Genomic DNA, 54,940 nt, shown 5'->3' on the forward strand with positions numbered 1-54,940 from the left:
GTGAGCAGGCGGGTGGCCAGCTCTTCTCCGTACCGTCCGAGTGCTTGGGTCCTGTTCATGCGGTACCACCTCCGTCACCGACTGTGACGGAGGGGCTGGGATCGCGTGCGGCGCTGTGGACGGCCGAGGGCCTGTGGAAAACCTGCTCACCCTTGCGGGCGAGGTCGGTTCAGCTGCCGGGGAGTTCGAGGTCGCTCTTGTTGAGCTCCTCGATGTTCACGTCCTTGAAGGTGAGAACGCGGACCTGCTTGACGAACCTGGCCGGTCTGTACATGTCCCAGACCCAGGCGTCGGCCATGCTGACCTCGAAGAAGACCTCGCCCTGGACCGAGTGCACCTGCATCTCGTAGTCGTTGGTGAGGTAGAAGCGCCGCTCGGTCTCGATCACGTATTTGAACAGCCCGACGACATCGCGGTACTCCCGGTAGAGCTTCAGCTCCATCTCGGTCTCGTACTTCTCGAGGTCCTCGGCGCTCATGGCATGTTCCCCTTCAGCCGTGCGTCCCCCTATTGTGCGCCAGGCGGACGCGCCCCTAAACGATTTCCGGGGCGAGAACCACCGGTGCACGCGGAGGTCCCTCGTCGAGCAGCGTGCGCAGCAGCTCGGCGAGTCTGGTCGGGTACACCGTCTCACGGGCCGCCGACAGTTCGGCGGAGGTCCACCATCTGAGGCCCGCGAGGCTGCGGTTCTCCAGCTCGGTGAGGGCCTGGGGCCGGGGCGCGGCCTCGGTCCTGCGGGTGCGGGCGAGGTAGTACCACTCGTCCTGGTCCCAGCGGCGCCCGTCGAAGGGGAACGAGCAGTACCGCGTCCAGAGCACGGGCCCGAGGTCGATGTCGGTGATGCCGGTCTCCTCGGCGAGCTCGCGCAGGGCCGCCTCCTGCCGGGTCTCGTCGCCCTCCAGTCCGCCGCCGGGCGTGAACCACCAGGTCTGGTCGGGGTGGTCGGGCTCGTACCCGTGCATGAGGAGGATGCGGTCGTCGGGGTCGAGCAGGACGACCCGCGCGACCCGCCGGACCTCCGCCTGCGGATCGGCACCCGGCGCGGTACCCGAATCGGCATCCGCCGCACCCGCACCCGAATCGGCACCCGCCGCGGTACCGGGCCCGCTGCCCGGCTCGGCACCGGGCCCCTGCGTCCGCCGTGCCGCGGAGTCCGTCATGTACCCACCTTCTCCCGCGCCCCGGGAGCCGTGCCCGCCGGTCGGCGCTTCGTCAGCCGGCCCACCCGCCGTACCACCGGCCCGTACGCTCCCCCGGCCATCACCAGCACGGCTCCGGCCGCGATCGCGCCCAGGAGGGGCATGACGGGCCCGGGCTCCGAGATCCCGCCGGGAAGGCCGGCGAAGCCCGTGGGGCGGTCCAGGAGGCCCTTGGCGGGCCAGACCACGGCGTCGACCCTGGCGACCACGGAGGAGCGGGGCACGGAGCCCTGTCCGGCCTCCTCCATGTGCGTACGGGAGTCGAGCGAGGTGTGCCGGTCGTCGCCGAGGAGGAAGAGGTGGGCGGCCGGGACGGTGACCGAGAATTCGGTGCCGGATGCGACGATCCGGCCGCCCGGTCCGGGCCGCAGATAGGGCTCGTCGACGGGCTTGCCGTTGACGGTGAGGCGGCCGTCCCCGTCGCAGCAGGCGACGGTGTCGCCGCCGACCGCGGCGACCCGCTTGACCATGGGCGTGTTGCCCCAGAGGGGGTCGGTGAAGACGACGACGTCCCCGCGCCGCACCTCCTCGCCGTCGATGCGCTGGGCGAGGATCTTGGATCCGACGTCGAGGGTGGGGGTCATGGAGTCGGTGGGGACGGAGTACGGCTGGTAGAGCAGGGCTCCCCAGACGAAGCCGCCGAGGAAGAGCACACAGCCGACGGCCACGGCCAGCCCCGACAGCATGCTGCCGAGGCGGCCGTGGCCGCCCTTGGTCCGTATGTTTCCGCTCATGTGCGCACCCCGTAGGTCTGTCGGCGGACCGTTGGTCTTCGACGGTCCGGGACGGCACCCTACCTGCGGGTCACTACTCGGCGGTATGCCGTGCGGCGACCTTCTTCCGGCGCCACAGGACCAGCGGGAGCGCTCCGGCGAGACCGGCCGCGCCGAGGGGGGCGGCACTCAGGGCCTTGTTGAGCGCGGGGTTGTCGAAGATGTCGGGCACCGGGAGGGTGGCCCAGCGGGTGACGGGCCAGGCGATCACGACCGCGCGGCCCACGACCTCGTCGTCGGAGACGGTGCCACCGCCGGGGAGCTGCTGGTGGAAGCGGGAGTCGAGGGAGTTCTGGCGGTTGTCGCCCATGACCCAGATGCGGTTCTCGGGGACCTTGATCGGGCCGAAGGAGTCCTGGCAGGGGACGGAGCCGGGGTAGAGGTACGAGGTCTCGTCCAGCGGCACGCCGTTGAGGACGACCTTGCCGCCCTCCTTGCAGGACACCGTGTCGCCGCCGACGGCGATGACCCGCTTGATGAGGTCCTTCTCCTCGGCGGACGGCATGAGGCCGATGAAGCTGAGGAACTTCTGCACCACGTTGGGCGTGGGCGTCTCCTGGCCTTCGAGCCAGCCGCCCGGGTCGTGGAAGACGACGACCTCGCCGCGCTCGGGCTCGGAGCCGAACCAGGGGGTCAGCTTGTCGACGAGAACCCGGTCGCCCCGCTGGAGGGTGTTCATCATCGATTCCGAGGGGATCGAGAACGCCTGCACCAGGAAGGTCTTGATCAGCAGGGCGAGTACGAGCGCGATGCCGACCAGCAGAGGCAGTTCCTTCCAGAAGGAACGCGGCTTCTTGGGGCCCCGGCCGGGTCCGTCCGCCGTCTCGTCACCGTCGTCCGGCGTCCCGCCGTCCGGTGCCCCGCCACTCGGCGGCTGCGCCTGCCCGTCATCCGTCACGTCGTCACCCGTCGTGTCATCGCCGAAGGCCCCGCCGGCCCTCTTGTCGGGCTCATCGTGTCCGGATCGTGCGCCGACGGCCAAATCCCCCACATCCACTCCTCAGTCCGTGCGATCGCCTGCCCCGGAACAGGGACAGGCCCACCACTCCCATAACGAGCAGAAGTTCCGCAGGGGTCGGGAGCCCGGGGAATCCGTTGAGATTCCGCTGGGACACACTATGCGACGGGCCGAGCGCGGTCCCGGAACTCGCACGGGCGTCCGGTACGGCGGCGAAAGTCCCGCGTTCCTCCAGGCCCCGCCAGTGTGCGACGGGCCAGGCGATCACCACGGCACGGCCCACGACCTGCTCCTCGGAGACGGTGCCGTGGTCCTTCTCGTCGAGGTGGAAGCGGGAGTCGGCCGAGTCGGAGCGGTGGTCGCCGAGGACGAAGATCCGGCCCTGCGGCACCTTCACCTCGAAGGGGATGGTCGACGGCTCGTTGCCCGGGTGCAGGTACGGCTCGTCGAGCGGTACGCCGTTGACGGTGATCCGCCCGTCCTTGCCGCAGCAGCGGACGGTGTCGCCCCCGACGGCGACGACCCGCTTGATGAGGTCGCGGTCGTCGGCGGAGGGCAGCAGTCCGATGAAGGTGAGGGCCTGCTTGGCCTGCTTGATGCCCACCGGGTCGTCGGCGGGCGGCGTGGCCTCCTGCTGGAGCCAGTTGCCCGGGTCCTTGAAGACGACGACGTCGCCGCGCTGCGGGCGGGAGCCGAACCAGGGCGTGAGCTTGTCGACGAGGACCCGGTCGGAGATGCGGATCGTCTGTTCCATGGAGCCGGAGGGAATGACGAACGCCTGGACCAGGAAGGTCTTCAGGACGAGCGCGATGAGTACGGCCACCGTGATGAGGATGGGGATCTCGCGGATCGCGGAGCGCTGCCGTCGCCGCTTGACCTTGCGGGCGAGTCTGCGCCGCTCGGCCCGGCCCGGCAGGGGTGGGGCCTGATCGGGTCCCTGGTCGGGGGCGCGCCCGGCGCCGCCCGGCGGTCGTCCCCGGCTACCCATGGGGTGCCGTCCCGTGTCCGCCGGCCGGCGCGGCGGGTACGGCGTCGAAGGCGTCGGTCTCCTGGACCGTGGACCAGCGGCCGAAGGGCCAGGCGATCCAGTCGGCGCGGCCGACGACCTTGTCGACGGGGACCATGCCGCCGCCGGGGTTGCCGAGGTGGTCGCGGGAGTCGCTGGACTGGCTGCGGTGGTCGCCCATGACCCAGAGCCTGTCCTGCGGGACGACGATGTCGAAGGGCACGCTGGACGGCTGGTCGCCGAACATCACGTAGCGCTCCTCGACGGGTACGCCGTTGACGGTGAGCCGGCCGTTCTTGTCGCAGCAGACGACGCGGTCGCCGCCGATGCCGACGACCCGCTTCACGAAGTCGGTCTCGTCGGGTTCGGCGAGCCCGAGGGCGGCCGCCCCGTCGTGCAGGAGCCCGGTGACGGGATTGCCCCGGGGCTGTTCCCGTACGAAGGATCCGGTGCCGTCGAAGACGACGACGTCGCCCCGGCCCGGCTCATTGCCGAAACGGTACGCCAGCTTGTTGACCAGGATCCGGTCGCCGACCTGGAGGGTCGGTTCCATGGAGCGGCTGGGGATCAGGAAGGGCTGCATCACGAAGTGGCTCAGGAGCAGCAGGAAGGTCACGCAGGCGGCGCCCACGAAGGCCGTGCGCCGCCAGGAGGAGGCACTCCTCGCACTCCCGGCGTCTGCCGCGTCCCCCGTGTCCTTCGCGTCGTTCGTGTCCTCGGAAACGCGCGCGGAGCGCGACCCGTCCTCCGTACCGGAAGAGGGGTCGCGCTCCGTGTGCTGTGCTTCGGTGTCCATCGGTGGCAGAGCCTATCCGGACTGCCTGTGCGAGGGCTCGGAAGCGTCGAGCGTGCCGGGAGCCTGAGCTCAGCGGTCGCGCTTCTCCTTGATCTTGGCAGCCTTGCCGCGCAGCTCACGCAGGTAGTAGAGCTTGGCGCGACGGACGTCACCGCGGGTGACGAGCTCGATCTTCTCGAAGATCGGGCTGTTCACCGGGAAGGTGCGCTCGACGCCGACGGAGAACGAGACCTTGCGGACCGTGAAGGTCTCGCTGACGCCCGAACCCTGGCGACGGATGACGACGCCCTTGAACTGCTGGATACGCGAGCGGGTGCCTTCGATGACGCGCACGTGGACGTTCACGGTGTCGCCGGGGCGGAAGGCGGGGAGGTCGGAGCGGATCGAACCCGCGTTGACCTGGTCGAGCAGGGAGGCCATGGAGGTCTCTTTCCTCGCTGATGCCACAGGTCATCAGCGGTACGTTCGAAGTGATTCGGAAGATCGTCCGTTCCTGGCGGCGTCGTTCCCCCTGTGGCAGGGGCGCGCGCCGGACGGACGACAGCGGCCTATTCTTCCACGTCGTCGAGCCTGCGCCAAAATCGGCCGCCGGGCTCGGGCGCCCAGCCCATCATCGAGAGGATCTCGCGGTCCTTCTTGTCGAAGGCGGCCGGGTCGCAGCGCTCGATGAGATCGGGCCGGTGGGCGGCGGTGCGACGGAAGGCCTCGTCGCGCCGCCAGCGGGCGATCTTGCCGTGGTGCCCGCTGAGGAGGACGTCGGGGATGCCCCGGCCGCGCCACTCGGGGGGCTTGGTGTAGACGGGGCCTTCGAGGAGGTTGGCCATGGCGCCGGGGGCGAAGGAGTCGTCCCGGTGGGACTCGGCGTTGCCGAGGACGCCGGGCAGGAGGCGGGCGACGGCCTCGGTGACGACGAGGACGGCCGCCTCGCCGCCGGCCAGGACGTAGTCGCCGATGGAGACCTCGTAGACGGGCATCCGGGTCGCGTACTCGTCCATGACGCGGCGGTCGATGCCCTCGTAGCGGGCCGGGGTGAAGATCAGCCAGGGCCTCTCGGAGAGCTCGACGGCGAGCTCCTGGGTGAAGGGGCGGCCGCTGGGGGTCGGGACGACGATGACGGGGCCGTGGGCGCCGCTCTCGTAGCCGTCGGCGAGCGTCTGGTCGAGCGCGTCGCCCCAGGGGTCGGTCTTCATGACCATGCCGGGGCCGCCGCCGTACGGGGTGTCGTCGACGGTGTTGTGCCGGTCGTACGTCCAGTCCCGCAGGTCGTGGACGTGGACGTCGAGCTGGCCGCGCGCGCGGGCCTTGCCGACGAGGGAGACGTTCAGCGGTTCGAGGTACTCGGGGAAGATCGTGACGACGTCGAGCCTCATGCCTGGTCCTCACCGGACTCGTCGTCGGACTTCTTCTCACCGGACGCGTCGGACGTCTCGCCGGAGTCGTCGCCGGACTCGCCGTCGGAGTCGTCGTCGGAGTCGTCGCGGGAGGAGGCGATCTCGGCGCGGTCGTCGATCAGGCCGGGCGGCGGGTCGATCACGGCCCGCTGCTCCTCCAGGTCGATCTCGGTGACGATCGACTCGACGAACGGGATCATCAGCTCGGTGCCGTCGGGACACTCGACGATGAAGAGGTCCTGGGACGGCAGGTGGGAGATCTCGGTGATGCGGCCGATCTCGGTGCCGTCGGCGAGCACCACGTCCAGGTCCATGAGCTGGTGGTCGTAGTACTCGTCCTCCTCCTCGGGCATCTCCGTGGGGTCGACCTCGGCGATGAGGAGGATGTTGCGCAGGGCCTCTGCGGCGTTGCGGTCGCGGACGCCCTCGAAGCGCAGCAACAGCCGGCCGCTGTGCACCCGGCCGGTCTCGATGGTCAGCGGCCCGGCGGAGGCCGGGTCGGTGCGCAGTACGGCACCGGGGCCGAGCCTGAGTTCGGGCTCGTCCGTGCGTACCTCGACGGTGACCTCGCCCTTGATCCCGTGGGCGCGGCCGATCCGCGCGACTACCAACTGCACTGCTCCACACTCTCCTGTCACACAGCTCGTACGACGCGAACGACAACGGGCCGGGGTGGGCTCGTAAGCCCTCCCCGGCCCGTGCCGGCACAACTAAGGTGATGCTGCCGGCCTGCTCAGCGAACCTGGTCCACGTCGACGAGGTCGACCCGGATGCCACGGCCGCCGATGGCGCCCACGACGGTACGCAGCGCGCGTGCGGTGCGGCCGTTGCGGCCGATCACCTTGCCGAGGTCGTCCGGGTGGACCCGGACCTCCAGCACGCGACCGCGGCGCAGGGTGCGCGAGGCGACCTGCACGTCGTCGGGGTTGTCGACGATGCCCTTCACGAGGTGCTCGAGAGCCTCCTCGAGCATGATCAGGCCTCGGTCGACTCGGTGGACGCGGCCTCGGCCTCGTCCGCCTTCTTGTCGGCCTTCTTGGCCTTCGGGGTGATGGCCTCACCCTTGGCCTCGTCGCCCTCGAGGGCCTTCGCGAACTCGTCGAACGAGGCGCGCTTGGCTTCCTTGGTCGCCGGGACGAGCAGGGCCTTCTCGGGGGCCGGGAGGCCCTTGGCCTTCTGCCAGTCGCCGGTGAGCTTCAGGATGGCGAGAACCGGCTCGGTCGGCTGGGCGCCGACGGACAGCCAGTACTGCGCACGCTCGGAGTCGACCTCGATACGCGACGGGTTGTACGTCGGGTGGTAGAGGCCGATCTCCTCGATCGCGCGACCGTCCCGACGGGTGCGGGAGTCGGCGACGACGATGCGGTAGTGCGGCTGGCGAATCTTGCCGAGGCGCTTGAGCTTGATCTTGACTGCCACTGGAGTGGTGTCTCCTGGTCTTGACGTGGTTGGGCACTTTGAGATGCCACGTGGGGTTGCGGTACTCGGATGCCCGATGGACGCGTCAGCCGGAGGAGAGAGGGGTCCTGTGCGACTGTCGAGTACAGCTAGCCATTGTGCCACACACCGCGAGGTCAGCTCGCGGCGCCCACGGTCTCCGGGATGCGGAAGGGCTTGCCGCAGCCGCCGCAGACGATCGGGGCCTGGGCGAGCACCGAGGGCACCACGCGCACATTGCGTCCGCAGTCGCAGACGGCCTTGACGCGGACGCCGCCGCCCGAGGAGCCGTGCCGGGCGGCCGGTCCGCGGAAGGAGCGCTTGGTGTCGGCCGCCGTGGCGACCGTGTGGGCCTTGAGGGCGCGCTGGAGCCGCTCGATGGTGGGGCGGTAGCGCCGCCTCGCCTCGGGGTTGAGCGTGACCAGGGAGAAGCCGCTGCTGGCGTGTGGCTCCTCGGGGTGGTCGAGGCCCATCTCCTCGGCGATCGCGAGGAATCTGCGGTTGTGATAGCGGCCGGCGCGGGAGGTGTCGCGGACACCCCGGGCGGCGGCGATGCCGTGGACTGCCTCGTGGAGCAGTCGTTCGAAGGAGAGTTCGGCGCCGCAGGCGGACGAGGACTCTCCGATCAGGGACTCGGGCGCGGCAAGATCGGGCAGCTCGGGGTGGTGCCGCTGAATGTCGGCCCACGCCTGTGCCAGCTCTGCGGCGAGAACAGGTGGTGTCGTGCTCACGTCGCGTACAACGAGCCGAAGTGCCCCCGGGTTCCATTCCGGGGCATCCCAAATAATTTGCACGTACCCGTCAGTTGCCGTTGATGGGTCGTGACGAGGGCCAGTGCGCCGATCTGCGGAGAAGTCACGCAGGGGGCGTCAAGCTGGTGCGTAGTGGCGCATACGCCCAGGCGTGCAGCCGTGGTGCGCGCGCCCCTTGGGGAACGGCCCCCCGGGCGGACCGGGAAGCGTGGCAGGGACATTACCGGGTCGCTTCTCTCCCGGACGAATCGGTGCGGTGCGAGCACTGGACGCGGCACGGGATGCGCAGTTCCCTGGCTACGGGGGGTCGTCGTCCGAGCACGGATTGGGGCACTTTTCCATGACACCTACGCTCGTCCCGTACCACCCCGCGCGCGACTGGGCCGAGATCCAGGAACGGATGCTCGTCCCGCTCTACGAGGCGGTGTACGACCGTCTCGGCGTGGGCGCCGGGACCCGGGTCCTGGGCCTCCGCTGCGGCTCCGGCCTGGCGCTTCTCATGGCGGCGGCGCGGGGCGCCCGGGTGGCCGGCGCGGACCGGGACCACGCGCGCGTGGAGCTTGCGAGGGAGCGGCTCCCCGAGGACGTGACGGTCACGGCGGAGCCCCCCGAGGGAGTCGCCTACGACGTGATCACGGCCTTCCACACGACGGACGCGCTCCTGCCGGAGCTGGCGGCGCTCACCCGTACGGCCCAATCGGGCGCGACGGTCGTGCTCGCCGGCTGGGGGCCGCCGGAGCGGTGTTCCACGGAGGCGGTGCTGCGGGTCGCGGCCCGGCTCGTGGACCGCCGGCCGGGCCTCCGGACGGACCTGGAGGGGCTGGTGGCAGGGGCGGGGCTGCGGCCGGCCGGTTCGGGGCGGGTGGCCTGTCCCTTCGGGTACGCCAATGAGGGCAGCGCGGTGCGCGGGCTGCTGTCGACGGGTGTGTTCGACGAGGCCGTGCGGGCGACGGAGCTCTCCCAGGTCGAGAAGGAGATCGAGGAGGCGCTCGCCCCGCACGTGCGCGCGGACGGCACGGTGTGGATGCCGAACGTCTTCCGGTACGTCGTCGCCCGGGTGCCGTAGCGCCTGTGCCCCCCGTACTCCGGTGCCCCCGCACGCCCGTGACCCCCGCACGCCGGTGGCCCGTACGCCGGCTCAGTCCTCCCGCGCCGCGCGCGTGATGCCCGCTGCGCGGTAGGCGTCGGCCTCTTCCAGGGTCTCGTTCTCCAGGAGCGCGGCGGCCAGCGCGTCCAGCCGGCCGCGGTGCTCGTGGAGCTGCCGTACGGCGCTCTCGTAGCACTCGTCGACGATGCGGCGCATCTCCGCGTCGACGGTGTCGAGGGTCGCGGGGGCCGCCGAGAGTCCGTAGGCCTGCTGGGCGTCGCTCGGGATGGCGGTGAGGCGGCCGACGAGCTCGCTCATGCCCCAGCGTCCCGCCATGCCCCGGGCGATGTTGGTGACCTGCTCCAGGTCGCTCTCGGCGCCGGTGGTGACGACGCCGAAGACGACCTGTTCGGCGGCCATGCCGCCGAGGGCGCCGATGATCCGGCCGCGCAGATACTCCTCGGTGTAGGCGTACCTGTCGGCGTCGGGGGTGGAGAGGGTGACGCCGAGCGCGCGGCCCCGGGGCACGATGGTGATCTTGCGGACCGGGTCGGCGCCGGGCTGGAGCATGCCGAGGAGGGCGTGACCGCTCTCGTGGTACGCGGTCCGGCGACGCTCCTCCGCGGGCATCACGAGCGGCCGTTCCGCGCCGAGCTGGACCTTCTCCAGGGCGTCGGAGAGGTCCGACTGGGTGACGGCCCTCTGGTCGCGCTTCACGGCGAGGAGGGCCGCCTCGTTGGCGAGGTTCGCGAGCTCGGCGCCGGTCATACCGGGGGTGGTGCGGGCGACGTGCTCCAGGTCGACGTCCTTGGCGAGCGGGATCTCCCGGGTGTGGATCTTGAGGATGGCCTCACGGCCGCCCCGGTCCGGCGGGTTGACGTGCACGATCCGGTCGAAGCGGCCGGGCCGGGTGAGGGCGGGGTCGAGGACGTCGGCGCGGTTGGTGGCGGCGAGGACGATGACGCCCTCGGAGCCGGTGAAGCCGTCCATCTCGGTGAGGATCTGGTTGAGGGTCTGTTCGCGCTCGTCGTGGCCGCCCATCCCGGAGCCGCCGCCGCGGGCCCGGCCGATGGTGTCGATCTCGTCGATGAAGATGATCGCGGGGGCGACCTTGCGGGCCTCGGCGAACAGCTCGCGGACCCGGGAGGCGCCGACGCCCACGATCATCTCGATGAACTCGGACGCGGAGGCGGAGAAGAACGGCACCCCGGCCTCCCCCGCCACGGCGCGGGCGAGGAGGGTCTTGCCGGTGCCGGGCGGGCCGGCGAGGAGCACGCCGCGCGGCATCCTGGCGCCCATCTCGCGATAGGCCTGCGGGTTCTTGAGGAAGTCGACGACGTCGTTGAGTTCGCCCTCGACCTCGTCGATGCCGGCGACGTCGGCGAAGGTGGTGCGCTTGGCCCCGGCCTCCAGCTCGACGGGTTTCGGCGGGGCCTTGCGGCCCAGCATGCCGCCGGCGCCACCCATCCCGGAGCTCATCCGGCGGGCGATGAAGATCCACAGCACGACCAGCAGCAGCATCGGCGCGAGCGAGATCAGCAGGTTGGCGAGGAAGCTGCGCTCCTGGACGACCGGCTCCGCGGTGACGGTGACGTTCTGCTTGGTCAGCTGTGCCCACAGGTCGTCGTCGGCGAAGGCGGGCCGCTGGGTGACGAACTTGCTGTAGTCGCCCTCGTCGCCGTTGGGCAGGGGCTGCTTGTTCTTCAGCTCCCCCTGGATGGCGTCGCCCTTGGAGTAGATCTTGGTGACGTTGCCGGAGGCCACCTGCCTGCTGAACTCGGTGTACGAGATCGTCGGCTCGTCGCCCCGGTTGAAGAACGACAGCACGAGGTTGGCGATCAGGTAGACGATCAGGGCGGTGAGGATGAGGCCGCCCCAGCCGCCGGGCATCTTCTTCTTCGCCGGCGGTGGCGGCGGGGCCCCTTCCGAGCGCCAGGGCTGATCGGTCCGGTCGCGCGGGGGTACGGGGTTGGCCACGTGGCTCTCCTCGGGGCGGCTGTGGCCCCAGTATCGAAGAGCGGGACGTACGCGGCATCGCGGGCGGTCCGGAGGGATGAAAAGGGGCCCGGGGCGGTTTCGCACCGCCCCGGGCCCCTCACGCCGCCGGGCACGTGGCCCGGTCGGCTCATCAGCTCATGAACTTCTTGAACTCGTCCGGCAGCTCGAAGTCCTTCGGGGCCTGCCCCGGCGCCGGGAGACCGAAGGCGCCGCCCTGCTGCGCCTGGTCGCGCTTCTCGGCGGCGGCCTGCTCGTCGGCCTTCCGCTTCATCGGGTTGCCGCTCTTGCGCTTGCCCTTGGCCTGCTTGATCTGCTTCTTCTGCCGGCCGGGGCCGCCGCCCATGCCGGGCATGCCCGGCATGCCGGGGAGGCCGCCGCCCTGGGCCATGCGGGACATCATCTTGCGGGCCTCGAAGAACCGCTCGACGAGGCCCTTGACCGCGCTGACCTCGACGCCGGAGCCCTTGGCGATACGGGCGCGGCGCGAGCCGTTGATGATGGTCGGGTCGTGGCGCTCGCCCGGGGTCATCGACTTGATGATGGCGGCCGTGCGGTCGACGTCCTTCTCGTCGATGTTGGCGATCTGCTCCTTCATCTGGCCCATGCCCGGGAGCATGCCGAGGAGCTTCGAGATGGAGCCCATCTTGCGGACCTGCTCCATCTGCGCCAGGAAGTCGTCGAGCGTGAACTCCTGGCCCTTCTTCGACGCGAGCTTCGAGGCCATCTTGGCGGCCTCTTCCTCGTCGAAGGTCTGCTGCGCCTTCTCGATGAGGGAGAGCATGTCGCCCATGCCGAGGATGCGGGACGCCATGCGGTCCGGGTGGAACGCGTCGAACTCGTCCAGCTTCTCGCCGTTGGAGGCGAACATGATCTGCTTGCCGGTGACGTGCGCGATGGAGAGCGCGGCACCACCGCGGGCGTCGCCGTCGAGCTTGGAGAGCACGACGCCGTCGAAGCCGACGCCGTCGCGGAAGGACTCGGCGGTGTTGACCGCGTCCTGACCGATCATGGCGTCGACGACGAAGAGGACCTCGTCGGGGCTGACGGCGTCGCGGATGTCCGCGGCCTGCTGCATCAGCTCCTGGTCGATGCCGAGGCGGCCGGCGGTGTCGACGATGACGACGTCGTACATCTTGGTCCGCGCGAACTCGATCGAGTCCTTCGCGACCTGGACCGGGTCACCGACGCCGTTGCCCGGCTGCGGGCCGTAGAAGGCCACGCCCGCGCGCTCGGCGACGACGCCGAGCTGGGTGACGGCGTTGGGGCGCTGGAGGTCGCAGGCGACGAGCAGCGGGGAGTGGCCCTGGCCCTTGAGCCAGAGGCCGAGCTTTCCGGCGAGGGTGGTCTTACCGGCACCCTGGAGACCGGCGAGCATGATCACGGTGGGCGCGGTCTTGGCGAAGCGCAGGCGCCGGGTCTCGCCGCCGAGGATGCCGACAAGCTCCTCGTTGACGATCTTGATGACCTGCTGGGCCGGGTTCAGGGCATGCGAGACCTCGATGCCGAGGGCGCGCTCCTTGACCTGCTTGATGAAGGACCGGACGACCGGCAGGGCGACATCCGCTTCGAGCAGCGCGATACGGATTTCGCGCGCGGTGGCGTCGATGTCCGCCTCGGACAGACGGCCCTTGCCGCGGAGGTTCTTGAAGGTCGCTGCAAGGCGGTCGGAGAGGGTATCGAACACGGCGGTCGCGGATCCTCGGTGTCGGGGGCGGTCGGATTGCCCTCCAGGGTATCGGGCCGCTCGAAGTGTGTGCCCCCGCCCGCCGAATCCGGCGCGCGGGGGCGGTGTGGACCGGGGGTCAGCGGAGCGCCGACTCCAGCGCCCGTGCCAGGTCGATCGCCTCCTCGTCGGACAGCAGGGAGCCGTCGGGGCGGGTCACGTACAGGGTGTCGACGGCGTTGGCACCGAGTGTCGACACGTGCGCGCTCCGCACCCGTACCGCCGCGCCCTCCAGGGCCCGGCCGATGCGGTGGAGGAGGCCGGGCGCGTCCTGGGCGCGGACCTCGATGACGGTGGCGAGGCGGGAGTCCGCCGCGGCGACGGTGACGCGGGGCGGCGGGGCGGTGAGGCCGCGCCTGCGGGGGTAGGCGGCCTCGCGCTCGGCCAGGCGCGCGGGGATGTCGAGGGAGCCGTCGAGGGCGCGGACGAGGTCGGCGCGGAGCCGGGCGGCCTCGGGCAGGGAGCCGTATTCGGCGGCGACCCGCCAGTCGAGGACGAGGACGGGTCCCGAGCCGGCGCCGAGGTCGAGCGGGAGGTCGACGGCACGGAGGTCGGCGGCCCGGACGGTGAGCCGGTGCAGGGCGAGGACGCCGGCGACGGCGGGCAGGACGCCGGGCTGGTCGGGCAGGGCGATGACGAGTTCGACGCCGACCGGTTCGGGTTCCTCCGGTTCCACGACGACCGGTTCGGTGTGGAGGGCGAGAACGGGTTCGCCGGTGCGCAGGGCCTCGATGGCGAGCCGTTCCTGTTCGGCGCTGGGGGCGGCGGCCTCGGGGTCGGGCGGGGTCTCCCCCGCCAGGACGCCGGCGACCCGTTTGACCAGGTCGGCGACGAGCGAGGCGCGCCAGGCGGACCAGGCGGCGGGTCCGGTGGCGAGGGCGTCGGCCTCGGTGAGGGCGTGCAGGAGTTCCAGGGTGCCGACGGTGCCGACGGCGGTGGCGACGGCGCGGACGGTGGCGGGGTCGTCGAGGTCGCGGCGGGTGGCGGTCTCGACGAGGAGCAGGTGGTGGCGGACGGCGGTGGCGAGGGTGACGACGTCGGCGCGGTCGAAGCCGATGCGGGTGGCGAGGTCGCGGGCGATGGTCTCGCCGGCGACGGAGTGGTCGCCGGGCCAGCCCTTGCCGATGTCGTGGAGGAGGGCGGCGACGAGGAGGAGGTCGGGGCGGCCGACGCGGCGGGTGAGCGAGGAGGCGCGGACGGCGGTCTCGACGAGGTGGCGGTCGACGGTCCAGGTGTGGACGGGGTTGCGCTGGGGGCGGCAGCGGACGCGTTCCCAGTCGGGGAGGAGCCGGGTGATGATCCCCTCGGCTTCGAGGGCTTCCCAGACGGGGACGGTGGCCTCCCCGGCGCCGAGCAGGGTGACGAGTTCCTCGCGGGCCTCGGCGGGCCAGGGCACGGGCAGCGGGGTGGCGGTGGCGGCGAGGCGGCGTACCGCGTGCAGGGAGATCGGCAGGGCGGACTGGGCGGCCGCGGCGGCGGCCCGCAGGGGCAGGACGGGGTCGCGTTCGGGCCGGGCGGTGCGGGCGAGGACGACCTCGCCGTCCATCTCGACGACGCCTTCGGCGAGCGGGGTGCGCTCGACGGTCGGTTTCCCGGTGGCGGTCCGCCCTGCGCCGCCCCGGCCGCCGAGGAGGGCGCGGAGGCGGGGCCGGGCGGAGCGGGCCTTGAGGACGCGGTTCACCTCGCGCCAGGTGACGTCGGTGGCGTACGAGATGGTCCGGGCGGCCTCGTACACCTCGCGGAGCAGGGTGTCGGCGTCGAGGAGGCCGAGTTCGGCGGCGACGGCGTCCTGTTCCTGGAGGGCGAGCCGGTCGGTGGCGCGGCCGGTGGCGAGGTGGAGGGCGTCGCGGGCGTCGAGGAGGCGGCGGCGGGCGCTGTCGAGGCCTTCGCGGGGGGCGTCGGCGAGCCAGGAGGCGGCGACGGCGCGGAGGGCCTGGGCGTCGCGGAGGCCGCCCCTGGCCTCCTTGAGGTCGGGTTCGAGGAGGAACTGCAGCTCGCCCATGCGTTCGGCGCGTTCGCGGCAGAGCGCGTCGAGTTCGGGGAGGCGTTCGGGGGCCTGGTTGCGCCAGTCGGCGAGGACGGTGGTGCGCAGGGCGGCGACGAGTCCGTGGTCGCCGGCGAGGGGCCGGGCGTCGAGGAGGCCGAGGTGGACCTTGAGGTCGTCGGCGGCGGTGGCGCGGGCCTCGGCGGCGGTGCGGACGGAGTGGTCGAGGGCGAGCCCGAGGTCCCAGATCGGGTACCAGATGCGGTCGGCGAGGGCGGCGATCGCGGCCTTGTCGGCGGTGCCGTCGTGGAGCAGGAGGAGGTCGAGGTCGCTGCGCGGGGAGAGTTCGGCGCGGCCGTAGCCGCCGACGGCGACGAGGGCGACCCCGCGGGGTGGTGCGGCGGCCGCGAAGAGCGCGGCCAGCCAGTCGTCGGTGAGCCGGGCGAGGGCGGCACGGCGCGGCGGCCCGGACCGCTCCTTCTCGTGGAGGAGGAGCAGCCGGGCCGCCGCGTAACCGCCGGGTCCCGAATCTTCGGTCTCTTCGCTGACTTCGAGGCTCGTCACCCGGCGGCTCCTTCGTTGCTTACGGTGCGTCCGGACCGCTGCCTACAGGGCGTCCGGACCGCGTTCGCCGGTGCGGACGCGTACGGCGGTCTCGACCGGCACGCTCCACACCTTGCCGTCTCCGATCTTGCCGGTTCGGGCGGCCTTCACGACGACGTCGATGAGCTGTTCGGCGTCCTCGTCCTCGACGAGGACCTCGATGCGGATCTTGGGGACCAGGTCGACCGTGTACTCGGCGCCCCGGTAGACCTCGGTGTGGCCGCGCTGGCGGCCGTAGCCGCTGGCCTCGGTGACGGTGAGGCCGTGGACGCCGAACGCCTGGAGGGCCTCCTTGATCTCGTCGAGCCGGTGCGGCTTCACGACCGCGGTGATGAGCTTCATGCGTCCACCTTCTTGTTCTCCGTGACGGCCGGGGCGGGGGCGGCGGTGGAGCGCGAGGACGCGCCGCCGCCGGCTCCGCTGAAGTCGTACGCGGTCTCGGCGTGCTCGACCTGGTCGATGCCGGAGACCTCGTCGTCCTCGCTGACCCTCATGCCCATCGTCTTGTCGATGAGGAGCGCGAGGATCGCGGAGGCGATCAGAGAGTAGGCGAGGACGGCGATGACGCCGACGGCCTGCTTGCCGAGCTGCTCCAGGCCGCCGCCGTAGAAGAGGCCCTTGGCGTCGGACTGGACGCCGCCGGTGGCGAAGAGGCCGACGAGGAGGGAGCCGAGGACACCGCCGACGAGGTGGACGCCGATGACGTCGAGGGAGTCGTCGTAGCCGAACTTGTACTTGAGGCCGACGGCCATGGCGCAGAGGAGACCGGCGATGACGCCGATGGCGATCGCGCCGAGCGGGCTGACGGCGCCGCCGGACGGGGTGATGGCGACGAGGCCGGCGACCGCGCCGGAGGCGGCGCCCAGGGTGGTGAAGGAGCCGTGGCGGATCTTCTCGTACGCGAGCCAGGCGAGCATGGCGGCGGCGGTGGCGACCTGGGTGTTGACGAACATCACCGCGCCGACGCCGTCGTCGTTGCCGAGCCAGGAGCCGGCGTTGAAGCCGAACCAGCCGAACCAGAGGAGACCGGCGCCGAGCATGACCAGCGGGAGGCTGTGCGGGCGCATCGGGTCCTTCTTGAATCCGACGCGCTTGCCGATGACGAGGATGACGCCGAGGGCCGCGGCGCCGGCGTTGATGTGGACCGCCGTGCCGCCGGCGAAGTCGATGACGCCCATCTCGAAGAGCCAGCCGCCGGCGCCCCAGACCCAGTGGGCGACGGGGAAGTAGACGACGGTGACCCAGAGGGTGATGAAGAGGGCCCAGGCAGTGAACTTGACGCGGTCGGCGAGGGCGCCGCTGATCAGGGCCGGGGTGAGGATGGCGAACATCAGCTGGAAGACGGCGAAGACGTACACCGGGATGGTGTAGCCGTCCCAGAGCTCGGTGACGCCGATGCCGCTGAGGCCGACGTAGTCGGAGGACCAGCCGATGATCGAGCCCACGTCGGTGCCGAAGGCGAGGCTGAAGCCGAAGAGCACCCAGAGGATCGTGACGATCCCGAGGCTGATGAAGCTCATCATCAGCATGTTGAGGGTGGACTTGACGCGGACCATGCCTCCGTAGAAGAAGGCGAGTGCCGGGGTCATCAGCATGACCAGGGCGGAGCAGATGAGCATGAACCCGGTGTTGGCGGCGGACAGCTCGGGGGCGTCTGCTGCCAGGGTCGTGATGGCTGGTGCCATCGGCGTCTCCTCGTCGTCGAATGCGGCCTGTGCGGGGGCGGGGCCGGCGGGCGGCTGCGGCCGTGAGGGGTGGCCGGTTATGGCCCAGAGATTCGCGCAGGGCGGTTTCCGCCGATGCCGCTCGATGTTTCGGAGCGGTGACGAAGGGGTGGGGCGTGTTACGCGACCGTGAACGGCCGCATCACAGCGAGGTAACGCCCGTATCCTCCGCACAGGAGAAACGGGCCTGGAGAGGTGTCCACGGCACACGAGAACCGGCCGCGCCTGGCGTCCGTGTGACCTTGCGGCGGGGGAGCCGAGTCGGGCAGTACGGGACGTCCGGCGCGGCCGGCGTACGGGTGGCGCCGGGGCGCCGGGTGGCTCAGACCGCTTCGGCGGCCTCGGGGAGCAGCTGGGTGAGCCGGTCGGTGAGGTGGACGACCTCGGCGACGTCGCTGTAGTTGCGGGCGGCGTGGTCGACGGTCTTGCGGAGTCGGGTGTTGACCCGCTCGGAGCGGATGCTGCGGGCGACTCCCAGGGCCTTCTCTGCGAGGACGACGGACTGCTCGGGCTCGCGCTTGAGGAGGTGGACGGTGGCCATGCCGATGAGGTTCAGCGCGTACGACCGCTGGTGGTCGGGGTCCTTCTCGAAGAGCTCGACGGCCCGCTCCATGACGGGCTCGGCGAGCGAGGCGTACGTCGGGGAGCGCCCGGCGACGTAGGCGAGGTCACGGTAGGAGTGGGAGTTCTCGCCGTTGAGTTCGGCCTCGGAGAAGAAGCCGATCCAGTCGGGCTCGGGCTCGCCGTCGAGGCCGACGTCGGCGAAGGTGTCCTCGGCCATCCGGACGGCCCGCTTGCACTTCGAGGGCTGCCCCATGTTGGCGTAGGCGCGGGCCTCCATCGCATACAGCATGGCCTGGGTGCGCGCGGTGGCGCAGTCCCGACTGCCGTACTGGGCGAGATGGATGAGTTCGAGGGCGTCGTCGGGCCGGCCCAGGTGGATCATCTGGCGGCTCATCGAGGACAGGATGTACGAGCCGAGGGGCTTGTCGCCGGCTTCCTTGGCGGCGTGCAGGGCGAGCACGAAGTACTTCTGGGCGGTGGGCTGGAGGCCCACGTCGTAGCTCATCCAGCCGGCGAGCTCGGCGAGCTCGGCGGCGCAGGTGAAGAGGCGCTTGGCGGTGGCGGTCGGCTGGGGCTCCTGGAGGAGGTCGGTGACCTCGTGGAGCTGGCCGACGACGGCCTTGCGGCGCAGTCCCCCGCCGCACTGGGCGTCCCACTTGCGGAACATGGCGGTGGTGGATTCGAGGAGGTCGAGTTCGATCTCGGAGAGCCGGTTGGGGCGGCGGGCGTCGGCGAGCGGGTCGGGGCGCTGGAGGTCGCCCGCGGGCGTGGGGACGAGCCAGCGCTGCATCGGTTCGATGAGGGCGGGTCCCGCGGCGAGCGACAGGGAGGAGCCCAGGAAGCCGCGGCGGGCGAGCATGAGGTCGCTGCGGGAGAACTCGCCGAGCAGGGCGACCGTCTGCGGTCCGGCCCAGGGCAGGTCGACGCCGGAGACGGAGGGCGACTGGTGGGCGGTGCGCAGGCCGAGGTCCTCGATGGCGACGACGGAGCCGAAGCGCTCGGAGAACAGCTCGGAGAGGATCCGCGGGATGGGCTCGCGCGGCTGCTCGCCGTCGAGCCAGCGACGGACGCGCGAGGTGTCGGTGGAGATGTGGTGCGCGCCCATCTGGCGCGCCCGGCGGTTCACCTGACGCGCGAGTTCGCCCTTCGACCAGCCGCTGCGCACGAACCACGAACCCAGCTGCTCGTTCGGGCGCTTGCCGGCAGTCGTATCGTCTGCGCCGTTGCCGCCCACTGGAACGCCCCCATCCACCTGATTACCTGTCATGTGAACCCCTACCAGAATGCCGCGTCTCGCGGCACCCGTCCGGCGTTCGCACTCCTTCGAACTGGAAACCGGGTTGCCTCCGGCATACCCGCGTGCGCAAGCGACCCCGGGGTTCGAGTACCGAAAGTAATCCTACGATCACCCCTCCACGAGGGCGATTCAAGAAACGCCACCATTCGCCACCCCTTCGAATGAACTCGCCGCCCGTGGAACGCGATTCACTTGACATGCGACGAACCGGAGTCGGCGGACGGATGCGCGGAGAGGCGCGCGCACCGGCCCGCACCACCCCGCACACGACCGCGCGCCACCCTCGGCGACGGAACGTGACGAAGGGTGACGACGGTGCTCCGGGTCGTAACCACCGGCGCGCTCGACCCGTTGGAGGGGACATGGGTTTCACGATCGGCGGCATTCGTGAGATGCGGTCCGGCGCACGCCGCCGCGTTCGCACCACGGAGTGCACAGCGGTGGCCGAGTACACAGGACTGTGGGGCTGGGACGTGGTGCCCGGAGCGCGGGCCGTCTCCGGCCAGTGCTCCTGCGGGGATCCGGCGTGTACAGCCCCGGGCGCGCACCCCCTCTCCTTCGCGGAACCGGTCCCGGCGGGCGCCGGCCTCGACGACGCGACCAAGGCGTGGTCGGAGTACCCCGGCGCGGCGCTGCTGCTCCCGGTGGGCCGGGCCTTCGACGTGATCGAGGTCGCCGAGGCCGCGGGCCGCCGGGCGCTCGTCCGGCTCGAGCGCATGGGGCTGCCGCTGGGCCCGGTGTGCGCGACGCCGACCGGCCGGGCGCGGTTCTTCGTGGCCCCCGGAGCGGCGGCGGAGCTTCCGCAGCTGCTCTACCGGATGGGCTGGGACGACGCCGGTCTGGATCTGCACTGCCTGGGGCCCGGCACCTACGTCACCGCTCCCCCGTCGGACCTGGGCGGGCTCGGTCCGGTGCGCTGGCTGCGGCCCCCGACGCTGGACACGGCGGGCGCGCCGCCGCAGGCGCGGCTGCTGCTCGGCACGCTGGCGTACATCTGCCACCGCACCCACTTCTGAGCCCCGGTACGCGGAAGGGCCCTCGCCACCCGGCGAGGGCCCTTCCGCGTGTCGTACGAGGCGTCAGTCGCCGATCAGGGCGTCCACGAAGGCGCCCGGCTCGAAGGGCGCCAGGTCGTCCGGGCCCTCGCCCAGGCCGACCAGCTTGACCGGGACGCCCAGCTCGCGCTGGACGGCCACGACGATGCCGCCCTTGGCGGTGCCGTCGAGCTTGGTGAGCACGATGCCGGTGATGTCGACGACCTCGGCGAAGACGCGGGCCTGGATGAGGCCGTTCTGGCCGGTGGTGGCGTCGAGGACGAGCAGGATCTCGTCGAGCGGGCCGTGCTTCTCGACGACGCGCTTGACCTTGCCGAGCTCGTCCATGAGGCCGGTCTTGGTGTGGAGCCGGCCGGCGGTGTCGATGAGGACGACGTCGGCACCCTCCGCGATGCCCTCCTTGACCGCGTCGAAGGCGATCGACGCGGGGTCGCCGCCCTCCGGGCCGCGGACGGTCCGGGCGCCGACGCGCTCGCCCCAGGTCTGGAGCTGGTCGGCGGCGGCGGCGCGGAAGGTGTCGGCCGCGCCGAGGACGACGGACTTGCCGTCGGCGACGAGGACACGGGCCAGCTTGCCGGTGGTCGTGGTCTTGCCGGTGCCGTTGACGCCGACGACCATGACCACGCCCGGCACGTCCGAGGGGCTCTCGGTGTGCACCGTGCGGTCGAGGTCGGGGCCGAGCAGGGCGACGAGCTCCTCGCGGAGCAGCGTGCGCAGCTCCTCCGGGGTGCGGGTGCCGAGCACCCGGACCCGCTCGCGCAGCCGCTCGACGAGCTCCTGGGTGGGAGCGACGCCGACATCGGCCGTGAGGAGGGTCTCCTCGATCTCCTCCCAGGTGTCCTCGTCGAGGTGCTCGCGGGACAGGAGCGTGAGCAGCCCCTTGCCGAGCGAGTTCTGCGAGCGGGCGAGCCGGGCCCGGAGCCGTACGAGACGGCCGGCGGTGGGCTCCGGGATCTCGATCTCGGGGGCCGCGGGCTCGGCGACGACGGGGTCCTCGACGGCGGCCGGCGTCTCGACGGCCTCCTCGGCGGGGAGGGGGACCTCCTCGACCGTGCGGCGTGGTTCCTCCCGCGGCGTCTCCGCCTCCTCGCCGACATGCGGTTCGGCGGGCGGAGCGGTGATGGTCGGCGTGGTGGACGGCGGCTCGGCAGGCGGCAGCTGCTTCTTCTTGCGACCGCTGATCACGAGCCCGCTCGTCACGGCGACCGCGACGACCAGAGCGATGACTACAGCAAGGATGAGTTCCATAACCCGACCAGTATGGCGTGACCTCGCCCGCGTCCCGCGTTCTCCCGGCGAGGGCGTGCCCCTCCGGGCCGGGCCGGTCCGCCGTTCGGCCGCGCGCCGGCCGGAAGCCCCTCGGGGCGGAGCCACGACCCGCCCCGTATCGGTCCGGTGTCGGTGCGCGAGGCGCACCCGGTGGGGGTGCCGGCCCCTTCTGCGGGCTGACGCCCCCTTTGCTCGTTAGGGCGCGAATGTACGATGTTCGGACCCCCACACCTTCGTACGGAGTACCCCCATGCCCCACGACGCCTCCGAAGCCGCAGGCGCGACGCACGACGGCGCGATGGAGACCCGCGGTCTCGAGCCCGTCCCCGACGCGGAGCGGACCGGCCGGGTCCGCGAGCTCTTCCCGACCTGGGTCGCGGCCAACATCAGTGTGCTGCTACTCACGATGGGCGCCGGCCTGATCGTCTTCAACGGTCTGAACTTCTGGCAGGTCCTGGCCGTGGCGGTCGCCGCGCCGGTCCTCTCGTACGGGATCGTCGGCCTGATCTCGATCGCGGGCAAGCGGGGCGGCGCACCGGGGATGGCGCTGTCGCGCGCGGTGTTCGGTCAGCGCGGAAACCTTTTTCCCGGCGCGCTGATCTGGGTGGCCCGGTGGGGTTGGGAGACCATCAACGCGGTCACCGGCGCCTACGCGGTGCTGACCGTGCTCGACCTGCTCTTCGGCGTGAAGTCGAACACGTTCCTCATCGTCGTGACGCTGCTCCTCTTCGTCACCTGCACCTTCCTCGTGTCGGGGCTCGGGATCAACGCGCTGCGGGTGTGCAGCAAGTGGTCCACGTACCTCTTCGGCGCCTTCTCGGTGCTCGTCCTGGTCTATCTGGTGGCGGACACCGACTGGTCGGCGGTCTTCGACAAGCCGGCCGGTTCGACGGCGATGATGATCGCGGGCATCGGCACGATCGCGGCCGGTGGCATCAGCTGGGTCCCCTCGGGCCCCGACTTCACCCGCTACCTGCCCCGTACGGCCTCGTCGAAGGCGATGGTCGGCTCCACGGTCGGTGGCGCCGGCATCGTCGTACTGCCGATGGTCCTGATGGGCGCGGTCATGGCGGTGTCGACGCCGGACCTGGCCTCGGCGCAGGACCCGGTCTCCTTCATCGGTGAGCTGCTGCCGATGTGGATCTCGGTGCCGTACCTGGTGATCGCCCTGATCGGGATGCTGCTGATCAACTCGATGTCGATGTACTCGGCCGGGTTCACCGCGCAGACCCTGGGCATCAAGGTCTCGCGTGCCGCGGCGGTCAGCGTCAACGCGGTGATCAGCCTGATCTTCGGCTTCCTGCTCATGGTGGTGGCGACCAGCTTCATCGGCTCGTTCATCTCCTTCCTGACCCTGCTCGCGGTGGCGTTCTCGGCCTGGATCGGTGTCTTCGGCGTGGACATGCTGCGGCGCAGGTCGTACGACGCGGTGGCCCTCATGGACACCACCCGGACGAGCGCGTACTGGTACCGGGGCGGTTTCGCCTGGCAGGCGATGACGGCCTGGGCGGTCGCGCTGCTGACGGGTCTCCTCTTCACCAGGGTCGACTGGTTCTCCGGTCCGCTCGCCTCCTCCTGGATCGGCGAGAACGGCCTCGGCTGGGCGGCGACCATCGTGGTGGCGGGCGTGCTGTACGCCGTACTGCCGCGTACGCCGATTCAGGGGCCGGTCGAGCCCGCGGAGCCCGTCGAGCCCCGCGAGACCGTTTCCATCTGACGCCACGTCAGATAACGTCCCCCTTCGCCGGTATCCCACCAGCGGAGGGGGACTTCCCATGCCGTTCAGCGTCGTACGGTTCAACCTCGTCGATCCGCACGCGACCCCCGAGTCCCTCTCCGCCCGCTACCGGGCCGCCGTCGAGATGGCCGCGTACGCCGACGCGCACGGGGTCGACACCGTGCAGACCGAGGAGCACCACGGGGTCGACGACAACTGGCTGCCGTCCCCCTTCGCCTTCGCCGGGGCGGTCTTCGGCGCGACGAACCGGATCGCCGTCACCGTCTCCGCGATCATCGGGCCGCTGCACGACCCGCTGCGGCTCGCCGAGGACATCGCCGTCCTCGACCTGCTGAGCGGCGGACGCCTGGTGACGGTGGCGGGGATCGGCTACCGCCCGGAGGAGTACGAGGAGCGCGGGGTCGACTGGGGGCGGCGCGGGAAGCTCCAGGACCTGCTCCTGGAGACCCTGCTGACGGCCTGGAGCGGGGAGCCGTTCACGTATCAGGGCCGTACGGTACGGGTCACCCCGAGGCCCTTCACCCAGCCGCATCCGATGCTTCTGGTCGGGGGGTCGTCGCGGGCGGCGGCCCGGCGGGCGGCCCGGCTCGGGCTGCCGTTCTTCCCGAGCGCGCACCTGCCGGAGCTGGAGGCGTACTACCGGGAGCGGTGCGCGGAGTACGGCACGGAGGGCTGGACGATGATGCCGGCCGAGGTGACGCCGCTGCTGCACCTGTCGGAGGACCCGGACCGGACCTGGGCGGAGTACGGGGAGCACTTCCTGCACGAGGCGCGGACGTACGCCTCCTGGCAGTCGAAGGACATCCGCTCGGCGGTGCGGTCGGCGGCGACGACGGTGGCGGAGCTGCGCGCGGAGGGGGTCTACCGGGTCGTCACTCCGGAGGAGTGCCTGGCGCTCGGCCTGGAGAGCCTCGTGCTGCACCCGCTGTGCGGCGGGATGCCGGTGGAGGAGGGGTGGCGGAGCGTACGGCTGTTCTGCGACGCCGTCCTGCCCCGGCTCACGGCCTGAGGGCGCGGGACCACGGCGTACTGCCCCGGTCCGAGGCGTGAGGCCTCGGGCCGGGGCAGTCCCATGGGTGAGGAGAGGGGCAGCGGGGGTTAGCCCATCTCCTCCAACGCCTTGCCCTTGGTCTCCTTGACGTACCTGAGCACGAAGGGGATCGAGAGCACGGCGAAGACCGCGTAGATGACGTAGGTGCCGGAGAGGTTCCAGTCCGCGAGGGACGGGAAGCTGGCCGTGATGGCCCAGTTGGCGATCCACTGGGCGGAGGCGGCGACGCCGAGCGCGGCGGCGCGGATCCGGTTGGGGAACATCTCGCCGAGGAAGACCCAGACCACCACGCCCCACGAGAGGGCGAAGAAGAGCACGAAGACATGGGCGGCGACGAGCGCCACGACGCCCTGGGTCTCGGGCAGTTTGCCGCCGACGAGTTCTGCGGAGAAGGCCCAGGCCTCGAAGGCGAGGGCGATCGCCATGCCGACGGAGCCGACGAGGGCGAGCGGCTTGCGGCCGACGCGGTCGACCAGGACCATCGCGATCACTGTGCCGATGATGTTGATGATCGACGTGGTGAACGAGTAGAAGAACGAGCTCGACGGGTCGATGCCGACGGACTGCCAGAGGGTCGCGGAGTAGTAGAACGCGACGTTGATGCCGACGAGCTGCTGGAAGACCGAGAGTCCGATGCCGACCCAGACGATGGGCAGCAGCTTGAAGCGGGAGCCGGCGGTGAGCAGGTCCTTGAAGGTGGACTTGTGCTCGCCGCGCATGGCCCTGTCGATCTCGGCGACGCGGTGGTCGAGGTCGACGCCACTGCCCTCGACCTCGGCGAGGACCTCCTTGGCCCGGTCGATCCTGCCGACGGAGATGAGGAAGCGGGGGGACTCGGGGATGGCGAAGGAGAGCATGCCGTAGAGGACGGCGGGGACGACCATCACGCCGAGCATCCACTGCCAGGCTTCCAGGCCGCCGATCTCGCCGCGCTGGTCGCCGTCGGCGAGCTGGAGGATGCCGTAGTTGACCAGCTGGGAGATGGCGATGCCGATGACGATCGCGGCCTGCTGGAAGGAGCCGAGGCGGCCGCGGTAGGCGGCGGGGGCGACCTCGGCGATGTACGCGGGGCCGATGACGGAGGCCATGCCGATGGCGAAGCCGCCGATGACCCGCCAGAGCGCCAGGTCCCAGAGGGCGAAGGGCAGCGCGGAGCCGACGGCGCTGACGGCGAAGAGCACCGCGGAGATCTGCATGCAGCGGATGCGGCCGATGCGGTCGGCGATCCGCCCCGCGGTGGCGGCGCCGATGGCGCAGCCGATCAGGGCGATGGCGATGACCTGGGCGAGGGTGCCGGAGCCGATGTCGTAGCGGTCGCGGATCGCCTCGACGGCGCCGTTGATGACGGAGCTGTCGTATCCGAAGAGGAAACCGCCCATCGCGGCGGAGGCCGTGATGAAGATGACGTGGCCGAGGTGGTCCGGGTGGGCGGCTCGGCCTTCGGAAGGCGGCGGCGTGGGCGCCTGCGCGGTGTTGGTCACATGGACTCCTCGGTGGGGGGCAAGCCCTTCCAGTGGCGCACAACATCACGCCGCCCACCACGTGAAGGTAAAAGCAACGTTGCAGAGACTATGCCTTCAAGTTTCTAAGTCAATAGCCGATATCGTGTGACTTAATCAGCATCATGAGGTGAGTTGAGTTCAACACTTGAAGGAATGGCTCCTTGACCTCAGCGCAGCCGCTGGCTGATCACCTTCGAGACGCCGTCGCCCTGCATGGACACGCCGTACAGCGCGTCCGCGACCTCCATGGTCCGCTTCTGGTGGGTGATCACGATCAGCTGCGAGGACTCCTGGAGCTCCTGCATGATCCGGATCAGCCGCTGGAGGTTGGTGTCGTCGAGCGCCGCCTCGACCTCGTCCATCACGTAGAACGGGCTGGGCCGGGCCTTGAAGATCGAGACCAGCAGCGCCACGGCCGTCAGCGAGCGCTCGCCGCCGGAGAGCAGCGAGAGCCGCTTGACCTTCTTGCCGGGCGGGCGGGCCTCCACCTCGACGCCGGTGGTGAGCATGTTGTCGGGGTCGGTGAGGACGAGCCGGCCCTCGCCGCCCGGGAAGAGCCGCGAGAAGACGCCCTCGAACTCACGGGCCGTGTCCCGGTAGGCCTCGGTGAAGACCTGCTCGACCCGCAGGTCGACCTCCTTCACGACCTGAAGCAGATCGGTCCGGGTCTTCCTCAGGTCCTCCAGCTGCTCGGAGAGGAAGCGGTGCCGCTCCTCCAGCGCCGCGAACTCCTCGAGGGCCAGCGGGTTGACCTTGCCGAGCTGGTGGTACGCCCGTTCGGCCGCCTTGAGGCGCTTCTCCTGCTCCGAACGGATGAAGGGGCGCGGCTCGTCTGCCTCCGGGGAGGCCGTGGCCTTCAGGGAGCCGGTGGCCTCCGGGGAGTCCGTTCCCCTCGGAGAGTCCGTGGCCTTCAGGGAGTCGGTGTCCTCCGCTCCCCCGACGGTCGGCGATGGCGGCACGGGCTGGTCCGGACCGTACTCGGCGACCAGCGCGGTCGCCTCCACGCCGAACTCCTCCAGGGCCTTCGCCTCCAACTGCTCGATCCGCAGTCGCTTCTCCGCGCCGAGGACCTCGCCCCGGTGCACGGAGTCGGTCAGCTTGTCGAGTTCCGCCTTGAGGTCGCGGCCCCGGTTCCGGGCGGCCGTCAGGCCCTCCTCCCGGTCGGCCCGCGCCGCCTGCGCCACCACCCGCTCCCGCTCGGCGCGGACGAGCGACACCTCGATGTGGGCGAGGAGGCTGCGGGCGCCCGCGGCGACCGCGCCCGCGACCCGCTCCTCGTGGCGCAGCCGGGCGCGGCGCTGCTCGGCACGCGCGCGTGCCTCCCGTTCGGCGCGGGCGGCCCGGTCGAGCGAGTCGGCCCGCCCGGCGAGCCCCTTGACCCGCTCCTCGTGGGTACGGACCTGGAGGCGGGCCTCCATCTCGGTCTGGCGCGCGTTGGATCCGTCGATCGCGAGCCGGTCGCGGGTGGCGGTGTCGGGTTCCTCGTCCCCGCCCTCCCCGAACGCCGCGGCCTCCTGGGCGACCAGCAGCCGTTCGGCGAGTTCCTCCGCCTCGGCGGTCGCCTTCTCCAGGGCCTCCTGGGCGCGGGCGGCGGCGGCCGCGGTCCGCTCGGCCTCCCCTGCCGCTCCCCTGGCCTGGCCGGCGAGCCGGCCGAGCTGCTGGGCGACGGCGGACTTCTCACGTTCGGCGGTACGGCGAAGGGTGTCGAGTTCCTCTACGAGCGCGCCGGCGGTACGGCGACGCTCGTCGGCCCGGCTCTTGGCGGCCGCCGACTCCTCGCACCGTACGGCGAGTTCGTCGAGCTCGGCGGCGGCCTCGTCGACCGAGGCCTGGACTTCGAGGAGGCTGGGCGCGCCCGCGGAGCCGCCCTGGGCGAAGTGCGCCCCGAGCAGGTCGCCTTCCAGGGTGACGGCGGTCGACGCGGGCCGGCTCCTGACGAGCTCGGCGGCCTGGTCCAGGTCGTCGACGACGACGACTCCGGCGAGCAACCGGCGGACGGCTCCCATGAGTTCGTCGGGCCCTCGGACGAGGTCGGCGGCGTACGGGTGCCGCTCGGCCTCGGGGGGCCCGGTCCCTCCGGAGCGGTCGGGTTCGGGGACTCCGGTCAGGAGCAGGGACGCGCGGCCGGCGTCCTGCTTGCGCAGCAGGCGGAGGGCTTCGGCGGCGGCGGAGGGGCCGGTGGCGGCGATCGCGTCGGCCGCGGCGCCGAGGGCGGCGGCGACGGGGATCTCGTATCCGGGGGTGACGGTGAGAAGTTCGGCGGCCGGGCCGAGGAGTCCGCTGAGTCCGGCGGTCAGCAGGGCTCCCGTGCCGTCCTTGCGGCGCAGTCCGAGGGCGAGGGTCTCGTGCCGGGCCTGGGTCGCGGCGCGGCGGCGTTCGACGGTGGCGGCGGCCTCACGGGCGGCGCCGAGCGCGGCCTCCGCTTCGGCCAGCTCGCGCCGGGCAGCCTCGTACCGCTCGCCGTGCTCGGTGTCCGCGGCGTCCAGGCCGTCGACCTCGGCCTTGAGCTGCTCGTACTCCTCCTGGGCGGTGACCGCCCGCTCCCCCGCCTCGTCGCGGGCGGCGGCGAGCCGGTCGATCTCGGCCTGGGCTGAGGCGGCGCGCGAGCGGGCCGCGTTGACCTGGCCGTGGAGGCGGGCGAGGCCCTCACGCCGGTCGGCGAGGGCGCGGGCCAGGTCCTTGAGGCGGCGCTCCTCGGACGCGAGCGCCTGTTCGAGCTCGGTGCGGTGGGCGACGGTGTCCTCCAGTGCGCGCTCGGCCGCCTCCAGGGCGGCCTCCAGCTCCGCCTCCTGCTCGCGGACACGGGCCGCCTCGCGCTCCAGGTCCTCCGGGTCGCGGCCGCGGCGTTCCTCGGCGGGTGCGGCGGTGGCGCTCTTCACGCGCGCGTCGGCCAGGGAGACCGTGCCGCGGACGCGTTCGGCGAGCTGGGAGAGGGCGTACCAGTTCTGCTGGGCGCGTTCGAGACGGGGCACGAGCGCGCGCGCCTCGGCCTCGAGGGTGGCCTCGCGGGCGAGCGCGGTCCGCAGTTCGCTCTCGGTGGCCTCCTTGCGGGCGAGCAGGGCCGCTTCGTCGGCGACCTCGGCGGTGAGGGCCCGCTGGAGGCGGACGAGGTCGTCGGCGAGGAGGCGGAGCCGGGCGTCGCGCAGGTCGGCCTGGATGACGACGGCGCGGCGGGCGACGGCGGCCTGCCGGCCGAGGGGCTTGAGCTGGCGGCGCAGTTCGTCGGTGAGGTCCTGCACGCGCGCGAGGTTGGCCTGCATCGCGTCGAGCTTCCGCAGCGCCTTCTCCTTGCGCTTGCGGTGCTTGAGGACTCCGGCGGCCTCCTCGATGAAGGCGCGGCGGCCCATCGGGTCGGCGTGCAGCACAGAGTCGAGCTGCCCCTGGCCGACGATGACGTGCATCTCGCGTCCGATGCCGGAGTCGGAGAGCAGGTCCTGGAAGTCGAGCAGCCGGCAGGTGTCGCCGTTGATCTGGTACTCGCTGCTGCCGCCGCGGAACATGATGCGGGTGAGCGTGACCTCGGCGTAGTCGATGGGCAGCGCGCCGTCGGAGTTGTCGATGGTGAGGGACACCTCGGCACGGCCGAGCGGGGGGCGCCCGGTCGTGCCGGCGAAGATGACGTCCTCCATCTTGCCGCCGCGCAGCGACTTGGCGCCCTGCTCGCCCATGACCCAGGACAGGGCGTCCACGACGTTGGACTTGCCCGATCCGTTGGGGCCCACGACACAGGTGATTCCAGGTTCGAACCGCAGCGTGGTGGCCGAGGCGAACGACTTGAATCCGCGGAGGGTCAGGGCCTTGAGATGCACGCCCGGGACTCTACCGGGGCTCGCGCGTTTCACCCGCGAAGGTGTAGGGCAGATCCTCGGGTGAGGAGGGGTGGGACGGGAGGGGAACGGCGGGTGAAAGAAAGAAGGGACGCCGAAGCGCCCCTTGCATGTCTGCTCCGCCGGCGTGAGTGTTCAGTTGGCTCGACCGGCATGAGTGTCCATGCGGCCGTGCCGGCGTGAGTGGTCCCCACCTGGCCCCTCGGGGCTGGGTTGTCAGGTGAGCGCAGGCTCCGCCTGGGGTACGTCGAGGTCGATGCTGTTCAGCAGTGACTCTCCCTGGTGCTGAGCGGCGGCAGCGGCAAGCGAGTCGTTCTCGGACTGGATCCGTACCAGCTCGGATTCCAGGTCCTGGACGCGCTGCTGAAGCCGTCGCATCTCGGCGAGGAGTCGCGGGTCGGAGCCGCCGACGTAACCGAGAAGCGCCTTTGCCATGATGGATGGTCCTCCACAATGAGTGACCGACCGAAGCGGTTGGGTCGTGAGGGATTTCGCACCCGCGGTGCTCGGCAGTACTGCTTGTCGTGCCGGTTCCACTGCCAAACAGCTAAGGTGCGCGGGGCTTCCAGAGTCTCACCAAAAAGTTTGACGGTCAACACGATCACGCCCCGTTTGAAGGGCCGACCGAGGAGTCCCGGGCCGCTCAGTGGGCGGCGGGGCCTCATGAACTCGGTGCCTCAGGGCGTCGCGATCATCCTTACCCGGCAGCCTTCCATGACGGGCGCCCCTTGGCAACCACCAGGCGGTTTCCCCGCCACCCGGCTGTTACCGCGCGTCCTTTCGAGGCCCCACTCGGTCACCGGAAAGGGTGCCGGAGAGTGATCGTCAGCGGATGGCGAAGCCGTCGTAGCCACCGCGCGGGGTGGCCCAGATCTCAGTGACACCGTCCACGCGCCCGGGTGTGTCGGAGGAGTGGAGCCAGGCGAGCAGACGGTGGCAATTCTCACGCGCCCCTTCGGCCACCACCTGTACCCGGCCGTCGTCGAGGTTCAGGGCGAAGCCCACCAGGCCGCCGATCTCCAAAGCGTTTGCCCTGGTGAACCAGCGGAAGCCCACTCCCTGTACCCGGCCGCGTACCCAGGCGGTCATCCGAACGTCGTCACTCATGCCTGCACGCTAACGGGCGGATTGCCAGATGAGCACATCGCCCCCGGCTCGCATGGACTACAGTCCCGACCGAACATGCCTCACCCGTTCGGACCCGCCCTGTTCGACCGCCGGTCCGAAACGGTACCGACAGCAAAGATCAGCAAAGGCCGCAGGGCCGGCACAGGACCACAGCAGGACCAGCAAGAGGAAGGCAGACCAGATGGGACGCCACCGTCGCGCCGGAGCCGCACCCGCCGCAGAAGACTACGCGGACGGTTCGGACCGCCGTCACCGGGGTACCCGCCGCAGGCGGCGCGGCCCCGTGCGCACCGGCCTGCTCGGAGCCTCCGCCGCCGTCGCGGTGGGGGCCATCGCCGTCGCCTCGGGCCTGCTGCCCGGCGGGGACACCTTCACGGTCGGCAGCGCGGGCACGAGCGAGCGCCCGAGCGAGTCCCGGCAGGCGCCGGAGCTGACGACGCAGGGCGGGGCCACGCAGACCCCGACCGGTGACTCGGGCAGCGCGCGTACGAGCACGAAGGCGAGCGCGGGTACGGACAAGGGCAAGGCGGCCTCGCCGTCGGCGACCCCGTCCACGAAGCCGACCCCGAAGGCGACGCCGACCCCGTCGAAGACGCCCACCAAGGCCGCGACGAAGACGCCGACGAAGCCGCCGGCCCCGAGGAAGACCACGGCCGCGCCCTCCACGAAGGCCCCCGCGCCGAAGCCGGAGCCGAAGCCCGACCCGACGACCGAGGCTCCGGTCGAGACGACCGCGGCCCCCTCCACCGCCGACCGCGGCGTGGCCGCCGAGGCGGAGGTCGTCCGTCTGGTGAACGTCGAGCGCGCCAAGGTGGGCTGCTCCCCGGTGAGCGCGGACGCCCGGCTCGCGGCACTGGCCGGGGCGTTCAGCTCGGACATGGCGGCCCGCGGCTTCTTCGACCACACGGACCCGGACGGGGCCACCCCGTGGGCCCGCGCCGAGAAGGCGGGCATCTCGGGCCTCGGCGGTGAGAACATCGCCCGCGGCCAGGCCGACGCGGCGGCCGTGATGGAGTCCTGGATGAACAGCGACGGCCACCGCGCCAACATCCTGAACTGCGACTTCACCACCCTGGGCGTAGGCGTCCACTTCGCCGACGGCGGCCCCTGGTGGACCCAGGACTTCGGCTACTGAGTTTTCCGGCAGGTCACTGCACATGCATGTGGGCCGCCCCGGGGCCGTGATCGGCGCCTGGGGCGGCTCACACTGCGTCTGCGGCCTACTGCCTAGCGGCCGTAGAGGTGCCTTCGCACCAAGGGGTCGTGCTCCAGAACGAAGTCCGAGACCTTCCAGAAGTCGTTCAGCAGCGAGTGCTGAAGCGCCGCTTCCCGATCGAGCTTGCGCCCGAACAGCGGGCCATCCGGATGCGCGAGGCCGGCGCTCACCAAAGTCGAAGCAGGGGAGGTCTGTCCCTGCACAGGCCCGACCCGGCAGCCGAAGGCGACATGATCGGTCCACTCGTCAGGACCGACACCCCAGGTGCCGAAGATGACGTCGATCCACGCGTCGTGGTCCCGATCCGTGTGGTGATAGCAGTCGGCGAAGTACACGGCGTACGGGGCACCGTCCGCGTAGACGAAGTCCCAGGACCGTTCCTTGAGGGCGTTGCAGCAGTCGCAGGTGAACTCACGGGTCTGACGGGCGTCGGGGCTAAAGGTCAGCAGCATGCCGGCCATCATGCTCGACGCCGTGACCTCGGATTCCAGTGGGCCCGGACGCGAGGATGTGCCGGCGCCAGTGCCATGCCAACAGGCTGGGAAAGCGTGCGCCCCAGCGCGCCGACCAGGAGCGACCGTGCTTCGGTGTGCGCCTTCCCCGCGTCTCCGGCTCCTGAAAGGCTTGCTGGTCCGAAGGCTCACCGGCGCTGAGGGGGAAGCGTGGCAACGACGCAGTCCAGGTGTGGAGCACCGACGGAGAAGGGGACCAGGTGCCGACGGCTCGCCATGATCGGAGCTTCCCGGTGCGACCGCCATCGGGGCGACTGGTCCTCATACACGATCCAGCAGCGCAAGGAAGCCGAGCGCAAGGCGAAGGCCAAGCGGAAGAAGTGACAAGGCGCAGGTCAGGGGCCTCGCCCTCACTTCTTCGACTCCTGAGCCGGTAGCCCTGCTGGACGAGTGAAAGGGCCCGTCGCCTTCTCGGTGGCGGGCCCTTCGCGTACGTCACGGCACGGGACCTCAGGCGGCGGCCTTGCCCGCCGCGAAGGTTCGGGCCGTCACGGCGACGCGGTGGCCGAGGTGTTCGGCAGTGGCGATGTCGGCCTTGTGGACGCCCTCGGGACCCAGGTCGGCCGGGGTCTGGCCGGCGGCGCCGGAGAAGAAGCCGAGGCGGTTGATGTCGTTCTCGGAGGCCTCGCTGGTGTTCCAGCCGGGCTTGAGGCCGAGGTTGATCCAGTTCATGCCGTGCTGGCCGGCGAGGATCTGGAAGTACTGCAGGGTGTGCAGCTTGTCGCCGCTCTTGGAACCGGAGTTGGTGAAGCCGGCGGCGAGCTTGTCCAGCCAGGTGTCGGCGAACCAGCGCTTCGAGGAGTTCTCGGCGAACTGGTGGAAGGCACCGGAGGCGGTGCCCATGTAGGTCGGGGAGCCGAAGACGATCGCGTCGGAGGCGTCGAGCAGCTCCCACTCGGCCTCGGTGATCCCGTCGACCTTGATCAGGTGCACGGTGGCGCCCGCCTCGACGGCACCGTCGCGGACGGCCTCGGCCAGGACCGCGGTGTGGCCGTAGCCGGAGTGGTAGGCGATGGAGACGACGGGGGTGGTCACAAGAGGCTCCTCGAACGAGAACAGGTCTGTGGGGACACCCAGAAGTAGAGCACTAACTTTTCGATAGCGCAATCTGTTGGCTAGCGCATGTCTGGCAGTGAGCGCTGTGCGAGAGTACGGTGGAGGGTATGACTGACGACCTCGCCTACGACGTGTTCGCGCGCGCCTGCCCCTCGCGCGGCACGCTGGAGCACGTGACGGGCCGCTGGGGCAGCCTGACGCTCGGCGCCCTGTACGACGGGACGTTCCGGTTCAACGAACTGCGGCGCCGGGTCGACGGCGTGAGCGAGAAGATGCTGTCGCAGACCCTGCACGCGCTGGAGCGCGACGGACTGGTCCATCGCGAGGCACAGCCGACGAATCCGCCGCGGGTCGACTACCGGCTCACCCCGCTCGGCCGCGAGATCGCGGAGCGGCTGATCGGCCTGATCGAGCTGGTGGAGGGCCGGATGCCCCAGGTCGAGGCGGCCCGGGAGAGTTACGACGCGGAGCGCGCGGCCCCGGTCGGCGCCTGATCCTCCGACACGCGCGCGACGTCAGGCGCTTGCGACGTCAGGCGCTTGCGACGTCAGCCCGATCGCGACGTCAGGCGCTCGCGCGCGGCGGTCGCTGGCAGCGCGGGCAGAAGTAGCTGGAGCGGTTCATCCACGCGCGGCGCCGCATCGGCGTACCGCAGCGGTGGCAGGGCTCGTCCTCGCGCCCGTAGGCGTCGAGCGAGCGGTCGAAGTAGCCGGATTCGCCGTTGACGTTCACGTACAGGCTGTCGAAGCTGGTGCCGCCGACCGCGAGGGCCGCGTTCATCACGTCCCGGACGTGCCCGAGGAGTTCGGCCGCGCGCGGGCGCGTGAGGGTGGCGGTCGGCCGGTCGTAGTGCAGCCGGGACCGCCAGAGCGCCTCGTCGGCGTAGATGTTGCCGACACCGCTGATCAGCGACTGGTCGAGCAGCGCCCGCTTGACCGTCGTACGGCGCAGCCGCAGCGCGCTCTGGAAGGCGGCGTCGTCGAACTCGGGGTCCAGCGGATCGCGGGCGATGTGCCCGATGACGTCCGGCAGCCCGTCGGGGGTCTGGTCGTGGAGCGAGAGTCCGCCAAAGGTGCGCTGGTCGACGAAGCGGAGCTCGGTGCCGGCCACGCCCGCGACGGAGTCGCTGTCGGATGCCGAGAAGCGGATCCGGATGCGGAGGTGCTTCTCGTCCGCGGCGTCCTCCGGCTGGACGAGCAGCTGCCCGCTCATGCCGAGGTGCCCGAGGACGGAGGTGCCGGTCTCGGCGAGCGGCAGCCAGAGGTACTTGCCGCGGCGACGCGCCACCTCGAACCGCTGCCCCTTCAGCCGGGCCGCGAAGTCCGCGCCGCCCGCCGGATGGCGCCGTACGGCCCTGGGGTGCAGCACCTCGACCTCGGTCACGGTCCGTCCGGCGACCCAGCGCTCCAGACCCCGCCGTACGACCTCGACCTCGGGCAGCTCGGGCACGGGACTCCTCCGGACGTACGTCTTCGACAGCGGTTCAACCCTACCGGGGGCCGGCCCGCGAGAAGGTCGGGAAGAAGGAAGGGAACGGGAGGAAGGGAAGGGGACGGGAAAGGGGACGGGAAAAGACGAGAACCCCGCCCTGGGGCGGGGTTCTCAAGAAGCGGGGGTGCGGCCGTCAGGCCGACGCCCGGTGGGCGGTCGAAGAGGGGTCGGCGACCTCTCCCGTTCCCGCCTCGGCCGCGGCCTTCGCCGCCGCCGCGCGTTCGTCCGCGGCCGCGCGAATCGCGCGCCACGCGGACTCCGCCGCCTGCTGTTCCGCTTCCTTCTTGCTGCGGCCGGTGCCGGTGCCGTACGAGACACCACCGACGCGGGCGGCAGCAGTAAAGGTCTTCTCGTGGTCCGGGCCCTCTTCGGAGACGAGGTACTCCGGAACACCCAGGCCCTCGGCCGCGGTGAGCTCCTGGAGACTGGTCTTCCAGTCCAGGCCGGCACCGAGGTTCGAGGACTTCTCGATCAGCGGGTCGAAGAGCCGGTGCACCAGCTCGGACGCCGCTTCGAGGCCCTGGTCGAGATAGACCGCGCCGATCACCGCTTCAAGGGTGTCGGCGAGGATGGACGCCTTGTCCCGGCCGCCCGTGCCCTCTTCGCCCCGGCCGAGCCGGATGAAGGAGCCGAGTTCGAGTTCGCGTCCCACGTCCGCCAGCGCACGCGAGTTGACCACCGCGGCCCGCAGTTTGGCCAGCTGGCCTTCCGGCAGGTCGGGGTGGGTCCGGTACAGCGTGTCCGTGACCACCAGGCCGAGCACGGAGTCCCCGAGGAACTCCAGCCGCTCGTTGGTGGGCAGACCGCCGTTCTCGTACGCGTACGAACGGTGGGTCAGCGCACGCACCAGAAGGGCGGACTCGAGCCGATAGCCGAGCCGCCCTTCCAGAAGCGTGTGGGACGAGGCATGGTCCGTCTTGTCGTCCGTCTTGCGGGACTCAGACATTGCGCCTCTCACCAGCCCAATCAGACCGAGAGGACCTGGCGCTTGTTGTAGGTGCCGCAGCTCGGGCACGCGATGTGCTGCAGCTTCGGCTCCTGGCAACGCTCACACGAAACCAGGGTGGGGACCGCAGCCTTCCACTGCGACCGGCGGTGGCGCGTGTTGCTGCGCGACATCTTCCGCTTCGGAACAGCCACGGCTACTTCTCCTGCTTCTCGGCGGCGCTTCGGACGTCCCCGTCAGAGGCCTTGCCGCTCATGTTGTCCTTCTCATCGGTTCCCAGCGAACCGGCGAGTCCCTGCAACGCCGCCCAACGAGCGTCGACGGCGTCATGGTGGTGGTCCGGGTTCTCGTTCAGGTTGGTTCCACACTCGGAACACAGGCCTGCACAGTCCTCCCGGCACACCGGCTGCATCGGCAGTGCAAGCACCACCGCATCACGCAGCACGGGTTCGAGGTCGAACATGCCGTCCTCGAGGGGGATCATGTCCTCGTCTGCCTCGGCTTCGTCGTCCGCGGCCGCCTTGGAGCGGCCCCGGTCGTCGGAGTCGGGGTACGAGAACATCTCCTGGAAGTCCACATCGAGCTCCAGCTCGACGGGCTCCAGACACCTTACGCACTCCCCCTCGGCCGATGCACGGGCGGTGCCTGTGACAAGCACCCCTTCCATGACCGACTCAAGACGGAGATCGATTTCCACCGGAGCGCCCTCGGGCACTCCGATCACTCCTTCGACGCCCAGGTCCCTGGGGGCCTCGATCGAACGCGAGAGCCGCTGGAGGGCACCAGGACGCCGCCCCAGCTCGTGTGTGTCGAACACGAGGGGGTTGCGGTGGTCGAGGCGCGTGCTCAGGGCTCTTCCTGCTTTCGAATCGTGCTGCGTCGAGGAGGCTGCCAGACATGGGCAGCATGGATCGCGGAGATACGCGCGACCGAAGAGCCAGGATACTGGACGCTTCGCTCAGGGCCCAATCCGGGCCTTGAGGTCTTACCGGCCCCGCTCTACTGCCCCTGTTCGTACCGGCGCAGCTGCTCCAGGTCGATCATGCCCGTGTCGAAGAAGCTCGTCTCGTCGAGCGCGGCGCCCTGCTGCTGGTGCCCCTGCGGGTGGACCTGCTGCTGGACGGGCTGCTGGTACGCGTACGGGTCCTGCTGCTGGTAGCCGTACGGGTCGGCGTGCTGCGGCTGCTGCTGGTACGCGTACGGGTCGGGCTGCTGCTGGACCTGCTGGTAGCCGGCGTACGGGTCGGGCTGCTGCTGCACCTGCTGGTACGCCGCGTACGGGTCGGGCTGGGGCTGGGACTGCTGCTGGGCGGGGATCTGGACCGGTTCGGGGTCCGAGAGCTCCGCGAGTCCGGCCAGGTAGTCGGAGTCGCTGGTGTGCACGGAGGCGCCGAGACCCTCCTGGGCGGCCATGTGCTCGCCCAGCGCGTCGGTGGCGATCCGGCCGTGCAGCTTCTGCCGGCCGCGTCCGACGGCCTCCAGGGTCTTGCTGAGCACCGCCTCGAAGGCGCCGAGCTTGGCGTCGACGTACTCGTCGGCCCGGTGGATCAGGGTCTGCGGGTCGGCGCTGTACTCGGGGGCGTCCTCGTCCGCGTAACCGTTCTGGTCGAGGCCGGGGCCCCGGCCGAGGAGCTTCTCGCGACCCCGGTCGACGGAGCCGATCGTCTTGTTGAGGACGACCTCGAAGTTCGCCAGCTTGGAGTCGACGTAGTCGTCGGCCTCGGCGCGGACCTCCTCGGCCTCGCGGCGGGCCTCGGAGAGGATGCGGTCGGCCTCCTCCTGCGACAGCCGGGCGACCTGGGTGTCGGAGACGATCGAGCCGCGCTCGGCGTGGGCGGCCTCGATGATCCGATCCGCCTCCTGACGGGCCTGCTCGACCATGTGCTCGCGGCCGCCGATCAGCTCCTGGGCCTGCGCGAGGGAGCCGGGCAGGGCCTCCCGCACCTCTTCGAGCAGGGCGAGCAGCTCGGCGCGATTGACCACGCAGGATGCCGACATGGGCATGGAGCGGGCGCCCTGCACGGTCGCGACGATCTCGTCGAGCTTCTTCTGTACGTCCACCGGGTGCTCGCCACTCTCTACAGCTGGATGGAGACGGACGGGACGACTGTAAGGGCAGTCGGCGCCCGTCCGACACCGGGTGACGGAGCGTCAGCGGCGGTGGCCGCGCGTCACTTCTGCGCCAGGCGCTCGGTGAGCCGGCCGAAGACCGCCGGGGGCACCAGGTGGGAGACGTCGCCGCCCCAGGCCGCGACCTCCTTGACCAGCGAGGACGACAGGAAGCTGTAGGTCGGGTTGGTGGGGACGAAGAGGGTCTCCACGCCCGTGAGGCCGTTGTTCATCTGGGCCATCTGCAGCTCGTAGTCGAAGTCGCTGACCGCGCGCAGTCCCTTGACGATCGCGGGGATGTCACGCTGCTTGCAGAAGTCGACGAGCAGTCCGTGGAAGGACTCCACCTCGACGTTGCCGAAGTCGGCGGTCACCTCGCGGATCAGCTCGATCCGCTCGTCGACCGTGAACAGGCCCTTCTTCGACTGGTTGATCATCACCGCGACATGTACGACGTCGTACAGCTTGGAGGCGCGGGCGATGATGTCGAGGTGTCCGTTGGTGATGGGGTCGAATGACCCCGGACAGACGGCGCGGCGCAACTTGGGTCCCTCGCTCTCCGGTCCGGTCATCGTGCGTCTTCGCACGTAGAGGCGGCGCGACCGTACCAAAACGTTCCCTCGCCGTAACGACGGGCCCGCAGTGGTGCGAAACCGGCCGGCCAGCCGAACTCTCCGCCTCTGGTGCTGCGCTCCACGGTGACGAGGGCGTCGTCCGCGAGCCAGCCCCCCGAGCGGAGTGTGAGGAGTATCTCGCGAAGATCCTCGTCGGTGACGGCGTACGGCGGGTCGAGGAAGACCAGGTCGTACGGGTCGGAGGGCGCCGGTCCCGTCACGATCTGCTCCGCTTTGCCGGTGCGGAGTTCGGCTCCGGGCAGGCCGAGCGAGCTGATGTTCTCGCGGATGGTGCGAGCGGCGCGCGGTTCGGCCTCGACGAGGAGGGCGTGGGCGGCTCCCCGGGAGAGCGCTTCGAGGCCGACGGCTCCGGAGCCGGCGTACAGGTCGGCGACCCTGGCCCCGTCGAGGGTGCCGAGGAACGCGCCCCAGGTGGAGAAGAGGCCTTCGCGCGCCCGGTCGGAGGTGGGGCGGGTGCCGTTGCCGGGCGGCACGGCCAGGCGGCGCCCGCCGGCCGTGCCGGCGATCACGCGAGTCATCGGTGTCCTCGTCCTGCGTCGTCCAGTGCGTACGTCTCAGGATATGACCGCGGTCCACACCGCGCGGTCAGCCCTTCTCCAGGTACTCCTCCCGGTCCTTGTCGAGCAGGGCGTCGAGCGCGGTGCGCAGGCCCGGGTGGGCGGTGAGGTCCGGGTCGGCGAGGACGACGGCGGTGGCCTCCTCGCGGGCGGCGGCGATGACCTCCTCGTCGTCGATGACGGCGAGCACCCGCAGGGAGGAGCGGACGCCTGACTGTGCCTGGCCGAGGACGTCGCCCTCGCGTCGCTGTTCGAGGTCGATACGGGAGAGCTCGAAGCCGTCGAGGGTGGCGGCGACGGCGGCGAGGCGCTGGCGGGCGGGGGTGGCCTCGGGCATCTCGCTGACGAGGAGGCAGAGGCCGGGTGCCGAGCCCCGGCCGACGCGGCCGCGGAGCTGATGGAGCTGGGAGACGCCGAAGCGGTCGGCGTCCATGATCACCATGGCGGTGGCGTTGGGGACGTTGACGCCGACCTCGATGACGGTGGTGGCGACGAGGACGTCGAGCTCGCCCGCGGCGAAGCGGCGCATGACGTCGTCCTTGTCGTCCGGGTGCATGCGGCCGTGCAGGACGGCGATCCGGAGTCCGGTGAGGGGCCCGGTGCGGAGCTTCTCGGCCACGTCGAGGACGGCGAGCGGCGGGCGCTTCTCGGCCTCGTCCTCGGCGGACGCCTTCGCCTTCTTCTTCTGGTCCTCCTCGTCGCCGATGCGGGGGCAGACCACGTACGCCTGGTGGCCCTTCTCGACCTCCTCGCGGACCCGTTCCCACGCGCGCGTGAGGAAGTGCGGCTTGTCGGCGGCGGGCACGACATGGGTGGCGATCGGGGAGCGTCCGGCGGGCAGCTGGTCCAGGACGGAGGTCTCCAGGTCGCCGAAGACGGTCATGGCGACCGTCCGCGGGATGGGGGTGGCGGTCATCACCAGGAGGTGCGGGGGCTGCTTCCCCTTGCCGCGGAGGGCGTCGCGCTGCTCGACGCCGAAGCGGTGCTGCTCGTCGACGACGACCAGGCCCAGGTCGTGGAACTGGACCTTGTCCTCGATCAGCGCGTGGGTGCCGATGACGACGCCGGCCTCACCGGTGACCAGGTCGAGGAGGGCCTGCCGGCGGGCCGCGGTGCCCATGGAGCCGGTGAGCAGGACGACCTTGGTGGCCCGGTCGGCGCCGCCGAGCATCCCGCCCTCGGCGAGCTCGCCCATCATCTCGGTGACGGAGCGGTGGTGCTGCTGGGCGAGGACCTCGGTGGGGGCGAGCATGGCGGCCTGTCCCCCGGAGTCGACGACGGCGAGCATGGCGCGCAGCGCGACCAGGGTCTTGCCCGATCCCACTTCGCCCTGGAGGAGGCGGTGCATGGGGTGGTCGGTGGCGAGGTCGTCGAAGATCTCCTTGGAGACCTTCCGCTGGCCGTCGGTGAGGGTGAAGGGGAGCTTGGCGTCGAAGGCGTCGAGGATGCCCTCGGGGACGGGCCGGCGGGCGACGGCGGGGAGTTGGGTGTCGGCGTGCCGGCGGCGGGCGAGGGCGACCTGGAGGACGAAGGCCTCGTCCCACTTGAGGCGCTCGCGCGCGGTGGCGATGTCGGCCTTGGTGCGGGGCCGGTGGACGAGCCGGAGGGCGTCGGGGAGCTCGGCGAGACCGCGGCCCTCGCGCAGGGCGTCGGGGAGCGGGTCGACGGCGTCGACGACGCTGGGCAGGACGGCGTCGACGGCCTTGGCGATCTTCCAGGACTCCAGCTTGGTGGTGGCCGGGTAGATCGGGATGAGGGCCCCGGCCCAGACGTCCACGGCCTCCTCGCTGTCGCCGCGGAGGAGTTCGTACGACGGGTGGGCGAGCTGGAGGCGCCGGTTGAAGAGCGAGACCTTGCCGGCGAACATCGCGCGGGTGCCGGGCAGCAGGTCGTGGTGCGGCTTGTGCACGCCCTTGCCGAAGAAGACCAGCTGGAGGCGGCCGCTGCCGTCGGTGATGGTCACTTCGAGGCGCTGGCCGCGCCCCTTGGAGCCGTTGAAGGTGTGCACTCGGGCGTCGGCGACCTGTGCGACCACCGTGACGTGCTCGTCGAGCGGCAGGTCGGCGAGGGTCGTCAGCTCCCCCCGCTCGGCGTACCGGCGGGGGTAGTGGTGGAGCAGGTCACCGACCGTGTGCAGGTCGAGTGCCTCGGCCATGACCTTGGCGGTGGCGGGGCCGAGGGACTTCTTGAGTGGTTCGTCGAGCGCGGGCACGCGTTCCATTGCACACCACGCGACCGACAGTCGTCCCGGAGGCTGTGGACAACCACCGGGAAAAACCGCTATTCCACCCCGATGAGCAGCGGCGGAGCGCCCGCGCCCGCGTGGTACGTGGTGGTGTCGACGGCCAGGTAGCCGCGCCGGACGTGCGCCTCCAGGTCGGGGGCGAGTCCGGGCGGGGTGTCGTCGGCGACGACGAGGGTGACGAGTTCGCCGCCGGCCGAGAGCATCCGGTCCAGGACGGTGCGGGCGGTCTCGGTGAGGTCGGTGCCGATGACGGCGACGTCGCCCTCGATGAGGCCGAGGATGTCGCCGGCCTGGCAGACGCCCGCCGAGGTGAAGGACTGCCGTTCGGCGACGGCGAGTTCGGCGTAGCGGGTGGCTCCGGCGGCGGCCGTCATGGCGACGACGTCCTCGTCGAAGCGCCGGTCGGGTTCGTGGACGGCGAGGGCGGCGATGCCCTGGACGGCGGCCCGGGTCGGGATGAGGGCGACGCGGATGCCCTCGGCCCTGGCGCGTTCGGCGGCGGCCGCCGCGGTCTGCCGCAGGTCGGTGTCGTTGGGGAGGAGGACCACCTCGCGCGCGTGGGCCCGCCGGATCGCGTCGAGGAGTTCGTCGCCGGCGGGCTGTTCGCCGGGCAGGGTCCGTACGGTCGTGGCGCCCGCCTCGGCGCAGAGCCCGGCGAGGCCCTCGCCGGGGACGACGGCGACGACCGCGCGCTGGGCGCGCTCCCCGCGCGCGGAGGCGGCCGCCGAGTCGGCGGCGAAGTGGGTGATCCGGATGCGGTGCGGCCGTCCGGCCTCGACGCCGGCCTCGACGGCGGCGCCCGCGTCGTCGACGTGCACATGGACGTTCCACAGTCCGTCTCCGCCGACGACGACGAGGGACTCCCCCAGCGCGTCCAGCCGGGACCGGAGCAGCTCGACGGCCTCGTCCCCGGCCTCCAGGAGGTAGATCACCTCGTAGGCGGGCCCGTCCTCGGCGGGGCAGTCCTCCGGGGGTGCGGGCGTGATCGGCGCCTCGGCCGCCGGCGGCGGGGTCTGTCCGGTCACGGTCTCGAGGAGGGCGCCGAGGACCGTCACGAGGCCCCTGCCGCCCGCGTCGACGACTCCGGCGCGTTCGAGGACGTCGAGCTGGCCCGGGGTGGCGGCGAGGGCGTTCCTGGCCCCCTCGTGGGCGTTCCTGGCCACGTCGACGAGCCCGCCGCCTGCGGCGCAGGCCCCGGCCGCGGCGCTCGCCACGGTGAGGATGGTGCCCTCCACGGGGTGGGCGACGGCCCGGCGGGCCGCGCCCGCGGCCTCGCCGAGGGCGCGGGCGAGGTGATCACCGTCACAGCCGTCTGCCAGGACGCCCGCCATGCCGCGGAGGAGCTGGGACAGGATGGTGCCGGAGTTCCCGCGGGCTCCGAGGAGCGCGCCGTGCGCCATGGCCCGTACGGTCTCGGCGGTGTCGGGGGTGGGTGCGGAGGCGGCGAAGACGGCCTCGACGGCCTGGTGGGCGGCCTCCGCCGTCAGGTACAGGTTGGTGCCGGTGTCCCCGTCCGCCACGGGATAGACGTTGATCGCGTCGATCTCCTCGCGCTCCCGGCCGAGCGCGTCCAGCGACCGCGCGCACCAGGACCTGACCGCTTCGGCGTCGAGCTCGACGAGCTCCTCGAAGGGGTGAAGGGCTCGCGACAACGGGGGGTCCTCCTTCGGCGGTGAGCTCACCGCAGGGTAGACCCGAGGTGTCCCTCCCCCAAGCTCTCGGCTTCGCTCGAGCAGGGGGACCCCCGGTGACCTGGGCCCGGGGCGAGGTCCGCCGAGACCATGGTAGTTTCGTTCCACCGAGCCAGCCGTTGTATGCTGTTTCGGTTGCCTGGTTCACACCAGGCCATCCCCCGGCAAGCCACTTCAGACTCCTGATTCCGGTGCGCCGGATTTCACTGTAATTCTGAAGTCTTTGGAGTGACCCGTGGCTGCCAACTGCGACGTCTGCGGCAAGGGGCCGGGCTTCGGCAACAACATTTCGCACTCGCACCGCCGTACGCCCCGTCGCTGGAACCCGAACATCCAGCGTGTGCGTGCCGTGGTCGGTCGGACGCCGAAGCGGCTCAATGTCTGCACCTCGTGCATCAAGGCCGGCAAGGTCTCGCGCTAATTGCGACGCGAGTTCTGTCGTAGCGCAGCCCCTGCGGTTGCCTTGAAAGGCCGGTTCACCTAGGTGAACCGGCCTTTTGCCTTGCCCGGAAACGGAAGCCGGAGGCGGAGACCGGAGGCGGCGGGGCCGCCGGTGTGACCACCGACGGGTCCCTCAGTCCCTGAACCGCCAGCCGTGATCGACCGGCCCGATGCCCGCGCCCAGCGCGAATCCGGCACCGATGGCCCCCGTGACGTACTCCTTCGCCTCCCGTACCGCCTCCGGCACCGGGAGCCCCTTGGCGAGCCCGGACGCCACCGCGGAGGCGAGCGTGCAGCCCGTCCCGTGGGTGTGCCGGTTGTCGTGGCGCGGGGCGCGCAGCCAGTGCTCATCGGAGCCGTCCGTGAGCAGGTCCACGGCCTCCCGGCCGGTGGGCAGGTGCCCGCCCTTGATCAGGACCCACTCCGGCCCGTACGACAGGATCGCCCCGGCCGCGACCCGCATGTCGGCCTCGTGGACGACGTGGACGCCCGTGAGCTGTGTCACCTCGTCCAGGTTCGGGGTGGCGACGGTGGCCCGGGGCAGCAGCTTCGTACGGACGGAGTCGAGTGCGCTCTCGGCGAGCAGGGAGTCCCCGTGCTTGGAGACGCCGACCGGGTCGACGACGACCGGGGCGCGGGTGTCGCCGAGCAGCTCGGCGACGGTCTCCACGAGGGCGGCCGAGGCCAGCATGCCGGTCTTGACTGCCTGGACGCCGATGTCGTCGACGACGGCCCGGTACTGGGCCCGTACGGCCTCCACGGGCAGCTCCCAGACGCCCTGGACGCCCCGCGAGTTCTGGGCGGTGACGGCGGTGAGCACGCTCATGCCGTGGACGCCGAGCGCGAGCATCGTCTTCAGGTCGGCCTGGATGCCGGCGCCGCCGCCGGAGTCGGATCCGGCGACGGTCAGCACCAGCGGGGGCGGGGAGGTCACTCGGTCTCCCCGAAGTGGTCCCAGCCGCCCACGCTGTGCCAGGGCGCGCCGTCCACGGTGACCTGCGGCAGCGCGGAGGGGTTGAGGACCTCGCCGATGACCTTCCAGCGGGCGGGCAGCTTCACGTCGGGCGGGAAGGTGGCCACGATGGCGTGGTCCTCTCCCCCGGTGAGCACCCACTGCATGGGGTCGACGCCGACGGCCTGGCCGATGTCGTTCATCTGGGTCGGGATGTCGATGAGCCCGGAGCGCAGGTCGATGCGGACCTTGCTGGCCTCGGCGATGTGGCCGAGGTCGGCGATGAGCCCGTCGCTGACGTCGCACATGGCGGTGGCGCCGAGACCGGCGGCCGCGGGACCCGCGTGGTACGGCGGTTCGGGCCTGCGGTGGGCCTCGACGAAGGCGCGCGGCGAGCGGAAGCCGCGGGAGAGCACCGCGTAGCCGGCGGCGGACCAGCCGAGCCAGCCCGTGTAGGCGACGACGTCGCCGGGCTGGGCGCCGCCCCGGGTGACCGGGTCGTGGTTGCGCAGATCGCCGAGCGCGGTGATGGAGACCATGATCGTGTCGCCCCTGACGACGTCGCCGCCGACCACAGCGGCGCCCGCGACCTGACATTCGTCGCGCAGGCCGTCCATGAGTTCGGTGGGCCAGGTGACGGGGAGTTCGGCGGGGACGACCAGGCCGAGGAGGAGCGCGGTGGGGACCGCGCCCATGGCGGCGATGTCGGCGAGGTTCTGTGCGGCGGCCTTGCGGCCGACGTCGTACGCCGTCGACCAGTCGCGGCGGAAGTGACGTCCTTCGAGAAGGATGTCCGTACTGGCCACCACGCGCCGGTCGGGCGCGGAGACGACCGCGGCGTCGTCGCCCGGCCCGATCCGTACCGCCGGGGTGGAGGTGAGCCGGGACGTGAGCTCCTTGATGAGCCCGAACTCGCCCAGCTCTCCGACTGTGCCCTTCACCGCGCCTCACCTCGTGTCTTCGTGCCGGCCGGCGGGCGGGGGCGCGTCTGTTCGCGCCGCGGGTCGCGGGCCGTCACCGTGCTGGGTACCGTCAAGTAGACCGTCAACTTCTGTCCTGCGTACGCCACCCCGCGAGCGCCTCGGGAGGCGCGGGTCTCCCCGCGGCCCGCGGCGACGCGGTACCGTGGCGTCCCTTTCTCCCACAAGATCCTCGTGGTCGCCCTGGAGGTTCCGTGGTTCAGGCGTACATCCTCATCCAGACCGAGGTGGGCAAGGCGTCGACCGTCGCCGACACCATCTCCAAGATCCCGGGGGTGCTCCAGGCGGAAGACGTGACCGGTCCGTACGACGTCATCGTGCGTGCGCAGGCGGACACGGTCGACGAGCTCGGCCGCATGGTGGTCGCGAAGGTCCAGCAAGTGGACGGCATCACGCGCACCCTCACCTGCCCGGTCGTTCATCTGTAGCCCCCGTCTACGCTTGGCCGGTGAAGTCTTCCCACCGGCCCTTCGGCCTGCCCGCCGCCGTCACGGCAGCCGTACTGCTGCTGGCCGCCGCCGGCTGTTCCTCGCCGGACGCCGCGGCGTCCGTCGTGGTTCCCAGCCCCCCGGCGGCGGAGGCCGCCCTCTGCCAGGACCTGGCGAAGGAGCTTCCCGACGCCGTGGCGGGGCTGGAACGGAGTGACCCGGAGCCCGGCTCCGAGTTGACCGCCGGCTGGGGTGACGGTGCGATCGTACTGCGCTGCGGGGTGCCCCGGCCCGAAAAGATGAGCGATCCCAAGGCGCAGGGCATCGAGGCGAACGGCGTCAACTGGATGCTGGAGCGTCCCGAGGGCGGCGGGCCCCGTTTCACCACGACGTACCGGAAGACGTACGTCGAGGTCACGCTCGGCGAGCAGTACACGCACGACATGACGCCGCTCGCGGACCTCGCCGATCCCGTACGGAAGACCGTGCCGTCCAGCCTCTGAGGGCGGCGGCACGGCCTTCCGGGGTGCTGGGACGGGCCCCAGGGGTCAGCGCAGGCCCGTGGAGCGGGTCAGGGCGGCCTGGATGAGCCGGTCGACGAGCTCGGGGTAGCTCACGCCGCTCTCCTGCCACATGCGCGGGTACATGGAGATCGGCGTGAAGCCCGGCATGGTGTTGATCTCGTTGATGACGAACTCGCCGTCCTCGGTGAGGAAGAAGTCGGCGCGGACCAGGCCCTCGCAGGAGACCGCCTCGTAGGCGGCGACGGCGAGGCGCTGGATCTCGGCGGTGGCCTCGTCCCCGATGGGGGCGGGCACGATGCCGGAGGCCGAGTCGATGTACTTGGCCTCGAAGTCGTAGAAGTCGTGGTCCGTGACCGGCGGGATCTCGGCCGGCACGCTGGCGCGGGGCCCGTCCTCGAACTCCAGGACGCCGCACTCGATCTCGCGGCCGCGCAGCAGCGACTCGACGAGGATCTTGGGGTCGTGACGGCGGGCCTCCTCGATGGCCTCGTCCAGGCCGGAGAGGTCGTCGACCTTGGTGATGCCCATGGAGGAGCCGCCGCGGGCCGGCTTCACGAAGAGCGGCCAGCCGTGCTCGGCGGCGAACTCGACGATCTTCTTGCGGGCGGCGGCGGGATTCTGCTCCCACTCGCGGGGCCGGATGACCTCGTACGGGCCGACCGGGAGGCCGAAGGAGACGAAGACCCGCTTCATGTACTCCTTGTCCTGGCCGACGGCGGAGGCGAGGACGCCCGCGCCGACGTAGGGGACGCCGGAGAGCTCCAGGAGGCCCTGGAGGGTGCCGTCCTCGCCGTAGGGGCCGTGGAGCATCGGGAAGACCACGTCGACCTCGCCGAGGGCCCTCGGCACGGCGCCGGGCTCGGTGAGGACGACCTCGCGGTTGGCGGGGTCGACGGAGAGGACGACACCGCCCTCGGTGGACTCGGCCAGGTCGGCGACGTTCGGCAGGGCGCGGTCGGCGATGGCCATGCGCTCGGGGGCGTCGGCGGTGAGCGCCCAGCGCCCGTCCGTCGTGATGCCGATGGGCAGCACGTCGTACTTGTCCCGGTCGATGGCGCTCAGGACGGCGCCCGCCGTGACGACGGAGATGGCGTGCTCGGAGCTGCGTCCGCCGAAGACGACGGCCACGCGCGGCTTGCGGGGGCTCTGGGTGTTCTCGCTCATATCGCGATGAGCGTACCTTGCGCGTCCCGAACGGCCTTGCGGCCCCGGTCCCCTCGCGCGCGTCCGGCTCAGCGCGGGCCGGCGGCGCGTGGGGCCCGGGAGGGCGCCATCCGGTGGCCGCTACCGGCGCTCGGCCTTCGCGCTGCGCGACATCAGTTCCTTGAGGGCGACGACCGGCGGCTTGCCGTCGTGGACGATCGACACGACCGTCTCGGTGATGGGCATGTCGACGCCGTGGCGGCGGCCCAGATCGAGCACCGACTCGCAGGACTTGACGCCCTCGGCCGTCTGCTTGGTGGCCGCGATGGTCTCCTGGAGGGTCATCCCGCGGCCGAGGTTGGTGCCGAAGGTGTTGTTCCGGGAGAGCGGCGAGGAGCAGGTGGCGACGAGGTCGCCGAGGCCCGCGAGGCCGGAGAAGGTGAGCGGGTCGGCGCCCATGGCGAGGCCGAGACGGGTGGTCTCGGCGAGGCCGCGGGTGATGAGCGTGGCCTTGGAGTTGTCGCCGAGACCCATGCCGTTGGCGATGCCGACGGCGAGGCCGATGACGTTCTTCACGGCCCCGCCGAGCTCGCAGCCCACCACGTCGGTGTTGGTGTACGGGCGGAAGTACGGGGTCATGCAGGCGGTCTGGAGGCGCTGGGCGACCGTCTCGTCGACGCAGGCGACGACGGCGGCGGCGGGCTGCCTGGCGGCGATCTCCTTGGCCAGGTTGGGGCCGGTGAGGACGGCCACGCGCTCGGCGGGCACGTCGGCGACCTCGGTGATGACCTCGCTCATCCGCTTGGCGGTGCCGAGTTCGACACCCTTCATGAGGGAGACGAGGACGGTGTCGGGCGCCAGCATCGGCGCCCAGGCGGCGAGGTTGCCGCGGAGGGTCTGGGAGGGGACGACGAGGACGGTGAAGTCGGCGTCGTGGGCCGCCTCGGCCGGGTCGGCGGTGGCCGTGATCGCCGTGGGGAGTTCGACGCCCGGCAGGTAGTCCGGGTTGACCCGGGAGGCGTTGATCTCCTTGGCGAGTTCGGCGCGGCGGCCCCAGAGGCTCACGTCGCAGCCCGCGTCGGCGAGCACCATCGCGAACGCGGTACCCCAGGATCCGTTTCCGAAGACGGCTGCCTTGGTCACTTGGTGCCCCCTTCGGCTGCCCTGCGCCGCTGCTCCAGGCGCGCCTTGCGGTGGTCGTACGGTTCGGCGGGCGCCTGCTCGCCGCGGATCTGCTCCAGGAGCGCGGTGACGGCGGCCATGATGACCTCGGTCGCCTCGCGGAGCACCTCGGGCGTGGGCTCGAGTCCGTGGAAGCGGGAGAGGTCGACCGGCGGACCGGCCTGCACCGTCAGCGTCTTGCGGGGGAACAGGCTGAGCTTGTTCTCCTTGGCGTACGGCGGCATCGCCAGGTTGGCGCCCCACTGGGCCACCGGGATGACGGGGGCCCGGGTGAGCAGCGCGACGCGCGCGGCCCCGGTCTTGCCCGCCATGGGCCACATGTCGGGGTCCCGGGTGAGGGTGCCCTCGGGGTAGAAGGCGACGCACTCGCCGCGCTCGATGGCGTCGACGGCGGCGCGGAACGCGTCGAGCGCGTTGGTCGTCTCCCGGTAGACGGGGATCTGTCCGGTGCCGCGCAGCATCATCCCGACGAAGGGGGCCTTGAAGAGGCCCGCCTTGGCGAGGAGGCGCGGGACCCGGCCGGTGTTGTACTGGTAGTGCGCGTAGGACAGCGGGTCCAGGTAGGAGTTGTGGTTGACCGCGGTGATGAAACCGCCGTCGGCCGGAATGTGCTCCATACCGCGCCAGTCCCGCTTGAACAGAACCACCAGGGGGGGTTTGGCGATGACCGCCGCGAGGCGGTACCAGAAGCCGATTCTGCGGCGGGGCACTCGTACACCTTTCTCCGGGACTGGCTGGCAGGGGGTCAAGTGTCGCCCCATGCTCCTGCTCTGTCGAGTGACACCGTACGCCCCGGGCCCTCCTGGGGACCGCGTGGGCGGGACAGAATGGGCCGCGATGAACACGCATGCGGACGACGGCTGGTCCCTGGTCGTACCCCTGAAGCCCCTTGCCCTGGCGAAGAGCAGACTGGCCGCGGCGGCCGGGTCACGGCTGCGCCCGCGGCTGGCGCTCGCGTTCGCCGAGGACACCGTGGGAGCGGTGCTGAACTGCCCGCGGGTACGGGATGTGGTGGTCGTCACGGACGATCCGGCGGCCGGCGAGGCGCTCGCCGCCCTGGGCGCGCGGATCGTCCCGGACACCCCGGCGGCGGGACTCAACGCGGCGCTCGCGCACGGGGTCCGTGCCGTACGGACCCGGCGGCCGTCCGCGCGGGTGGCGGCGCTCAACGCGGATCTGCCGGCGCTGCGGCCCGAGGACCTGGCCCGGGTCCTGGACGTGGCCGGAAGATTTCCGAGGGCTTTTCTCGCGGATGCCGCTGAAATAGGTACGACATTCCTCTCGGCGGGTCCGGGGGTGGAATTGGAACCGGCATTCGGAGGTGCGTCGCGGCTCCGGCATTTGTCTTCGGGCGCCGTGGAAATCCTGCTGGCGGGGGTCGATTCGGTGCGCCGGGACGTGGACACCGGTGAGGATCTGGCGGCGGCCGGGGCGCTGGGGCTCGGCCCGCGGACGGCCGCCCGGTGGCTGCCGGCGGCCGGATAGGCTGCGGTCCATGCAGGCGACCGCGTTCACGTACGACTCCGAGACCCGCAGCGGCAGTGTGCTGCTCGACGACGGCACCCCCGTGGAGTTCGGGGCGGAGGCCTTCGAGGCGGGCGGGCTGCGGCTGCTGCGGCCGGGGCAGCGGGTCCGGATCGAGGCGGAGCCGGGCACGTCGGGGGCCGGCCTGCGGATCACCCTGGTGACGCTCCAGACGTTCTGACGCGCCCGGTCCCCGCCGACGGGGGCCCGGACGCGCCGCGGGCCGGGCTCCCTGGGGGGAGCCCGGCCCGGCGGGTGTCTACCGCTCGTCCTACTTCTTGGCGGCGGCCTTCTTGGCGGTCGTCTTGCGCGCCGTCGTCTTCTTGGCGGGCGCCTTCGTCGCCGTGGCCTTCTTCGCGGCCGGCGCGGTCTTCTTGGCCGTGACCTTGGTCGCCTTCTTCGCGGCGGCCGTGGTGGTCTTCTTGGCGGCGGCGGAGGTCTTCTTCGCCGCGGCCGTGGTGGCCTTCTTGGCCGGGGTCGCCTTCTTGGCGGCGGCCGTGGTGGTCTTCTTCGCGGGGGTCGCCTTCTTCGCGGCGGCCGCCGTGACCTTCTTCGCCGGGGTCGCCTTCTTCGCGGCGGCCTTCTTGGCGGTGGTCGCCCTCTTGGCGGCGGCCTTCTTCACGGTGGCGGAGGCGCCACCGCTCAGGCTGCCCTTGGGGGCCTTCTTGACGGAGACCTCGCCGCCCTTGGGGAGCTTCTTCGAGCCGCTGACCAGGTCCTTGAAGCCCTGACCGGCACGGAAGCGCGGGACCGAGGTCTTCTTGACCCGCACCCGCTCACCCGTCTGCGGGTTGCGGGCGTAGCGGGCCGGACGGTCGACCTTCTCGAACGAGCCGAAACCCGTCACCGAGACCCGGTCGCCCCCGACCACGGCACGCACGATGGCGTCGAGCACGTGGTCGACGGCTTCGGCGGCCTGCTGGCGACCGCCCATCTTGTCGGCAATCGCTTCTACGAGCTGCGCCTTGTTCACGTCTTCCCCTTCGGAGACATTGCCAGAACGAAAGTGTTCAAGCTTTTTCGCACGTTAGGCATGTATATACCGCAAATCAAACACGAAACGGGCTAATCACCCTAGTGCCGCAACGCGGAAGATCCGCTGCGGAGTTCTTGGTGTCAGTCGTCCTCTGGGAATCGGCCCTCGTCGAGGTCCTTCATCAACCGGTCCAGACGCGTTGCCGCGTCCTTGAGATCGTGCTTCGCCGCGGCCGTCACGACCAGCAGCTTCCGGGACAGCGCCATCCTTACGCCCTCCGGGACTTGCAGTGAGCGCACTCTTGTGTGCGCTTCCTTCAATCGGGCGGCGACTGACTCGTAGAGCTCGAGTTGGCTGTCGCGTTCCATGCACCGATTGTGCCATCTAGGGCGAGTTGTCGCCCGACAGGGTCTCAACAAGCGACTGCGCCCCCCACCGGGCGGTGGGGGGCGCAGTCGTGGAAAAGCGCTGCTCAGACCGTAATTGTACGGGGCTTGTGGGCCGGTCGTGACGTCTCGTACGCCGCGATGTCGGCTTCGTTCTGAAGGGTGAGGCTGATGTCGTCGAGACCGTTCAGGAGCCGCCAGCGCGCGTTCTCGTCGAGCTCGAAGTCGGCGTCGATCCCGGCGGCCAGGACCTTGCGCTGCTCCAGGTCGACGGTGACCTCGGCGGTCGGGTCGGCCTCGGTCAGCTCCCAGAGCGCGTCGACCGTCTCCTGCGGCAGGACCACGGTGAGCAGGCCGTTCTTCAGCGAGTTGCCGCGGAAGATGTCGGCGAAGCGGGCGGAGATCACGGCCTGGAAGCCGTAGTTCTGGAGCGCCCAGACGGCGTGCTCGCGGGAGGAGCCGGTGCCGAAGTCGGGGCCGGCGACCAGGACGGAGGCGCCCTGCCGCTCCGGGCGGTTGAGGACGAACTGCTCGTCCTTGCGCCAGGCCTCGAAGAGACCGTCCTCGAAGCCGTCGCGGGTGACCTTCTTGAGCCAGTGCGCCGGGATGATCTGGTCGGTGTCGACGTTGCTGCGGCGCAGCGGGACGGCCCGGCCGGTGTGCGTGGTGAAAGCTTCCATGGTTCCTCAGACCCCCGCGGTGGTGGCGACGTCGGACAGATCGGCCGGGGAGGCCAGATGGCCCAGGACGGCGGTGGCGGCGGCGACCTGGGGCGAGACCAGGTGGGTCCGGCCGCCCTTGCCCTGCCGGCCCTCGAAGTTACGGTTCGAGGTGGACGCGGAGCGCTCACCGGGAGCCAGTTGATCGGGGTTCATGCCCAGGCACATCGAGCAGCCCGCGTGCCGCCATTCGGCGCCGGACTCCTTGAAGACCTTGTCCAGGCCCTCCTCGACGGCCTGCAGGGCGACGCGCACCGAGCCGGGAACGACCAGCATGCGGACGCCGTCGGCGACCTTGCGGCCCTCCAGCAGGGCGGCGGCGTTGCGCAGGTCCTCGATGCGGCCGTTGGTGCAGGAGCCTACGAAGACGGTGTCGACCCTGATGTCGCGCAGCGGCTGTCCTGCGGTCAACCCCATGTACTCCAGGGCCTTTTCGGCGGCCAGGCGCTCCGAAGCGTCTTCGTACGAAGCCGGGTCGGGGACGTTCGCCGAAAGCGGTGCGCCCTGGCCCGGGTTGGTGCCCCAGGTGACGAACGGCGCCAGGGAGACGGCGTCGATGACGACCTCGGCGTCGAAGACCGCGTCCTCGTCGGACTTCAGGGTCTTCCAGTACGCGACGGCGGCGTCCCAGTCCTCGCCCTCGGGGGCGTGGGCGCGGCCCTTCAGATAGGCGAAGGTGGTCTCGTCGGGGGCGATCATGCCCGCGCGGGCGCCGGCCTCGATCGACATGTTGCAGATGGTCATCCGGGCCTCCATCGAGAGCTTCTCGATGGCGGAGCCGCGGTACTCCAGGATGTAGCCCTGGCCGCCGCCGGTGCCGATCTTGGTGATGATCGCCAGGATCAGGTCCTTGGCGGTGACGTCCTCGGGCAGCTCGCCGTCGATCGTGATGGCCATGGTCCGGGGGCGGGCCAGCGGCAGCGTCTGGGTGGCGAGCACGTGCTCGACCTGGCTGGTGCCGATGCCGAACGCCAGCGCGCCGAAGGCGCCGTGCGTGGAGGTGTGCGAGTCGCCGCAGACGACGGTGGTGCCCGGCTGGGTCAGGCCCAGCTGCGGTCCCACCACGTGGACGACGCCCTGCTCGACGTCGCCCAGCGGATGCAGCCGGACGCCGAACTCGGCACAGTTCTTCCGGAGGGTCTCCAGCTGTGCGCGGGAGACCGGGTCGGCGATCGGCTTGTCGATGTCGAGGGTCGGGGTGTTGTGGTCCTCGGTGGCGATGGTGAGGTCGAGGCGCCGCACCTGCCGGCCGTTCTGGCGCAGACCGTCGAAGGCCTGGGGGCTGGTCACCTCGTGCAGCAGGTGCAGATCGATGAAGAGGAGGTCGGGCTCGCCCTCGGCGCGCCGGACGACGTGGTCGTCCCAGACCTTCTCCGCGAGTGTCCTACCCATCGCTTTCCCTCCGGCCGACGTCTACGCCGGCACAACTAGAGACCCGTTTCGCGGGCCGTTGTGCGGCCGCCTCACCAGAGTGACAAGTTCCGCAGGAAATTGAACTTGCGTTTCACAGAGTGAGACGCGAATATCGTTGCATGGACAACTCTAGCGGCGTAGGCGTTCTCGACAAGGCAGCCCTTGTCCTGAGCGCCCTGGAGTCCGGTCCGGCCACCCTCGCAGGACTGGTCGCGGCGACGGGACTCGCACGACCCACGGCACACCGACTGGCCGTGGCACTGGAACACCACCGGATGGTGGCGCGTGACATGCAGGGCCGGTTCATCCTCGGACCGCGCCTCGCGGAGCTCGCCGCCGCGGCCGGCGAGGACCGCCTGCTCGCGACCGCGGGCCCGGTTCTCACGCATCTGCGCGATGTCACCGGCGAGAGCGCCCAGCTCTACCGCCGGCAGGGCGACATGCGCATCTGCGTGGCGGCCGCCGAGCGGCTCTCGGGTCTGCGGGACACCGTCCCCGTCGGCTCGACGCTGACGATGAAGGCCGGCTCCTCGGCGCAGATCCTGATGGCCTGGGAGGAGCCCGAGCGGCTCCACCGCGGGCTCCAGGGCGCCCGCTTCACGGCGACGGCCCTGTCGGGCGTACGGCGCCGCGGCTGGGCCCAGTCGATCGGTGAGCGGGAGCCGGGCGTCGCGTCCGTCTCCGCGCCCGTACGCGGCCCGTCGAACCGCGTGGTGGCCGCCGTCTCGGTCTCCGGTCCGATCGAGCGTCTGACGCGCCACCCGGGCCGTATGCACGCCCAGGCCGTCATCGACGCCGCGGCCCGTCTCTCCGAGGCGCTCCGCCGCACCGGCTGACGTTCTCCCTGCCCTCTGTTCGTACCGGCCCACCGCTTCAACGCCGCAGCGGTGGGCCGGAGTTGTCCGTAGGCACGGCACCGAACAGCGAAGAAGCCCTCCCCCGAAGGGAAGGG

The 54,940-nt window shown here is 71.3% G+C and carries 56 protein-coding genes (1 of these 56 running past the window's edge); 12 read left to right on the forward strand and 44 right to left on the reverse strand.

The genetic code is table 11. The features are described 5' to 3' along the window. The 13 genes from E0F75_RS14975 to E0F75_RS15035 all read right to left on the reverse strand — a co-directional run. Nucleotides 1-59, reverse strand: partial view of a YraN family protein gene (locus E0F75_RS14975; protein WP_187623031.1) — the 5' end (the start) only. It extends 307 nt beyond the left edge of the window; only the first 59 of its 366 coding nucleotides appear in the window; its start codon is at nucleotides 57-59; the stop codon falls past the left edge of the window. Nucleotides 60-169: 110 nt separating this feature from the next. Then, a complete protein-coding gene (locus tag E0F75_RS14980; protein ID WP_005311352.1) occupies nucleotides 170-478 on the reverse strand; it encodes a DUF2469 domain-containing protein in 309 nt (102 codons plus the stop codon). A gap of 55 nt (nucleotides 479-533) precedes the next feature. Further along, complete coding sequence (locus tag E0F75_RS14985) at nucleotides 534-1,160, reverse strand: NUDIX hydrolase (RefSeq protein ID WP_267499437.1); 627 nt, start codon at nucleotides 1,158-1,160, stop codon at nucleotides 534-536. Further along, entirely contained in the window at nucleotides 1,157-1,933 is a 777-nt protein-coding gene (gene lepB, locus E0F75_RS14990) for a signal peptidase I (RefSeq protein WP_187623032.1), read from the reverse strand. Before lepB (E0F75_RS14990) ends, E0F75_RS14985 begins: the two co-directional genes overlap by 4 nt. 73 nt (nucleotides 1,934-2,006) lie before the next feature. Continuing rightward, entirely contained in the window at nucleotides 2,007-2,954 is a 948-nt protein-coding gene (lepB, locus tag E0F75_RS14995; RefSeq protein ID WP_187623230.1) for a signal peptidase I, read from the reverse strand. Next, a complete protein-coding gene (gene lepB / locus E0F75_RS15000; RefSeq protein WP_187623033.1) occupies nucleotides 2,923-3,918 on the reverse strand; it encodes a signal peptidase I in 996 nt (331 codons plus the stop codon). Before lepB (E0F75_RS15000) ends, lepB (E0F75_RS14995) begins: the two co-directional genes overlap by 32 nt. Beyond that, nucleotides 3,911-4,732, reverse strand: a complete 822-nt coding sequence (gene lepB, locus E0F75_RS15005) for a signal peptidase I (protein WP_187623034.1) — start codon at nucleotides 4,730-4,732, stop codon at nucleotides 3,911-3,913. Before lepB (E0F75_RS15005) ends, lepB (E0F75_RS15000) begins: the two co-directional genes overlap by 8 nt. A gap of 69 nt (nucleotides 4,733-4,801) precedes the next feature. Continuing rightward, nucleotides 4,802-5,152 carry a 50S ribosomal protein L19 gene (rplS, locus tag E0F75_RS15010; RefSeq protein WP_187623035.1) on the reverse strand — a complete coding sequence of 117 codons (351 nt, stop codon included), beginning with the start codon at nucleotides 5,150-5,152 and terminating at the stop codon, nucleotides 4,802-4,804. Between the two features lie 128 nt (nucleotides 5,153-5,280). Beyond that, nucleotides 5,281-6,102 carry a tRNA (guanosine(37)-N1)-methyltransferase TrmD gene (gene trmD / locus E0F75_RS15015; RefSeq protein WP_187623036.1) on the reverse strand — a complete coding sequence of 274 codons (822 nt, stop codon included), beginning with the start codon at nucleotides 6,100-6,102 and terminating at the stop codon, nucleotides 5,281-5,283. Next, nucleotides 6,099-6,740, reverse strand: a complete 642-nt coding sequence (rimM, locus tag E0F75_RS15020) for a ribosome maturation factor RimM (RefSeq protein WP_187623037.1) — start codon at nucleotides 6,738-6,740, stop codon at nucleotides 6,099-6,101. Before rimM ends, trmD begins: the two co-directional genes overlap by 4 nt. Nucleotides 6,741-6,856: 116 nt before the next feature. Continuing rightward, nucleotides 6,857-7,096 (reverse strand): RNA-binding protein, encoded by a 240-nt coding sequence (locus E0F75_RS15025; RefSeq protein WP_003980229.1) that lies wholly within the window; start codon nucleotides 7,094-7,096, stop codon nucleotides 6,857-6,859. A 2-nt stretch (nucleotides 7,097-7,098) separates the two neighbouring features. Further along, entirely contained in the window at nucleotides 7,099-7,542 is a 444-nt protein-coding gene (gene rpsP / locus E0F75_RS15030) for a 30S ribosomal protein S16 (protein WP_187623038.1), read from the reverse strand. Between the two features lie 155 nt (nucleotides 7,543-7,697). Then, nucleotides 7,698-8,291, reverse strand: coding sequence for a hypothetical protein (locus E0F75_RS15035; RefSeq protein WP_024755886.1), 594 nt, complete (start codon nucleotides 8,289-8,291; stop codon nucleotides 7,698-7,700). A 361-nt stretch (nucleotides 8,292-8,652) separates the two neighbouring features. Here E0F75_RS15035 and E0F75_RS15040 point away from each other — a divergent pair, with 361 nt between their 5' ends. Further along, nucleotides 8,653-9,378: a methyltransferase type 11 gene (locus E0F75_RS15040; RefSeq protein ID WP_187623039.1), complete on the forward strand. Its 726-nt coding sequence runs from the start codon at nucleotides 8,653-8,655 to the stop codon at nucleotides 9,376-9,378. Nucleotides 9,379-9,450: 72 nt separating this feature from the next. Here the strand turns inward: E0F75_RS15040 and ftsH are convergent, their stop codons facing one another. The 6 genes from ftsH to E0F75_RS15070 all read right to left on the reverse strand — a co-directional run bounded on the left by ftsH (nucleotide 9,451) and on the right by E0F75_RS15070 (nucleotide 19,229). Continuing rightward, the gene (gene ftsH, locus E0F75_RS15045; protein ID WP_187623040.1) at nucleotides 9,451-11,376 is read right to left on the reverse strand and encodes an ATP-dependent zinc metalloprotease FtsH; all 1,926 of its coding nucleotides are present in this window, start codon (nucleotides 11,374-11,376) and stop codon (nucleotides 9,451-9,453) included. A gap of 151 nt (nucleotides 11,377-11,527) precedes the next feature. Then, nucleotides 11,528-13,081, reverse strand: coding sequence for a signal recognition particle protein (gene ffh, locus E0F75_RS15050; protein ID WP_187623041.1), 1,554 nt, complete (start codon nucleotides 13,079-13,081; stop codon nucleotides 11,528-11,530). 118 nt (nucleotides 13,082-13,199) lie between these two features. Then, a complete protein-coding gene (locus E0F75_RS15055; protein ID WP_187623042.1) occupies nucleotides 13,200-15,668 on the reverse strand; it encodes a [protein-PII] uridylyltransferase in 2,469 nt (822 codons plus the stop codon). Between the two features lie 42 nt (nucleotides 15,669-15,710). Beyond that, a complete protein-coding gene (locus E0F75_RS15060; RefSeq protein ID WP_015036464.1) occupies nucleotides 15,711-16,049 on the reverse strand; it encodes a P-II family nitrogen regulator in 339 nt (112 codons plus the stop codon). Next, nucleotides 16,046-17,392, reverse strand: coding sequence for an ammonium transporter (locus tag E0F75_RS15065; RefSeq protein WP_187623043.1), 1,347 nt, complete (start codon nucleotides 17,390-17,392; stop codon nucleotides 16,046-16,048). Before E0F75_RS15065 ends, E0F75_RS15060 begins: the two co-directional genes overlap by 4 nt. 361 nt (nucleotides 17,393-17,753) lie before the next feature. Further along, a complete protein-coding gene (locus E0F75_RS15070; RefSeq protein WP_187623231.1) occupies nucleotides 17,754-19,229 on the reverse strand; it encodes a hypothetical protein in 1,476 nt (491 codons plus the stop codon). A gap of 425 nt (nucleotides 19,230-19,654) precedes the next feature. On the opposite strand from E0F75_RS15070, the gene E0F75_RS15075 reads away from it, so the two are divergent. Then, nucleotides 19,655-20,308 (forward strand): bifunctional DNA primase/polymerase, encoded by a 654-nt coding sequence (locus tag E0F75_RS15075; protein WP_187623044.1) that lies wholly within the window; start codon nucleotides 19,655-19,657, stop codon nucleotides 20,306-20,308. Nucleotides 20,309-20,371: 63 nt separating this feature from the next. On the opposite strand, the gene ftsY is transcribed toward E0F75_RS15075, so the two are convergent. After that, nucleotides 20,372-21,595 carry a signal recognition particle-docking protein FtsY gene (ftsY, locus tag E0F75_RS15080; RefSeq protein ID WP_187623045.1) on the reverse strand — a complete coding sequence of 408 codons (1,224 nt, stop codon included), beginning with the start codon at nucleotides 21,593-21,595 and terminating at the stop codon, nucleotides 20,372-20,374. 271 nt (nucleotides 21,596-21,866) lie between these two features. On the opposite strand from ftsY, the gene E0F75_RS15085 reads away from it, so the two are divergent. Together E0F75_RS15085 and E0F75_RS15090 are read left to right on the forward strand one after the other, a co-directional pair. Further along, complete coding sequence (locus E0F75_RS15085; RefSeq protein ID WP_187623046.1) at nucleotides 21,867-23,333, forward strand: cytosine permease; 1,467 nt, start codon at nucleotides 21,867-21,869, stop codon at nucleotides 23,331-23,333. Nucleotides 23,334-23,391: 58 nt separating this feature from the next. Further along, the gene (locus tag E0F75_RS15090) at nucleotides 23,392-24,363 is read left to right on the forward strand and encodes an LLM class flavin-dependent oxidoreductase (RefSeq protein WP_187623047.1); all 972 of its coding nucleotides are present in this window, start codon (nucleotides 23,392-23,394) and stop codon (nucleotides 24,361-24,363) included. 89 nt (nucleotides 24,364-24,452) lie between these two features. On the opposite strand, the gene E0F75_RS15095 is transcribed toward E0F75_RS15090, so the two are convergent. The 4 genes from E0F75_RS15095 to E0F75_RS15110 all read right to left on the reverse strand — a co-directional run bounded on the left by E0F75_RS15095 (nucleotide 24,453) and on the right by E0F75_RS15110 (nucleotide 30,841). Further along, on the reverse strand, nucleotides 24,453-25,886 hold the full coding sequence (locus E0F75_RS15095) for a sugar porter family MFS transporter (RefSeq protein WP_187623048.1): 1,434 nt from the start codon (nucleotides 25,884-25,886) through the stop codon (nucleotides 24,453-24,455). 188 nt (nucleotides 25,887-26,074) lie between these two features. Beyond that, on the reverse strand, nucleotides 26,075-29,716 hold the full coding sequence (gene smc, locus E0F75_RS15100) for a chromosome segregation protein SMC (RefSeq protein WP_187623049.1): 3,642 nt from the start codon (nucleotides 29,714-29,716) through the stop codon (nucleotides 26,075-26,077). A gap of 234 nt (nucleotides 29,717-29,950) precedes the next feature. Next, nucleotides 29,951-30,169: a hypothetical protein gene (locus tag E0F75_RS15105; RefSeq protein ID WP_015036455.1), complete on the reverse strand. Its 219-nt coding sequence runs from the start codon at nucleotides 30,167-30,169 to the stop codon at nucleotides 29,951-29,953. A 390-nt stretch (nucleotides 30,170-30,559) separates the two neighbouring features. Beyond that, nucleotides 30,560-30,841, reverse strand: coding sequence for an acylphosphatase (locus E0F75_RS15110; RefSeq protein ID WP_187623050.1), 282 nt, complete (start codon nucleotides 30,839-30,841; stop codon nucleotides 30,560-30,562). A gap of 202 nt (nucleotides 30,842-31,043) precedes the next feature. Here E0F75_RS15110 and E0F75_RS15115 point away from each other — a divergent pair, with 202 nt between their 5' ends. Beyond that, a complete protein-coding gene (locus E0F75_RS15115) occupies nucleotides 31,044-31,997 on the forward strand; it encodes a CAP domain-containing protein (protein WP_187623051.1) in 954 nt (317 codons plus the stop codon). Between the two features lie 92 nt (nucleotides 31,998-32,089). Here the strand turns inward: E0F75_RS15115 and E0F75_RS15120 are convergent, their stop codons facing one another. Together E0F75_RS15120 and E0F75_RS15125 are read right to left on the reverse strand one after the other, a co-directional pair. Beyond that, the gene (locus E0F75_RS15120) at nucleotides 32,090-32,542 is read right to left on the reverse strand and encodes a hypothetical protein (protein ID WP_187623052.1); all 453 of its coding nucleotides are present in this window, start codon (nucleotides 32,540-32,542) and stop codon (nucleotides 32,090-32,092) included. Nucleotides 32,543-33,040: 498 nt separating this feature from the next. After that, nucleotides 33,041-33,625: a flavodoxin family protein gene (locus E0F75_RS15125; RefSeq protein WP_187623053.1), complete on the reverse strand. Its 585-nt coding sequence runs from the start codon at nucleotides 33,623-33,625 to the stop codon at nucleotides 33,041-33,043. A gap of 128 nt (nucleotides 33,626-33,753) precedes the next feature. On the opposite strand from E0F75_RS15125, the gene E0F75_RS15130 reads away from it, so the two are divergent. Next, nucleotides 33,754-34,140 (forward strand): helix-turn-helix domain-containing protein, encoded by a 387-nt coding sequence (locus E0F75_RS15130; protein WP_187623054.1) that lies wholly within the window; start codon nucleotides 33,754-33,756, stop codon nucleotides 34,138-34,140. A gap of 70 nt (nucleotides 34,141-34,210) precedes the next feature. Here E0F75_RS15130 and mutM read toward each other — a convergent pair whose 3' ends face one another. From mutM to E0F75_RS15175, 9 genes are all read right to left on the reverse strand, one after another. Further along, nucleotides 34,211-35,095 (reverse strand): bifunctional DNA-formamidopyrimidine glycosylase/DNA-(apurinic or apyrimidinic site) lyase, encoded by an 885-nt coding sequence (gene mutM, locus E0F75_RS15135; protein WP_187623055.1) that lies wholly within the window; start codon nucleotides 35,093-35,095, stop codon nucleotides 34,211-34,213. 175 nt (nucleotides 35,096-35,270) lie between these two features. Continuing rightward, a complete protein-coding gene (gene rnc, locus E0F75_RS15140; protein WP_187623056.1) occupies nucleotides 35,271-36,083 on the reverse strand; it encodes a ribonuclease III in 813 nt (270 codons plus the stop codon). A gap of 20 nt (nucleotides 36,084-36,103) precedes the next feature. Further along, nucleotides 36,104-36,277: a 50S ribosomal protein L32 gene (rpmF, locus tag E0F75_RS15145; protein WP_015036448.1), complete on the reverse strand. Its 174-nt coding sequence runs from the start codon at nucleotides 36,275-36,277 to the stop codon at nucleotides 36,104-36,106. A 2-nt stretch (nucleotides 36,278-36,279) separates the two neighbouring features. Next, nucleotides 36,280-36,933 (reverse strand): DUF177 domain-containing protein, encoded by a 654-nt coding sequence (locus E0F75_RS15150; RefSeq protein ID WP_187623232.1) that lies wholly within the window; start codon nucleotides 36,931-36,933, stop codon nucleotides 36,280-36,282. A gap of 149 nt (nucleotides 36,934-37,082) precedes the next feature. Further along, nucleotides 37,083-38,144, reverse strand: a complete 1,062-nt coding sequence (locus E0F75_RS15155; protein ID WP_187623057.1) for a cell division initiation protein — start codon at nucleotides 38,142-38,144, stop codon at nucleotides 37,083-37,085. A gap of 110 nt (nucleotides 38,145-38,254) precedes the next feature. Continuing rightward, the gene (gene coaD / locus E0F75_RS15160) at nucleotides 38,255-38,734 is read right to left on the reverse strand and encodes a pantetheine-phosphate adenylyltransferase (RefSeq protein WP_187623233.1); all 480 of its coding nucleotides are present in this window, start codon (nucleotides 38,732-38,734) and stop codon (nucleotides 38,255-38,257) included. 26 nt (nucleotides 38,735-38,760) lie between these two features. Then, nucleotides 38,761-39,345, reverse strand: a complete 585-nt coding sequence (rsmD, locus tag E0F75_RS15165) for a 16S rRNA (guanine(966)-N(2))-methyltransferase RsmD (protein ID WP_187623058.1) — start codon at nucleotides 39,343-39,345, stop codon at nucleotides 38,761-38,763. Between the two features lie 67 nt (nucleotides 39,346-39,412). Continuing rightward, a complete protein-coding gene (recG, locus tag E0F75_RS15170) occupies nucleotides 39,413-41,605 on the reverse strand; it encodes an ATP-dependent DNA helicase RecG (RefSeq protein ID WP_187623059.1) in 2,193 nt (730 codons plus the stop codon). A gap of 59 nt (nucleotides 41,606-41,664) precedes the next feature. Next, nucleotides 41,665-43,281 carry a DAK2 domain-containing protein gene (locus E0F75_RS15175; protein ID WP_187623060.1) on the reverse strand — a complete coding sequence of 539 codons (1,617 nt, stop codon included), beginning with the start codon at nucleotides 43,279-43,281 and terminating at the stop codon, nucleotides 41,665-41,667. A 274-nt stretch (nucleotides 43,282-43,555) separates the two neighbouring features. On the opposite strand from E0F75_RS15175, the gene rpmB reads away from it, so the two are divergent. Then, nucleotides 43,556-43,741: a 50S ribosomal protein L28 gene (gene rpmB / locus E0F75_RS15180; protein ID WP_015036441.1), complete on the forward strand. Its 186-nt coding sequence runs from the start codon at nucleotides 43,556-43,558 to the stop codon at nucleotides 43,739-43,741. 153 nt (nucleotides 43,742-43,894) lie between these two features. Here the strand turns inward: rpmB and thiD are convergent, their stop codons facing one another. Next, entirely contained in the window at nucleotides 43,895-44,695 is an 801-nt protein-coding gene (gene thiD / locus E0F75_RS15185; RefSeq protein ID WP_187623061.1) for a bifunctional hydroxymethylpyrimidine kinase/phosphomethylpyrimidine kinase, read from the reverse strand. Then, on the reverse strand, nucleotides 44,692-45,654 hold the full coding sequence (locus E0F75_RS15190; protein WP_055598471.1) for a thiamine-phosphate kinase: 963 nt from the start codon (nucleotides 45,652-45,654) through the stop codon (nucleotides 44,692-44,694). Before E0F75_RS15190 ends, thiD begins: the two co-directional genes overlap by 4 nt. A gap of 233 nt (nucleotides 45,655-45,887) precedes the next feature. Here E0F75_RS15190 and E0F75_RS15195 point away from each other — a divergent pair, with 233 nt between their 5' ends. Together E0F75_RS15195 and E0F75_RS15200 are read left to right on the forward strand one after the other, a co-directional pair. Further along, a complete protein-coding gene (locus tag E0F75_RS15195; protein WP_015036438.1) occupies nucleotides 45,888-46,121 on the forward strand; it encodes an Lrp/AsnC family transcriptional regulator in 234 nt (77 codons plus the stop codon). A 20-nt stretch (nucleotides 46,122-46,141) separates the two neighbouring features. Continuing rightward, nucleotides 46,142-46,624, forward strand: coding sequence for a DUF3515 domain-containing protein (locus E0F75_RS15200; protein ID WP_187623062.1), 483 nt, complete (start codon nucleotides 46,142-46,144; stop codon nucleotides 46,622-46,624). Between the two features lie 45 nt (nucleotides 46,625-46,669). Here E0F75_RS15200 and E0F75_RS15205 read toward each other — a convergent pair whose 3' ends face one another. From E0F75_RS15205 to E0F75_RS15215, 3 genes are all read right to left on the reverse strand, one after another. Further along, nucleotides 46,670-47,809 (reverse strand): D-alanine--D-alanine ligase family protein, encoded by a 1,140-nt coding sequence (locus tag E0F75_RS15205; RefSeq protein WP_187623063.1) that lies wholly within the window; start codon nucleotides 47,807-47,809, stop codon nucleotides 46,670-46,672. A 120-nt stretch (nucleotides 47,810-47,929) separates the two neighbouring features. Beyond that, nucleotides 47,930-48,931 (reverse strand): NAD(P)H-dependent glycerol-3-phosphate dehydrogenase, encoded by a 1,002-nt coding sequence (locus E0F75_RS15210; protein ID WP_187623064.1) that lies wholly within the window; start codon nucleotides 48,929-48,931, stop codon nucleotides 47,930-47,932. Next, on the reverse strand, nucleotides 48,928-49,680 hold the full coding sequence (locus tag E0F75_RS15215; protein WP_187623065.1) for a 1-acyl-sn-glycerol-3-phosphate acyltransferase: 753 nt from the start codon (nucleotides 49,678-49,680) through the stop codon (nucleotides 48,928-48,930). Before E0F75_RS15215 ends, E0F75_RS15210 begins: the two co-directional genes overlap by 4 nt. Before the next feature lie 127 nt (nucleotides 49,681-49,807). On the opposite strand from E0F75_RS15215, the gene cofC reads away from it, so the two are divergent. Together cofC and E0F75_RS15225 are read left to right on the forward strand one after the other, a co-directional pair. Beyond that, a complete protein-coding gene (cofC, locus tag E0F75_RS15220; RefSeq protein ID WP_187623066.1) occupies nucleotides 49,808-50,455 on the forward strand; it encodes a 2-phospho-L-lactate guanylyltransferase in 648 nt (215 codons plus the stop codon). 10 nt (nucleotides 50,456-50,465) lie between these two features. Next, nucleotides 50,466-50,675, forward strand: a complete 210-nt coding sequence (locus tag E0F75_RS15225; protein ID WP_187623067.1) for a hypothetical protein — start codon at nucleotides 50,466-50,468, stop codon at nucleotides 50,673-50,675. Between the two features lie 90 nt (nucleotides 50,676-50,765). Here E0F75_RS15225 and E0F75_RS15230 read toward each other — a convergent pair whose 3' ends face one another. From E0F75_RS15230 to leuC, 4 genes are all read right to left on the reverse strand, one after another. Next, nucleotides 50,766-51,467: an HU family DNA-binding protein gene (locus tag E0F75_RS15230; RefSeq protein ID WP_187623068.1), complete on the reverse strand. Its 702-nt coding sequence runs from the start codon at nucleotides 51,465-51,467 to the stop codon at nucleotides 50,766-50,768. Between the two features lie 143 nt (nucleotides 51,468-51,610). Then, nucleotides 51,611-51,838, reverse strand: a complete 228-nt coding sequence (locus tag E0F75_RS15235) for a hypothetical protein (RefSeq protein ID WP_030325570.1) — start codon at nucleotides 51,836-51,838, stop codon at nucleotides 51,611-51,613. 104 nt (nucleotides 51,839-51,942) lie between these two features. Continuing rightward, nucleotides 51,943-52,536 carry a 3-isopropylmalate dehydratase small subunit gene (leuD, locus tag E0F75_RS15240; RefSeq protein ID WP_187623069.1) on the reverse strand — a complete coding sequence of 198 codons (594 nt, stop codon included), beginning with the start codon at nucleotides 52,534-52,536 and terminating at the stop codon, nucleotides 51,943-51,945. Nucleotides 52,537-52,542: 6 nt separating this feature from the next. After that, nucleotides 52,543-53,967 carry a 3-isopropylmalate dehydratase large subunit gene (leuC, locus tag E0F75_RS15245; RefSeq protein ID WP_187623070.1) on the reverse strand — a complete coding sequence of 475 codons (1,425 nt, stop codon included), beginning with the start codon at nucleotides 53,965-53,967 and terminating at the stop codon, nucleotides 52,543-52,545. Between the two features lie 140 nt (nucleotides 53,968-54,107). Between leuC and ndgR the strand changes: the two genes are divergently transcribed. Next, a complete protein-coding gene (ndgR, locus tag E0F75_RS15250) occupies nucleotides 54,108-54,824 on the forward strand; it encodes an IclR family transcriptional regulator NdgR (RefSeq protein WP_015036427.1) in 717 nt (238 codons plus the stop codon). Nucleotides 54,825-54,940 lie beyond the last annotated feature (116 nt).

It is taken from the genome of Streptomyces sp. CB02980, assembly GCF_014451325.2.
Classification (GTDB): Bacteria; Actinomycetota; Actinomycetes; order Streptomycetales; family Streptomycetaceae; genus Streptomyces.

What these genes read in the sequence shown, in the direction of transcription:
- E0F75_RS14980 (WP_005311352.1), bottom strand. Translation starts at nt 478, where the DNA reads ATGAGCGCCGAGGACCTCGAGAAGTACGAGACCGAGATGGAGCTGAAG.
- E0F75_RS14985 (WP_267499437.1), bottom strand. Translation starts at nt 1,160, where the DNA reads ATGACGGACTCCGCGGCACGGCGGACGCAGGGGCCCGGTGCCGAGCCG.
- lepB (WP_187623032.1), bottom strand. Translation starts at nt 1,933, where the DNA reads ATGAGCGGAAACATACGGACCAAGGGCGGCCACGGCCGCCTCGGCAGC.
- lepB (WP_187623033.1), bottom strand. Translation starts at nt 3,918, where the DNA reads ATGGGTAGCCGGGGACGACCGCCGGGCGGCGCCGGGCGCGCCCCCGAC.
- lepB (WP_187623034.1), bottom strand. Translation starts at nt 4,732, where the DNA reads ATGGACACCGAAGCACAGCACACGGAGCGCGACCCCTCTTCCGGTACG.
- rplS (WP_187623035.1), bottom strand. Translation starts at nt 5,152, where the DNA reads ATGGCCTCCCTGCTCGACCAGGTCAACGCGGGTTCGATCCGCTCCGAC.
- trmD (WP_187623036.1), bottom strand. Translation starts at nt 6,102, where the DNA reads ATGAGGCTCGACGTCGTCACGATCTTCCCCGAGTACCTCGAACCGCTG.
- E0F75_RS15025 (WP_003980229.1), bottom strand. Translation starts at nt 7,096, where the DNA reads ATGCTCGAGGAGGCTCTCGAGCACCTCGTGAAGGGCATCGTCGACAAC.
- E0F75_RS15040 (WP_187623039.1), top strand. Translation starts at nt 8,653, where the DNA reads ATGACACCTACGCTCGTCCCGTACCACCCCGCGCGCGACTGGGCCGAG.
- E0F75_RS15060 (WP_015036464.1), bottom strand. Translation starts at nt 16,049, where the DNA reads ATGAAGCTCATCACCGCGGTCGTGAAGCCGCACCGGCTCGACGAGATC.
- E0F75_RS15065 (WP_187623043.1), bottom strand. Translation starts at nt 17,392, where the DNA reads ATGGCACCAGCCATCACGACCCTGGCAGCAGACGCCCCCGAGCTGTCC.
- E0F75_RS15075 (WP_187623044.1), top strand. Translation starts at nt 19,655, where the DNA reads ATGGGTTTCACGATCGGCGGCATTCGTGAGATGCGGTCCGGCGCACGC.
- ftsY (WP_187623045.1), bottom strand. Translation starts at nt 21,595, where the DNA reads ATGGAACTCATCCTTGCTGTAGTCATCGCTCTGGTCGTCGCGGTCGCC.
- E0F75_RS15085 (WP_187623046.1), top strand. Translation starts at nt 21,867, where the DNA reads ATGCCCCACGACGCCTCCGAAGCCGCAGGCGCGACGCACGACGGCGCG.
- E0F75_RS15090 (WP_187623047.1), top strand. Translation starts at nt 23,392, where the DNA reads ATGCCGTTCAGCGTCGTACGGTTCAACCTCGTCGATCCGCACGCGACC.
- E0F75_RS15105 (WP_015036455.1), bottom strand. Translation starts at nt 30,169, where the DNA reads ATGGCAAAGGCGCTTCTCGGTTACGTCGGCGGCTCCGACCCGCGACTC.
- E0F75_RS15110 (WP_187623050.1), bottom strand. Translation starts at nt 30,841, where the DNA reads ATGAGTGACGACGTTCGGATGACCGCCTGGGTACGCGGCCGGGTACAG.
- E0F75_RS15115 (WP_187623051.1), top strand. Translation starts at nt 31,044, where the DNA reads ATGGGACGCCACCGTCGCGCCGGAGCCGCACCCGCCGCAGAAGACTAC.
- E0F75_RS15120 (WP_187623052.1), bottom strand. Translation starts at nt 32,542, where the DNA reads ATGATGGCCGGCATGCTGCTGACCTTTAGCCCCGACGCCCGTCAGACC.
- E0F75_RS15130 (WP_187623054.1), top strand. Translation starts at nt 33,754, where the DNA reads ATGACTGACGACCTCGCCTACGACGTGTTCGCGCGCGCCTGCCCCTCG.
- rnc (WP_187623056.1), bottom strand. Translation starts at nt 36,083, where the DNA reads ATGTCTGAGTCCCGCAAGACGGACGACAAGACGGACCATGCCTCGTCC.
- rsmD (WP_187623058.1), bottom strand. Translation starts at nt 39,345, where the DNA reads ATGACTCGCGTGATCGCCGGCACGGCCGGCGGGCGCCGCCTGGCCGTG.
- recG (WP_187623059.1), bottom strand. Translation starts at nt 41,605, where the DNA reads ATGGAACGCGTGCCCGCGCTCGACGAACCACTCAAGAAGTCCCTCGGC.
- E0F75_RS15205 (WP_187623063.1), bottom strand. Translation starts at nt 47,809, where the DNA reads ATGAGCGAGAACACCCAGAGCCCCCGCAAGCCGCGCGTGGCCGTCGTC.
- cofC (WP_187623066.1), top strand. Translation starts at nt 49,808, where the DNA reads ATGAACACGCATGCGGACGACGGCTGGTCCCTGGTCGTACCCCTGAAG.
- E0F75_RS15225 (WP_187623067.1), top strand. Translation starts at nt 50,466, where the DNA reads ATGCAGGCGACCGCGTTCACGTACGACTCCGAGACCCGCAGCGGCAGT.
- E0F75_RS15235 (WP_030325570.1), bottom strand. Translation starts at nt 51,838, where the DNA reads ATGGAACGCGACAGCCAACTCGAGCTCTACGAGTCAGTCGCCGCCCGA.
- leuD (WP_187623069.1), bottom strand. Translation starts at nt 52,536, where the DNA reads ATGGAAGCTTTCACCACGCACACCGGCCGGGCCGTCCCGCTGCGCCGC.
- leuC (WP_187623070.1), bottom strand. Translation starts at nt 53,967, where the DNA reads ATGGGTAGGACACTCGCGGAGAAGGTCTGGGACGACCACGTCGTCCGG.
- ndgR (WP_015036427.1), top strand. Translation starts at nt 54,108, where the DNA reads ATGGACAACTCTAGCGGCGTAGGCGTTCTCGACAAGGCAGCCCTTGTC.